Genomic DNA, 57,671 nt, shown 5'->3' with positions numbered 1-57,671 from the left:
ATGCGATTTGTGATGATGACGATAAAATGGTGACAGAAAAAATCAATGAAGCTTTAAAACAAGGGGTAGACATTGTACTTTGTACAGGTGGAATGAGTGTGGATCCAGATGATAAAACACCACTAGCAATCAAGAATACAGGTGTCAATATTATTAGTTATGGTTCTCCGGTTCTTCCTGGTGCTATGTTTTTACTTTCCTATAAAGGAGAAGTTCCAATTGTGGGTCTTCCAGGCTGTGTGATGTATGCCAAAAGAACGGTATTTGATTTAGTGCTTCCTCGTTTACTTGCCAAAGATGTAGTGACATATGAAGAGCTATGTGATTTAGGTGAAGGTGGATTGTGCTTAGGATGTAAGGTGTGCACATATCCAAATTGTGGATTTGGAAAATGAGATATAAACTAAAGATTCAAATAGGTAATAATGAACCGGATTTTGGCAAGGGCGTTGTAGAACTGTTGGAATTATGCGATAAGTATGGTTCCTTATCAAAGGCCTATAAAGAAATGGGAATGTCAAATTCAAAGGCTTGGAAAATCATAAAAAGAGCGCAAGAAGATTTAGGTTATGAACTTGTTCATACGACAAGTGGTGGAAGTTTTGGTGGAGGCTCTCAATTAACTTTAGAGGGAAAAGAATTGGTTCGTAAATATAAATTGTTTCAAGAAAAAATAGAAACGTATTCAAAACAAGTATTTAAGGAAGTATTTGAAAATGAGTAAAGAGGAAGTATTGATTATTACTTTTAAAAGTATTCAAGATGTTCTAGATTTGGAGTCTAAGACAAAAAATGGGCGTATGATACCTGTTCCAAGTTGTGTTAAGGCAGGCTGTGGCATGTGTTTTATGTCGAAAGATTTAGATGAGGAAAAGTGGAAAGCATTTTTAAAAGAACAAGACATTTTGTATGAGGATATAGTAAGGGTGAATTTTTGATGAACGAAAAAATATATTGTAAGAGTGGTGGATGTAGTGCTAAATTAGGCGCAAAAAAATTGAGTCATATTTTAGAAAAAATTGATTCATTTAAAGATGAAAATGTCTTAGTTGGATTTGATTCAAGAGATGATGCAGCTGTCTATCAAATTGATGAAAATCATGCCTTTGTATCTACTTTGGATTTCTTTCCACCCATGGTAGAAGATCCATATTTGTATGGTCAGATTGCGGCAACAAATGCACTCAGTGATATTTATGCGATGAATGGTACGCCTAAAACGGCTTTAAATATTGTGTGTTTTCCAGATAATGAGGATTTGAATATTTTGGGTAAGATCATTGAAGGAGGAAATTCTAAGCTGGTTGAAGCTGAGTGTGCACTAGCTGGAGGGCATTCCATTCGTGATGATTCCATTAAATATGGTTTGAGTGTGACGGGTTTAGTAGATCCAAAAGATGTAAAGAAAAATAATGGTACGCAATGTGGGGATGTCTTGATTTTGACGAAGCCTTTAGGTGTTGGTTTGACTTTGAATGCGCTACGTATGGATGATTGTTCTAAAGAAATGCAGGAAAAAGTCTTTAAAAGTATGACGACATTAAATAAATATGCATGTGATATTTTAAAAAAATATGATGTGCATGCTCTAACGGATGTAACGGGTTTTGGCTTGTTGGTTCACTTAAATGAGATGTTAGATGAGACAAATAGTGCCATAATTTACAAGGATTCGATTCCATATTTTGATGACTGTAGAAAGTATGTAGAAGAGTTTTATTTAAGTGGTGCTGCCCAGACCAATCGCAATAGTGTAGAGGGTAAGATTCGTTTCGATTGTGATTTCTTTACAGAAGAAATCTTGTTTGACCCACAAACGAGTGGTGGCTTATTGGCAAGTGTGTCTAAGGATGATTTAGCAGATATACAGAAGGATTTTAAGGAAAATAATCTTGAATTGTATGTTGTGGGTGAAGTCATTGAGAAAAATGAATATAATGTATATGTAAGAGGTAGGAAGATATGAAAACTTTAGATTGTAGAGGATTGGAGTGTCCACTTCCAGTCGTAAAGACAAAGGAAGCTTTAAAAGAGGAAAATGTAGTATCCACAATTGTGGATAATGAAATTGCGGTTGAAAACTTAACGAAGTTTGCGAAAGTAAAAAATTATATGGTAAATTCTAAAAAAGAGGGTAAGGATTATATTGTTGAAATTTCAAAGGGTGATGAAGAAGCAGATTTTGAAGTGGAATACACATATGCGGACTGCAGCTTGGCTAAGCCTAAAATGGTTGTTGTGTGCGCAAGTAATGTGATGGGTTCAGATCCGGATTTAGGTGCGATTTTAATGAAATCATTTATTTTCTCTTTGACAAAACAAGATGTTTTGCCAGATGAAATGATTTTCTATAATGAGGGTGTAAAAATCACAACGACAAAGAATGAAACTCTAGAAGATTTGAAATATTTAGCAGATAATGGAGTTGAAATTGTTAGTTGTGGAACTTGTTTGGATTTCTTCCATTTAAAAGAAGAACTTCAGGTGGGTTCAGTCACAAATATGTATGATATTGTAGAGAGAATGGAGAAGGCTGATAAAATTATCAAGCCATAAAGCTTATGAATAAATGTGTTATTGTGCGTGGTGGAGGAGACATAGCGACAGGGACAATATATAAACTTGTAAAAAGTGGATTTCAAGTATTGGTGCTAGAAGTTGAAAAGCCAAGCGCAATACGAAGAAATGTTGCCTTTTGTCAGGCTGTGTATGAAGGAAAATTTACGGTTGAGGATATGACGTGTGTTTTAGTTTCAACGATAGAAGAAGCTAAAGCGGTGATGGCTAAAAATCAAGTCGCAATGATGGTAGATCCAAATGGGGAAATGATTTCTAAAATAGAACATATTGCCTTGGTGGATGCGATTCTTGCCAAGAAAAATTTGGGTACGACAATGGATATGGCACCTATCACAATTGGTTTAGGTCCTGGTTTTTGTGCAGGAAAAGATGTGCATGTGGTTATAGAAACTATGCGTGGGCATAATCTAGGAAGACTGATTTATGAGGGTTGTGCCTTGCCAAATACGGGTGTTCCTGGAAATATTAAGGGATATTCTAAAGAAAGAGTGATTCATTCTCCTTGTGCAGGTGTTTGTCACAATGTTAAAAAGATTACGGATATAGTGGAAATGGGAGAAATTATTGCGTATATCGATAAGACACCAGTGTATGCGAGTATGTCAGGCTTACTTAGAGGGTTGATTCAGGATGGGTACAATGTAACATCTGGATTTAAAATGGCTGACATCGATCCAAGAGAGGATGAATATCAGAATTGTTTTACGATTTCTGACAAGGCACGTTGCATTGCCGGAGGTGTTTTGGAGGCGATACTGCATGGTTTATCTTGATCAGGCTGCGACAAGTTTTCCAAAATTAGATGTAGTCAAACAAGCGGTTATGGATGCATTAGAGGTGGCAGGCAATGCGAATCGCAGTTCGAATATGGATTCTTCTCGTTTGATTTTTGAGGCGAGAAGAAATATTGCACAGTTTTTTGGATTGTCTGATTTTCATCGTGTCATTTTAAATGGTGGAAATACAGAGAGTTTAAATACTTGTATTAAAGGAATCTTACAAGAAAATGATCATGTGATCACTACGTATGCGGAGCACAATAGTGTGCTTCGTCCTTTATATGAACTAGAAGAAAAAGGCGTTATATCTTTAACGATTTGTTCACCTTATTTAGAGGATATTAAAAACCATATTCAAAAGAATACTCGAATGGTTGTTATGACACACAGTTCGAATGTAACAGGTGAAATCTTTGATGTGGATTTAATTGGAAAGTATTGTAAAGAATGTGGCATTCTATTTATGGTGGATGCGGCTCAAAGTGCAGGGCATATTCCAGTATCTATGGAAAATATAGATGTTTTATGTTTTAGTGGCCATAAAGGTTTATTAGGCATTGGTGGTATTGGTGGATTTTGTGTAAAAGGCATTGAAGTAAAACCATTGATTTCTGGTGGAACGGGCATAGATTCTTTTAATCCACAAATGCCAAAGGCGTATCCAGAACATTTAGAGGCGGGAACACAGAATCTTGTAGGAATTGCGGCTTTAAATGCAGGGGTAAAGTATGTTTCAGAAAATCAAGTAGAGATTATGGAAAAGGAATACTTTTTACTCCAAAAATTATATGAAGGTTTAACGGGGTATGTAGAGTTTTATTCATCTTTAGAAAATTCTACACCTATTGTGGCAATCAATATTCCAGGTAAAGATAGTGCTTATGTGAGTGATTTGTTGAATTATAAGTATGGTATTGTGACGCGTTGTGGAGCGCATTGTGCTCCATTAATGCATAAACATTTAAAAACAGAAGAACAGGGAATTGTGCGTTTATCTGTATCGTTTCAAAATACAATAGAAGATATTGATTGTGTGATACGTGCAATTCAGGAGATTTCAAATGATTATTAGTGTAATTGGTTCGGGTGGAAAGACAACGTATATCCACGAGTTAAAAGATAAATATGTTTCTTTGAATAAATCCGTTTTAATGTGTACAACTACGCATATGTTGATTGAAGAAGGTACATTGGTAGATCCTAGTTATGATGAAATTATGCATAGAATTGAAATATATGGATATTGTCATGTGGGAAATCGTTGTGATGAATTTAAAATTGGAGCGTTAGATGAAGATTTGTTAAATCGATTAAAACAAGTGGTGGATGTGATACTGATTGAGGCAGATGGTTCTAAGCATTTGCCTTTGAAGTTTCCTAATGTCAATGAACCTGTTATTGATTCAGATTCAGATGAGGTTGTGTTGATTTCAAATTTAAATGGATTAAATAAGCCGGTAAAAGAAGTGGTACATCGTTATGAGCTTACAAATTTAGATCCAAATGAACTTGTAACACCTAGAATCATACAGGATTTAATTCGTGTTTATTTAAAGAAACTAGATAAGCCTGTAAAGATTCATGTGAATGGGGATATGGATTTGTATACGCGATGTTTAAAGTCTTTATTAGAAGAAAATATAGATGTAGATATCCTTCAAAAAGAATGGTTTAATATGCAGCCTAAGCTTGTGATTTTAGGTTGTGGACATGTCAGTCAATACTTAGCTAAAATGGCTAATATATTAGAGTTGTATACGATTGTGATTGACAATCGTAAAGAATTTGCGAATGTAGAACATTTTCCTACGGCCGATGAAATTCATTGTATGAATTATGATCAAATGGATTCCGTATTACCGGATGAAGAAAATACTTGTTATGTAATTGTGACAAGAGGCCATAAAGATGATCGTCTTTGTCTAGAAAAGACAATTCATAAGCCTCATTTATATTTGGGTATGATTGGAAGTAAAGGAAAAGTAAAGAAGACATTTGATGCGTTGATTGAAGAAGGATATTCTAAGGAAGAAGTATCCAATGTGCATGCTCCAATCGGATTAGATATTAAGGCACAGACACCTGCTGAGATATCGATTAGTATTTTAGCTGAACTTATTGAAATAAAAAACGCAAAGTTTAGTTCAAGTGTTTCTAAAGAATTACTAGAATCCAATGTTCATGGGACTTTATGTATTATCATTGATAAAAAGGGTTCAGCACCAAGAGGTGTGGGTAGTATGATGTTAGTGCATGAAAATGGAGTTATTGATACGATTGGTGGAGGAAAAGTAGAGTACCAGGCTATTCTAGATGCCAAAGAATGTAAAGAAGTCATGATTAAGGAGTATGATTTATCCAATGCAGAAAGTGCTACATTAGGCATGATTTGTGGTGGATATAATAAAGTCTTGTTTATACCGGTATGAAGATGAAAACAGTCATTTATATTTTGGTATCATTAATTCTGAATGGCTTTATACTAATTTATACATTGGATATAAGGTTGGTGGATCATGATTTAGTTCCTATTAAGAAACAACCTGTAATACAAGAAGAAACATCCGTATTACCGGAAGTAGAGAAGGTAGATCAAAGTGGAAATCCATATGAGAATACAGTAACAGTTTCAGATTTGGATTCCATTTATATACTTGTGAATAAGTATTCAGGATTACCAGAAGATTATGAACCAAGTGATTTAGTTCAGGTACCTTCAAGTGGTGAAAATGAGAATGTGCGCATGCGAAAAGAGGCGGCAGAGGCATTTGGAAAGTTGATTGAAGTCGCATCCAATGAAGGATTTGTTTTGAATGCTTGTTCAGCATATCGTTCTTATGCATACCAAACAGATTTGTTTAATAATGGAGCTGCAAGTTATGGCGAAGAATATGCGGATCGTTATTGGACAAGACCAGGATTTAGTGAGCATCAGTCAGGATTAGCGGTGGATATTCGTATGGATAATGATTGTAGTGATTTAGATGTTGTTCGATATAATCCCCACTACAATTGGTTGTTAGAAAATATGCATACGTATGGTTTTATTTTGCGTTATCCAGATGGTAAAGAGGATAAAACGAAGATTGCACCAGAAAGTTGGCATTTGCGTTATGTTGGTGTGGATTTGGCAACATACTTATATGAGAACAACTTAACTTTAGATGAATATTATAGTTAAAAGGCGCTGAATTCAATCAGCGCCTATTTTAGATACTTTTCATCAATGACTTCTTTTGTCTTGTTTGTGATATATTTGATGTTTACGACATTGCCATCATATCCATTTAATACATGTTTTTTGGCAAGTTTATCTGAATATTGAGATAATTTGTAAGCTTTATAGTTATATCGAACTTCGATAATATTGTCTTGATTTCCTTCGAAATGAATCACAGTTGGAATCCATTTAACATTTTCAATTGTGATTTTGTCATTCTTCTTCACAAAATCAAATTTGATTTCGCCACCTATCGCATTGTCTGTTGTCAACATTCCACCAATAAAGTTTCCTAGAGAATATACACACAACATCTTGTTTCCCGAATTTCCTTTGATCCATTTTACTGGCTGAATTGTATGAGGATGGGTTCCAATAACAACGTCGACACCGCAGTCCGCAAATAATTGGGCATAGTGTTTTTGTAGATCATTTGGTTCAAATGTATTTTCATCACCCCAGTGTGCAGAAACAATGACCACATCACTTATTTCTTTCGCTTTCTGTACATCTGACTTGATTTGATCATCATCTAAATAAGAAACATTATAATCATAATCAGGGGCAATACCGTTTGTACCATATGTGTAAGCTAAGAAACTAAAAGTAATTCCTTTTTTCTTGAATGTGGGAATGGCATTGAAGGCTTCTTGCGAAGTATAAACACCATCTGTCACAATATTTGTATTACTGAAGGCTTCTAATTCATTGGTGATGCCCTGTTCACCTCTATCTAGACAGTGGTTTGTAGCTAGGTTGGCCAGATTGAAACCTGCCTTTTCCAAATTCTTGGCAATTTCTGTAGGTGAATTAAATGTAGGATATCCAGATAAGCCTAGAGATTCTCCACCTAATACAGTTTCTTGGTTAATAAACGCAATATCTGATTCTTTCGCATCTTTTTTAAAGTTTGTGTACATCTTTGAAAAATCGTAAGTTCCATCATCTTGTAGTGCATCATTGTATACTGTTTCATGTATTAGGTTATCTCCAACACCCATAAAGGAAACAACTGTTGTTTCACTTTTTTTTGTTTCTTGTTTTGTGCCTGTGTTCTTTTCTGGCTCTGGACTTGAAAATAAACCAACAATAAAATGAATGAATAAGTATAGAATAAATAGTACGACAAGAATACCACCTGCTAAAATAAGCCTGTTTCTGGTTCTTTTACGCATTCTTCTGCGTCTTCTTCTTTTATTTTGAGCCATGATATTCCTCCAAAGTCCAATTGTTCTTATAAATCTTTGTAGCAGCTTCTTTACCTACATAACGAATGTGCCAAGATTCATATCCATATTGAGTTACGTCTGTTTTATCTTCTGGGTATCTAAGAATAAATCCATACTTGTGCATGTTTTTTAGAATCCAGTCATATCCATCATAATTTTCAATTTCATTAAAGTTATATCCATTGAAAGTGATATCTACCGCAAGTCCCGAGTTGTGTTCGCTTTGTCCAGGACGAGCATAATATTTGTCCGCATAATCTTCCCCGTTGACAGAAGCATAATAATCCCATAAGCCTTTTTGGTATTCATAGGTTCTGTATCCGGCAATTGCACGAATGTTGATATCATTTTTTGCGGCAGCCTTACAAAATTTCACATAGGCATCATATGCTTCTTTGCGCATTTCAATTTGTTCGACTGTCTGACAAGAATAATCTTCGCCTTGTACGCACGCATAATCTTCAAGTGGGACTAAATCACTTGGTTGATAACCTTCGGGTAGTGCATAGAACTTGTTTACTAATAAAGTCATATCCGAATCATCATCGACAATGGTTGTCTTTGAATATGGTTTTAGGTCCATGTCACAATTTACCTGCATAACTATTTCTTTTACAGAATCCGCCTTCCATTTGGCATAGCGCTTAGCTCTGTTACTGTGATAGTTTGGCAAAGAAGTCATTTCTTTGATATCTTCTTCAGACATGCCTGCTTTTCGTAATGTCTCGCTTCCTTTGACTTCTTCTGTGATTTTTTCATTGTTTGAGGTCTTATTGTCAGAGTGGAATAAGCCAACAATGCCTTTGATTAATGTGATTAAAATAAATAAAGTAATAAGTAAACCGAATGCTAGAATTAAACGATTTCTTATTTTCTTTTTTAAACGCCTTCTCTTTTTCATGTTTTTCTCCCTTTTTCTAAGAAAAATTATAGCATATAAACGAGTTTTAAGGGTTAAAATGGATTTATCAAATGATGTGTTGTATACTAAAAATAACATATATAAAGGATTAACCATATGAATATAGACAAAAAGATAATAATGGGTGTAAGAAATAAGGATGCGGATGCGAAGAAAGAACTTGTTTCATTGACTCGAGATCATTTGATACAAACGATTTATAAGCGTTATATTGGTTTAGAAGAAAAAGAAATCAATGACATTTTACAGGCAACATATACATACGCATTTATGAATATGGATAAATTGAGTGATGATAAGAATTTTTTGAAGTGGATCACAGTCTTGTTGAATAAACAATTACGTGAGTATATGCAGGCAAAAGAACATACGGGTGTGACCACAGCTTTACATGGTTTGCCTAAATATCGACAATCCGATGTGGATGATTGTTTAAATGAGATGCCAGAAAATCAAAAGACAGTGACAATCATGCATTGTCTTGGAAAACTAAAAGAGAAGGATATCGCAAATCGTCTAAAGATGAGTGAAGAGGGAGTGGCTCGTTTGTTGAAGAGCGGTAAACAAAAAGTAAAGGATGTATTGGAAAAGAAGTAATAGTCATGGGCAATCGGTTTGGTTGCCGTTTATTAAAATGAATTTTATTAAAATTGATTTTAATAAAAACTATTTTAATAAAAGTATAAAGAATAATGCTATTTCGTAGTGAAGATGTATTAGATAAGAAGTGACAATTAATATTGTCCTTTTTTTTGATTTCGCATAAAATGTATGCATATGAAAAGAGATACAAAAAGAGTATTAATATTATCACTTAAGATAGGCGTAGGAAGTGCCATTGCGATTATTTTAGCCTACTTTTTTAAGTTAGATAATCCAACAAGTGCAGGAACGATTGCACTATTATCTTTGTTGACGACAAAGTGGGGAACGGTGAAGCTTGTTCTTAGAAGAATTTCTACATTCTTTGTGACAATTCTATTCTGTTTTATTTTCTTTGAACTTATCCCAAGTCATTGGTTTGCGTTTGGACTTGTGATTGCGTGCTTAGTTGGGTATAGTGAGAAAATGAAATGTCAGAATACTTTAAGTGTAAATGCGATGATTGCCGTGCATTACTTGAGTTATTTGGATTTCAGTCTTCACTTCATGATGAATGAATTCTATTTGATTTTAATTGGTGCCATTATCGCATTCTTATTGAATTTGGTTCATGATTATAGTGGAGAAGAGGAGTATTTGAATTCTTGCATGAATTATATGGAAGATAAGATTCAGAGTTTGATGTATCAAATTGTTCACTATATTCAAAGTGAAGAAAGAAACACAACAATTTGGAAAGAATTAGAGGATATTAAAGAGCAGGCTGAAAAATATATTCATATTGCGATGGAATATCAGGATAATACGTTTACGAGTTTACCAGATTATTATATTCGTTATTTTGAAATGCGTGCTTTGCAGTGTGATATTCTACATATGTTGCATTATAAGATTCGAAAGATTCGTAAGATGCCTAAAGAGGCGCATGAATTGGCAAAATATATTGAATATTTAATTCCGTTTATTCATGAAAAAAATGATCCTCAGCCACAAATCTCTTCGCTTCATCAAATGTTGAAGGACAAACAAAGCGAGAATCTTCCTAAAAGTCGTATTGAGTTTGAATCAAAGGCGATGCTTCTACATATTTATATGGATCTTGAAGAGTTTTTATACACAAAGAAAAAGTTTATTGATCAAACGACAGAGGAACAGAAAAAAATGTATTGGAGATGATTTGAATGAAATCAATTATTATAGTAACTGTTGTAACGGGTATAGTTTCGATTGGAATCTATAAAGGAATTCGTAAAGTATTATATAAAAAGGATGTCACAAACAAGGCGAGTTTTGCCAGATTAATAAAATATGTTTTGGTTTTTATCAATGGAATGATTTTTCTTGGACAATTTGAACAGACCAAACCTATTATGTCCTATCTTGCTGCATCCAGTGGAGTGGTTGCCCTTGTTTTAGGTGTTGCTGCTAAAGATGCTTTTGGAAATCTATGTAGCGGTTTAATGATTTTAACATTTAAGCCTTTTGTCGAAGGAGATTTGATTAAAGTTAATCAAGGCGAATTGATTGGATATGTTGAAAGTATTCGTTTCCGTCATACAATCATTCGTACATATGAGAGTAATCGAATTATTGTGCCAAACTCAACTTTGAATTCAGCTACGATTGAAAATGCATTTTTTCAGGATACACGAAAGAATAACTATTTAGAAATTGAGGTTTCTTATGGAACGGATATTGATTTGGCGATAGATATTTTAAAGAGTCTAGTTGAAAAAACAATGAAGGAATATGATATTGAGAGTGAGAATCCAATTGAAGTAAAAGTAATCAACTTTTCTACAACCGGTATTGATCTGCGTGTTGTTGTTCCAAGTAAGACAAGTTTGGATGGGTTTGATATGCTCGCAAAGATTCGTTATGAACTTGTAAAAGAGTATGGAAAAGCGAATATTAATTTTGGAAATTATTCAGTAGAGGTAAGTCAATCATGATAAAAGTATATACAGAAGTATTGGGATTTAATAATTTAATGTATCGCTACATGAGTTTACCTAACTCATTATCTTTAGCGGATTTAGCTTATTATACATTGGCATCTTATTTGTCTGAAGAATACGCTGATTTTGTGATTGAAGTGAATGGCATTCCGTTTGTATGTCCAAATTGTGAGGATGAACAATTTAATAAGTTGCCTTGTGCTTCATCGATTCAACCGGATTTCAAGGAGGGAGATTCTTTTAAGATGGTTTATGATCTAGAAGAGCCTTTTGAGATTGAAATTCAAGTTGAAAAAGTAGATGATATAGAAGAAGAGGCTTATGTGATCAATGGTCGTGGCTTTGCGATATGGGATGGATTTAAAGAATTTCAGGACTATTATTATCAGTCGATGGAATTGTTTAAAGAATATGTAGAAGCCAATGAGATGAGTCTTTCGGATTTTCCAGTAGATGAAGATTTAGATATCGTTGAATTGAATAAGGTATTGGAATATAACTTTGAAGAATTAAAAGATGTGTATGAGGGTGAATAGATGAAAGTATATGAAATGAGTTTTCGTGATATGGATCAAAAAATGGTAGAGATCCATGGCATGAAAATGGTTAAGCTTTTAGAGAAGATGGGATTAAAACTAGATAATTTATATGGTGCATTAATGTATGGTTATATCGATCATAATGCGGGTTTTATTTTTGAAATCGTAGCTTTGGAAACAAAGAAACGCAACATTGAATATCGTATTGTACCGATTGGTGTATCGTGCAAAATTCCTCGTTTCGATGTGCAGGAAATGGATATTCAGATTTTGGATAATGTGAATGTGGAATTGTTCCAGGATAAAATTGATATGGTTGAAAAGGCTACAGAAGTTTCTAAAGAATTAGAAGAACTTCGTTTATATAAAGATTTGGATCCATCAAGACATTTAGAGTATCCAGACGATATCATGGTGTATTTTCTAGAAGAAGGAAAAGATCCGGAGGCATGCTGGGTTCGTCTTGAAGGAATACAAGATGGAAAGATGTATGGAACTGTATTAACGGTTTTGCGCCAGGATTTTGGTGTGAAAGAAAAGGATACAATTTATTTTGGTATGACAGAAATGGAAGATCACAAATTGGCGTGTGTATGGGTGAAGGAAGATGAATAAAGAGGATTCATTATATTCAATTTATGTGCAAATATTAAAAGAAGAATTAGTGATGGCTATGGGGTGTACAGAGCCTATTGCGATTAGTTATGCGTGTGCTAAAGCAACACAGGTACTAGATCATTTGCCAGATCGTATTGTAGTTAAGGCAAGTGGCAGTATTATTAAAAATGTTAAGAGTGTTATTGTACCTCATACGAATGGTTTGAAAGGTATTGAAGTTGCAGCAGCAGCAGGAGCTTTATATGGGGATGCGGACGCAAAGCTTGAAGTACTTTCGAGTGCGACTCGTGAACAAATTGAGGAATTGCCTGAATATGTTCAATATACAAATATTACGGTGCAGCATATTGAACAAGGGCATGTGTTTGATTTAGAAATCAATGTGTATTATGAACAAGAACATGCCAGCGTTCGTATTGTAGATACGCATACGAATATTGTGCAGATTGAAAAAAATTGGCAAGTTATTTTTGAAGATAAGACGACGAGTTTAGAACATAAAGCCGATCATAGTGCTTTAATTATGAAACAGATTTGGGATTTTTCACAAACTGTGGATATTGATGACGTAAAAGAAATATTGGATCGTCAAATTACTTGTAACATGGCCATCGCCAATGAGGGAATTCATAATTCGTATGGGGCAAACATTGGCCATGTGATCTTGAATATGGATTCAGATTGTGTAAAGACAAGGGCCAAGGCTTATGCGGCTGCTGGATCGGATGCAAGAATGAACGGATGTGAACTTCCAGTTGTGATCAATTCAGGAAGTGGCAATCAGGGAATTACTTGTTGCGTGCCTGTTGTTGTGTATGCCAAAGAATTAGATTGTACGCAAGAACAATTGTATCGTGCTTTGGTTTTATCCAATTTAACAGCTATTTACATTAAAACAGGTATTGGTACTTTATCAGCATTTTGCGGTGCTGTAAGTGCTGGGGCTGCAGCAGGTGCAGGTGTTGCCTATTTACATAATGGAACTTATAAAGAAATCCAGCATACGATCGTCAACGCATTGGCTATTCTTTCGGGAACGATTTGTGATGGGGCTAAGGCAAGCTGTGCAGCTAAGATTGCTTCTAGTGTAGATGCTGGTATTATGGGATACTATATGTATAAAAATAAGCAACAATTCTATGCAGGTGATGGGATCGTTGCTCATAGTGTGGATGAAACAATTCAAAATATTGGAACACTTGGTTCTCAAGGAATGCTTCAAACGAATGATAAAATCATTGAGATGATGATTTCTTGCGATTAAAAGTAGATAAGCGAATGATTAACTGTGGTTCATACTCCATATGAACGATACGTTTTCGTTCGCTTTTTGTTTGTTCTAAAAGAATATCCACTGCTTCTTTTCCTTTTTCACAAGCACCATGATCTACTGTGGTCAATTGTATTTGGGGAAAATCAGCTTCAGGAATATTGTCAAATCCAGCCACGCTTGTTTTAACGTTATGATCTTTTAAACAAGCTAAGATACCTAAAGCTGTCATATCATTGTTTCCAATATAGGCATCGTATGTATCACTTAAGATTTGTTTCGTTAAACGATACCCGTTTTCATATTCTCTTTTTTCGATGGGGTATAATTCAAACTGTTTAGACGAGTTGAAAAATACTTGTGTATTTGGCACGACACTTTTAACCCCTTCATATCTTTCGTTTCGCCCAATTTCCGTTGTATCTAACGGACTTGATATATACGCAATCTTTTTGTGTCCTAGCTGTTTTAAATGGCTGCCTAATAATTTACCACATTTAAAACTGTTGAGTTCAATGGAATCACAATCAAGATTTTTTGGTTTATCCCCAATTATAATGCACGGTATTTGTTTGGAAAGTGCATTCCATTCATCAATAAATTTTGGGGGATATAGAAGGATGATTCCACATGGTTTCAATAGTTTTAAGTTAGAAAGGGCGTGCTTTTCAAGATCATCTTTACGTAATGTAGAAATAGTAAAGATTTGTGTTTTTGTCTTACTAGCCTGTTCAATGATGCTTGAAACAACCATAGAATAATAGGAATTGGATAAATTGGAACATATTACGACAATCGTATTCTTTGCGTTGGAATATCTTTTTTTAACTTCTGGCTTTTTATATCCCATTTGTTTGGCTGTCTTTTTGACGAGAGTTACTGTTTCTTCTTTGAAAGATACATTCTTATTGTCACTTAGAATCATTGATACAGTAGATTGCGATACATTTGTGGCTTGGGCAATATCGCGTGTAGTTACTTTATTTCTTTTTCCCATAATAAACCTCTTTTGATTTATTTTGATTAATAAATCGATTACTAATCAAATCATTAATCAATATATATTTTAATCTTACACTATTTTATTGGGTTGTCCAGTTATTAATCAATGCTTTGATTAATAAAATAGACTTTTTTACACATTTGAAATGAAATAAAAATAAGTGTATCGTGACTTTGAAAGAGGTGCGAACTATGTACGATTGTATAATCATTGGAGCAGGTATTAGTGGATGCTCATTAGCGTTTGAGTTAAGTAAATATAGTGGAAAAGTATTGTGGTTAGAAAGAAATAATGATGTGGCCGATGAAACAACTAAGGCTAATAGTGCTATTATTCATGCGGGATATGATCCAAAGCCGGATACTTTAATGGCAAAATATAATATTTGGGGGAATAAAATCATTCCTACTTTATGTAAAGATTTGGATGTTCCATGTAAGAATATTGGCTCTTTGGTTGTTGGATTTAATGAAGAGGATGATAAGACCATTGAAATGTTATATAAGCGAGGTATTGAAAATGGTGTTGAAAATCAGCGTATTATTAAACAGCCTGAGCTATCTGTTATGGAACCCAATTTAAATCCAGACTGTACAAGTGCTTTATATGCACCAAGTGCATGTATTATCAATCCTTGGCAGTTTGCGATCGCATTAAGCGAAGTGGCTATTCAAAATGGTGTAGAGCTTCGTTTGAATGAAGAGGTTACGAGTATAAAAAAAGAGGGAGATATCTTTATTGTGAATGATACATATAAAGCTCCATTGGTTGTAAATTGTGCGGGTGTTATGTGTGATCATGTGACTGGACTTATTAAGAAACCCGATTATAAGATTACACCTAATAAGGGTGAATATTATTTATTGGATAAGTCGCAGGGAAACTTGGTTCATCATGTGATTTTCCAATGTCCTACAAAGATTGGTAAGGGTGTATTGGTAGCTCCTACAGTCGATGGAAATTTGATTGTGGGTCCTACAAGTACAAATACAGATGCGGATGATTATGCGACAACGTCTGCAGGATTAAAAATAATTCGTGAAAATGCGGTTAAATCTGTACCGAATATGAAGCTTCAAGAAAATATTCGTACATTTGCAGGTTTGCGTGCAAGAAGTGATACAAAAGATTTTATTATCGGCGAAGATAAAGATGTACATAATTTCTTCTCGATTGCAGGTATGGCAAGTCCAGGTTTAAGTAGTGCGAGTGCAATCGCATTAGACATTGTGAGAATGATGCAGGAAAAAGACTATTTCTTAAATTTAAAAAAGGATTATGTTTCTACAAGAAAAGTAGTTCGCTTTAAAGAATTGTCGCATGAACAAAGAAAAGAATATATTGAAAAACATCCTGAGTATGGTCGTATTATTTGTCGTTGTGAAACCATTAGTGAGGGAGAGATCATTGATGCGATTCGTCGAAGTCCAAAACCAGTGAGTTTAGATGGAATCAAACGTAGATGTAACGCCGGCATGGGAAGATGTCAGTCAGGGTTCTGTGGACCTAGAGTACAAGAAATTCTAGCTAAAGAGTTGGGTGTTAGTCAGTTAGATATTGTTTTGGATAAGAATGGTTCTTATATTTTGTGTGGAAGAACAAAGGAGAATGGCGATGAATAATAAGTATGATGTAGTAATCATTGGTGGTGGTCCTGCTGGTCTTGCCAGTGCAATCGCCGCAAGACAAAATGGTGCCAAGTCCGTTTTGATTATTGAGCGTGATAAGGAGCTTGGTGGGATTTTAAATCAGTGTATTCATAATGGCTTTGGCTTACACCACTTTAAAGAGGAATTAACAGGTCCTGAGTATGCAGGAAAGTATATTGATGAAGTTGATAAAACAGATATTGATATCTTATTGGATACAATGGTAATTGAGATTACGCCAGATAAAATGGTGTATTGTTCAAGTAGTATTCATGGATATTTAATGATTCAGGCTAAATCTATTATTTTAAATATGGGTTGTCGTGAAAGAACGCGTGGTGCAATTGCGATTCCAGGTACTAGAGCTTCGGGTGTATTTACGGCTGGTGCTGCACAGCGATATGTGAATATTGAAGGGTATATGCCTGGTAAAAGAGTTGTGATCTTGGGCAGTGGTGATATTGGTTTAATCATGGCTCGAAGAATGACTTTGGAAGGCGCAAAAGTCTTGGCTGTTGTTGAGGTAATGCCATATTCAAATGGTTTGAATCGTAATATTGTTCAGTGTCTACATGATTATGATATTCCATTGTATCTAAGCCATACAATTACGGATATTGTGGGTAAGTCTAGAGTGGAAAAGGTTGTTGTTTCAAAGGTGGATGAAAATAGAAATCCAATTGAAGGAACAGAAATGGAATTTGATTGTGACTGCGTCTTATTGTCGGTTGGATTAATTCCGGAAAATGAATTATCAAATGGATTAGGTGTTGAAATGGATAGTAGAACACATGGCCCTGTTGTATATGAAAATATGGAGACTTCTATGGATGGTGTATTCGCATCAGGCAATGTAGTGCATGTGCATGATTTAGTGGATTTTGTAAGTTCTGAAAGCGAAAAGGCTGGAATGGGTGCAGGTCAATATGTTTTAAATGGTGAAGTATCTAAAGAGAATGTTGTTAGAACGGTAAATGGAAATAATATTTCGTATGTAGTTCCACAATATATTCGTAAGGATAATGTAGAAAAAAGTGTTGAGCTTTCTTTCCGTGTGAGAAGACCTACGCAACAGGTAAATGTTGTCGTGAAGGATGGAGATACTGTAATTGCGAAGTTTAAAAAGGAACATGTGATTCCAAGTGAAATGGAGAAGGTATCAATTCCTAAGGTGTTGCTTGAAAAGGCAAATAGAGAATTGGTTGTATCTGTAAAGGAGGATGTACAATGAGAGAGTTAATTTGTATAACATGTCCTAAGGGTTGTCATTTAAAGGTGGATGAAGAAAATGATTATAAAGTAACTGGAAATGGTTGTCCTAGAGGTGCAATCTATGGAAAGAAAGAGTGTACGCATCCAACTCGTGTTGTGACAAGTACTGTGAAAATTGTGGGTGCTGAGATTGAAAGATTGAGCGTGAAAACTAATGGGGATATTCCAAAGGAAAAGATCTTTGATGTGATGAAGGAATTGAACCGTGTGGTTGTTAAGGCACCAGTACATCGTGAAGATGTGATTGTTCATGATATTTGTGGTACGGGTGTTGATTTAGTTGCGACGAAAGACTTATAATATTGCTGTTAAAAAAGGGGAGCTTTTAGGCTGAGAGTAGGTTTGTCCTAGACCCTATAACCTGATTTGGATAATGCCAACGTAGGGAATATATCTTTTTTGATAGTGAGCTGCAGATTGGTTTTCTGCAGTTTTTTTCTTGGTGGAGAAAATGAATTATTCTATTTTTGATGTGGATGGAACAATACTTGATTCAATGGAAGTATGGAATACTTTGGCAAGTCGATATATACGTAGCTTGAAAAAAGAACCAGAAGAAAATCTTGATGAAATTGTTTCAGAAATGAGTTTAGAGCAGAGTGCAACGTATTTAAAAAATTATTATAAAATCAATAAATCAGAAGAAGTAATTATTTCAGAGGTATTGCATCTTATATCGGATTATTATATGTATGAAGTGAAACTTATGCCTGGATTTAAAGAGTTTATTTCAAATTATGATTCAGTCAATGTGATTGGTACTAGTTGTGATGAAGAGCTTGTAAAAATCGCGTTGATTAGACTTGGTGTTCTAAATTATTTTGAAGATATTATAACTTGTTCAAAGGTGAATAAGTCAAAGGATGATCCGGATTTTTATTTGGCTTGTGCAGGTGTTTTAAAACAAAAGCCAAAAGATATAGTTGTATTTGAGGATGCAGACTATTGTATAGATGTGGCAAGAAAAGCTGGATTTAAAGTGGTTAAAATAAAAGATTGGAGAGATTTAGATGAAAAGTGCATTGACGATTGCGGGAAGTGATTCGAGTGGAGGAGCAGGAATTCAAGCAGACATTAAAACTATGTGTGCTAACCATGTGTTTGCGACAAGTGCGATTACGGCATTAACAGCGCAAAACACATTGGGAGTAACGGGTATTATGGATGTAACACCTGAATTTTTAGGGGAACAGTTAGATGCGGTATTTACGGATATTTATCCGGATGCCGTTAAGATTGGGATGGTTTCAAGCTCCAAATTGATTGAAATGATCGCAAAAAAATTGAAAGAATATAAGGCAGAAAATATTGTGGTCGATCCTGTAATGGTTGCGACAAGTGGTGCCAGATTGATTAGTGAAGATGCGATTGAAACATTGAAAAAGGAATTATTACCTTTGGCAACTTTGATTACTCCAAATATTCCGGAAGCAGAAGTGCTTTCTGAAATGGGGATTACGGATGAGGCTAGTATGGTTGAAGCGGCTAAAAAAATCAGTGAAACTTTTGGGTGTGCTACTTTAGTTAAGGGTGGGCATCAAATTAATGATGCGAATGATTTATTGTATAGAAACGATTCGTATACTTGGTTTAAAGGTAAACGTATCCATAATTCAAATACACATGGTACAGGTTGTACTTTGTCGAGTGCGATCGCATCAAATCTTGCGAAAGGATATGATTTGGATGCTTCGGTAAAACGAGCAAAAGGTTATATTTCAGGTGCATTAGGGGCAATGCTAGATTTGGGCAAAGGCTCAGGTCCTATGGATCATTCGTTTGCGATAGACAATGAATATACAAAAGAATATGAAGGATAATAAGAAAACCATTCTAGCTGGCGTGTAGAATGGTTTCTTTTTGTTTATTATTTTTAGGAGAGAGATATGAATATTGGTTTATTTCTATATTTATTGCCTTATCTTTAAGGCACTTATAGAATATCATTCCATGTTGTCATAATTTTCTTATAACTTTGGTAAATCTTGTGAAATCGGATTGAATTATGTGAAATTGTCAAAATATGCATTTTTTCTAAAAAAACCTCCAAAAAAAACGTTTAAGAATATGGAGGTGATGAAATAATATGAACAAAACCAAAGATAAAACAATGAAGGAGTTTCTAGAAAACAATGCCTATTTTGTCGACTTCTTTAATGCCTACTTCTTCGATGGTCAAAAAGTTCTTAAACCAGAGAATTGTGAAGAACTTGATTCTGAGATGAATGATGCGAATATGGATTTAGAAAAACATGTGGATGTGATTCGTAAGTACAATGATGGAAATCTTTATAGTGCATTCATTATTGAGAATCAAAGTCGTGTGGATTATTCAATGGTTGTAAGATCGGCTGTATATGAGTTTGTAGCTTATGAGCGAATGTTAAAGAAGTTAAAGAAGAATAGGAAAGATGAGAAACTTCCAATGGTGCACATTCTTGTATTTTATACAGGCGAAAGGCCTTGGAATGCGGCTAGACAGCTTTCTGAACTTGTAGAGGTGGATGAAAGGTTTAAATCTTGTTTCCATGAATACAAAATGAATCTGATTGAAATCACGGGAAATACTTCATATAATTTTAATGAAGAAGACGTGTATAATTTATTCTACATATGTCGAAGTATTTATGATCAGTCGATTTATGAAGGAGCTACAAAAGACTTTGGCCTTGTAAAGAGTAGTGTATTAAAAGTTGTCAAGACATTGACGGATGTAGAATGGCTGGATTTAGAAGAATTAGAGGAAAAGGAGGCGATTTATATGTGCGAAGCAGAAAAGAGATGGCTGGAAGTAAAGTCAAAGGAATGGGAAGCTGAAGGAATAAGAAAAGGCATTGAACGAGGCATTGAACAGGGTGTAGAACTAGGACAGGTTCTTTTGTACAAGACTATGATAAAGAATGGAATGAGTGTCAATGAGATTTCTAAGGTTTGTTCAATATCTGTTGAGAGCCTAAAACAAGTATTAAATAATTGACAAGAGGAGAAGAATCTCTTCTTTTCTTATGTGCATAATGTTAAAGAGATGAATATTCTAGTATTCTATACAGGGAAAGGTCAATGATTTTGGACTAGTGAAAAGCAGTGTGTTAAAAGTGGTCAAGACATTGACGGATGTAGAATGGCTGGATTTAGAAGAATTAGAGGAAAAGGAGGAGATTGCGATGTGTGAAGCTGAAAAAAGATGGCTAGAAGTAAAGTCAAAGGAATGGGAAGCTGAAGGAATAAGAAAAGGCATCGAACAAGGCATAGAACAAGGAATTGAACAAGGTATTGAACAGGGTGTAGAACTAGGACAGGTTCTTTTGTACAAGACTATGATAAAGAATGGAATGAGTGTCAATGAGATTTCTAAGGTTTGTTCAATATCTGTTGAGAGTCTAAAACGAGCATTAAGTAATTGATATGAAGAGAAAAATCTCTACTTTTCTTATATGTATAATGTGAGATGTATCAAACGATGGTAGACAAGGAATTCAGCATTACAAGTATCGCATTCATCTTCTCAGTGAGTGAAGAATCGATTGAAAAGCGTAAATATATGCATGATTTAGACATGCAATTTGTATGGATGATATCGTTTAGATTATGATATTTAGTCTTGATACAGACAATGTTTATTGGTTGTGAATAAGTAGACAAGGCAAAAATTACTGTCTATAATAGAGCTAGAAGTGAGGTACATAAAATGTCAATTATTAAGTTAAATCCAGCATTTAAAGACTACCTATGGGGTGGTACTAAACTAAAAGAAAACTATGGTAAAAAAACAGATATGGATCCAGTTGCGGAGAGCTGGGAATTGTCTGTGCATCCAGATGGTCCAAGTATTGTAGCTAGTGGCGAATATGAAGGCTTGTCTTTCCCTGAATATTTGGAGAAAAAAGGAAAGTGTGTTTTAGGAACAAAAGGAAATACATTTGAATTTTTTCCAATCTTAATTAAATTTATTGATGCCAAACAACCATTATCGATTCAGGTTCACCCAGATAATGAATATGCACTTCGTGTTGAACATGAATATGGTAAGACTGAAATGTGGTACATCTTAGATTGTGAACCAGATTCATTTTTATATTTTGGTGTAAATAAAGAAATTACTAAAGAAGAGTTTGAACGTCGAATTCAAGATAATACTTTATTAGATGTGTTAAAAGCTGTTCCGGTACATAAGGGAGATGTTTTCTTTATTAAGTCGGGTACAATTCATGCGATTGGTGCTGGTATTCAGATTTGTGAGATTCAACAAAATTCAAACACAACATATCGTGTTTATGATTTTGGACGTGTTGGAAAAGACGGAAAACCTCGTGAATTACATATTCAAAAGGCAATTGATGTTTCTAATTTAAGCCCAATTGAATCGGATTTCAAACCATGTGGTCCAGAAGAAAAGAATGGGGATTGTGATACTGTTCGTTTGGCAACTTGCGAATACTTTACAACATATGAATCTACGTTGAATGGTACAACTACACTTCATGTTGATGATGAAAGCTTTGGTTCTATCTTGTTGATTGAGGGTAGTGCGACAATTGAAAATAATGGTACAACTTTAGAAGTAAATAAAGGCGATTCTGTATTTATTGATGCGAATAGTGGTGATGTAAAAATCACAGGAAACTGCCAATGGATCTACAGCAGGGTTTAATTCCCTGCTTCTTTTTAATTATGAAAGAATTTCAAAAAGATTTAATCGACTGGTATATTAAAAATCATCGTCCTTTAGAATTTCGCTTAAAGAAAGATTCCTATGAAATATGGATTAGTGAGATTATGGCCCAACAAACTCGCATCGAGGCTATGCTTCCCTATTTTAAAAGATGGATACAACAGTTGCCAGATATTGAGAGCGTCGCCAAATGTGATGATGAAAAGTTAAATAAGCTGTGGCAAGGATTAGGCTATTATTCGCGTTGTAAAAATATTAAGAAGTGTGCCATTGAATGTGTTGATAAATATGGTGGGAAATTGCCTCGTACAAAAGAAGAATTATTAAAACTCCCTGGAATTGGTCCATATACTGCAGGAGCTATAGCTTCCATTGCGTATGGGCAAAGAGTGAGTGCAGTCGATGGAAATGTGATTCGTGTATTTTCTAGGTTGTATAATATTTGTGAGGATGTTACTAAGACAAGTGTGAAAAAACAGATTGAACAGTTAGTAGATGAAAGTCTTCCTTCCAAAGAAGAGATTTCTTACTATAATCAAGCGTTGATGGAACTAGGAGCACTTATTTGTATTCCCAAAAGTCCAAGGTGTGATATTTGTCCAATCAAAACATATTGTGAAGCTTCAGATCCTGCTTCTTTGCCTTATAAACCAAAGAAAAAGGCACGTAAAATCGAGTATAAACATGTATACATTTGGATGTATCAAGATCGAATTCATGTTGTAAAAAGAGCAGATACAGGCTTGTTGGCGGGACTTTATGGTTTTGATGAAATGAAACCAGAATATATTATAGAAAGTATTGAACTAGAACCTTATATACATATTTTTTCACATGTAGAGTGGCATATGGATGCAACGTTGTGTATAGTAGATATGGAAGATTCAAATTATAAAACAATTGAAGAAATAGAAGAGCATATCGCTTTACCGAGTGCGTTTATGCCGTTTATGAAACAAGTAAAGGAGTATTTATGGAAAAAGTAGAAATTGAAAGTTTTACTTTAGATCACACTAAAGTAAAAGCACCTTATGTGCGTTTGATTAGTGAAGAAAAAGGACCTCATGGAGATATTGTATCCAATTTTGATGTTCGCTTATGTCAGCCAAATCGACAAGAGATTCCAACCGGAGTTATGCATACTTTAGAACATTTGTTCGCATTATATCTTCGTCCAAGAATTTCTGGCTATTTAGATTGTTCACCATTTGGATGTCGCACTGGCTTCCACCTATTAGCATGGGGAAAACATTCAAGTAAAGATGTTGCGATTGCTGTAAAAGAAGCATTGGAACTCATCACAACTACAGAATGGGAAGATGTTCCTGGTACAGAAGAAAAAGAGTGTGGTAACTACAAAGATCATTCTTTGTTTGGTGCTAAGGAATGGGCAAAAGATATTTTAGAGAAGGGAATGAGTTGTGACCCATTCGAAAGAAAAATTGTGTAAGAGAATGTGAAATTCTCTTTTTTTATTGGAGTTGCCCTATTTATCGCGTCGTTTCTATGTTAAAATATAGTATAGTCTTTAAAAGGAGAACTTAATTATGGCAGGAATTTTTGGAAAATTATTTTCAGAAGAACAACGAGAATTATCTGCATTGGAAAAGATTGCAGATCAAGTATTAAAATATGAACCAGAAATGCAGGCATTATCGGATGATGAGTTGCGTGCAAAAACGGATGAATATAGAAAAAGAATTGCGGATGGAGAAACTGTAGATGATCTTCTTCCTGAAGCGTTCGCAACAGCTAGAGAAGCTGCCTATCGTGTGATCAACGAAAAACCTTATAAAGTTCAGATTATGGGATCTATTGCGATGCACAAAGGTGATATCTCAGAAATGAAGACAGGTGAAGGTAAAACTTTGACAGCCACAATGTGTGTATACTTAAATGCTCTTGCAGGTCAAGGTGTTCACGTAATCACAGTCAATGAATACTTGGCTGGTCGTGATGCTGCTTGGATGGGTGAAATCTATCGTTTCTTAGGCTTAACAGTTGGTGTAAATACACGTGATTTAAAACCAAGAGAAAAACGTGAAGCGTACGCATGTGATATTACCTATACAACAAACTCAGAACTTGGATTTGATTACTTGCGTGACAACATGGTTACAGAAGTGGAAGATCGTGTAATGCGTGGACTTCACATGGCTGTAATCGATGAGGTTGACTCTGTATTAATTGATGAGAGTCGTACACCATTAATTATTTCTGGTGGTAAAAAACAAACCGCAAACTTATATATTCAGTCGGATCGTTTTGTGAAGACTTTAATTGCTCCAGAATATGAAACAGATAAGTTTACGCATGAAAAAACTTTGATTTCTGGAGATTATGATATTGATGAAAAGACACGTCAGATCATGTTGAGTGAAGATGGTGTTCATAAGGCAGAAAAATTCTTTAAGATCAAAAACCTTTACGATATTGAACATACACAACTTGTTCACCACATTAACCAGGCTTTAAAGGCAAACTACATCATGATGCGTGAAGTTGAATATGTAGTTAGTGATGAAAAAGAAATTGTTATCGTCGATCAATTTACAGGTCGTATGATGCCAGGACGTGCATATTCTGATGGATTACACCAAGCTATTGAAGCTAAAGAAGGGGTTCCAATCAAAGAAGAAACTTCGACTTTGGCAACAATTACATACCAGAACTTCTTCCGTCTATATGAGAAATTGGCTGGTATGACGGGTACCGCAAAAACTGAAGAAGAAGAATTCTTATCAACTTACAACATGAAGGTTGTTGTGATTCCTACAAACCGTCCAGTAGCTCGTAAAGATCTTCCTGATGAAATCTATGCACACAAGAAAGATAAATATGCTGCATTAGTACGTGAAGTTAAACGTTTGTATGAAACAGGACAACCAGTTCTAGTTGGTACGATTGCGGTAGAAACAAGTGAGGTTATTTCTCAATTATTAAATAAAGAACACATTCCTCATGAAGTATTAAATGCGAAAAACCATGCTCGTGAAGCAGAAATCATCGCAAAGGCGGGTCGTCCAAAATCAGTTACAATTGCGACTAACATGGCTGGTCGTGGTACCGATATTAAATTGACAGAAGAATCACGTAAATTAGGTGGTCTAGCTGTATTAGGTAGTGAAAGACATGAATCTCGTCGTATTGATAATCAGTTACGTGGACGTTCTGGTCGTCAAGGTGATCCTGGATTCTCACGTTTCTATGTATCTTTAGAAGATTCATTGATGGTTCGTTTTGGTGGTGACAAGCTACAAAAGCTATTTGAAAAAATGGGTGATGAACAAATTGAATCTAAGGCAGTTACAAAATCAATCACAATGGCTCAAAAACGTGTTGAAGGATACAACTTTGATATGCGTAAACAATTGTTAGATTATGATGATGTATTGCGTCGTCAGCGTGAAATTATTTATGCACAGCGTAATCGTATTCTAGAAGCAGATGAAGTACATGATATGGTTCGTGTTGTATTTGAAAAAACAATTGAACAAACTTTACAAGCTAATTTATCGGATCAAAAGAAACAAACAATTGAGGTTGCGGGTGTTGTAAAATCTATTGAAATGATGGGTATGGCTGAAGATAAGGCAATTCGTGCAAATGAACTTGAAGGAAAGTCTTATGATGAAGTTAAAGAATATTGTGTGAATAAGATTTGGAATGAATATGAAGCTGAAATCAAAGATGTTAAGCGTCAATTCTTACCTTTTGAAAAGACAGTTGTATTACGTAATATTGACCGTAACTGGATCAATCATATTGATATGATGGATAAATTACGTAGTGGTATCTATTTGCGTTCTTATGCACAAAACAACCCTCTACAACAATATGTACAAGAAGGATTTGATATGTTTGAAGAAATGAATCAAAGAATTGATCGTGAAATCACATTCTTCCTATTAAAGGTACGTATTCGTAAGGAGCACACAGCTTAATGGAACTATATGAATTAAAACAAGGAGTGAGTACTCACCTAGAGAAATTACATTCTTTAGGTGAGTCACTTTGACTTATCTAGTAAAAACAAACAGATTGAAGAATATGATAAACAAACTTTAGAACCGGATTTCTGGCAAGATCAGAAAAAGGCTCAACAAGTGATTCGTGCAAAAAATGCATTAAAAGACATTGTGGATCGTTATGAAGAATTGGATTTACAATTGACTTCATTAAATGATACGGCCGATGAATTAAAGTCTGAATTTGATGAAGAATTAATGATGATAGCTGAAGAAGAATATGCGGATATGGATAAGAAATTCGAGGATTTTGAAATTCAAGTCTTATTAAGTCATGAATATGATCAAAACAATGCCATTTTAGAAATTCACCCTGGAGCTGGTGGAACGGAGTCTTGTGACTGGGCAAGTATGTTGTATCGTATGTATACAAGATATGCTGAAAAACATGGCTTTAAAGTAACAGTTCTCGATTATTTACCAGGGGATGAAGCAGGTATTAAAAGTGTAACTTTCCTTGTCGAAGGAGATAAGGCTTATGGCTATCTGAAATCGGAAAAGGGTGTACATCGTTTAGTTCGTATTTCACCATTTGATTCAGGTGCTAGAAGACATACTTCTTTTGCGAGTCTAGATGTTATGCCTCAATTTAATGATGAAATTGAAATTGATATCAAACCAGAAGATTTAATAGTAGAAACAAAACGTGCTTCGGGTGCAGGAGGACAGCATATCAATAAAACGGATAGTGCCGTTCGTATGGTGCATAAACCTACGGGTATTGTAGCTACGTGTCAAAATGGGCGTAGTCAACATGAGAATAGAGAAGAATGTTTGCGTGTCTTAAAATCTCGTTTGTATCAATTAGAAATTGAAGAACAAGAAAAGAAGATTGCCCAAATCAAAGGCGTACAATCTGCCAATGAATGGGGTAGCCAAATTCGAAGCTATGTCATGCATCCATATAGCTTAGTCAAAGATGTTCGTACAGGATATGAAACGAGTCAAGTTCAATCTGTATTAGATGGAGATCTAGATGAATTCATCTTTGCGTATTTAAAATCACAAATTCAATAAAATCCAATCGAAAGGTTGGATTTTTTTATATTCCCTCATAAAAATGTAATTATTTCGAATTATTCCCTCATAAAAGTGTAAAATACTCTTGTTAGAGGTTAAGAATATGAATGTATATTATCATTTACCGGGTTTATTTGAATTCTATGAATTCTATAAAAAGTTTTTGCCCTTATTTAAAAATAAACCAGAATACTTCTACGACTGGTGCAAGATTGGCTCTATTTATGGCTCGCCATCCAATTGTATATGGTCTGGTGGACGCATCAGTTATGAAGATCATGATCCAAAAAAAGTGTTAGATTTAATGAAGAAATATAATATATCAGCTCGTCTTACATTTAGTAATTCTTTGATTGAAGAAAAACATTTATCGGATATAAAATGCAATGAATTATGTCGATTGTTGAATTTAGATACAAATAATGGGATTATTATTCATTCAGACATATTGATGAAATATTTGAAAAAAATATATCCGAATCTATATTATGTGTCTTCAACCACAAAAGTATTAACGGATTTTCATGATTTTAAAAAGGAAGTAGAAAATCCAGACTTTGCGTATGTAGTCCCTGATTTTCGTTTAAATAAACAATTTGAGAAGTTAAATTCACTATCTGAAGTATATAAACAAAAGGTAGAATTTCTATGTAACGAATGCTGCTGGTATGGCTGTAAAGACCGAAGGGAATGTTATAAAACAGTTAGTAAACAAAATTTGGGCATTGATTGTACGGATCATATATGTAAAGCGCCTTATTCGAATGAAGGCTATCGCTTTTCTAGAGTGATGGAAAGTCCTGGATTTATTAGTTTAGATGACATTTTAAATATCTATGTTCCTATGGGCTATTCAAACTTTAAAATCGAAGGAAGAGACTTAGGAAATGCTCTTTTGTTAGAATTTATTCTTTACTACATGGTAAAACCACAATATCAAATCCATGTTCGTGAAGCAATGTATTTAGATGCAATGTTAGACTTGTTTTAGGAGGTTCACATGATAGAAAAAAGACATACAGTACGCAAGTATTTAGATAAACCATTAGATATGGATTTAGTTGGTTTATTAAATACACGTATTGAACAAAATAATGAATTGTATGATTTAACATTTAAACTTGTTACGAATGAATCAGATGGTATTTCTAGTTTGGCTAAAATTATGTCGAATCATACAGTACAAAATTATATTATTCTTGCAGGCAAAGAATGTTCAATTTTAGATGAAAAGATAGGCTATTGTGGTGCTGACTTGATTTTGTATGTTCAAAGCCTAGGCTTAAATACATGGTGGTGTGGAGGCATGTTCAATGGCAAGAATGCTCTTAAACATTTAGATGATAAAGATGTTAGAGTCAATGGTGTCATTGCGATTGGATATGGAAAAACACAGGGTGTACCTCATAAATCAAAGACGGTTGATCAAATTAGCCATTACCAAGGAGTAGTTCCAGATTGGTTTAAGTCTGGAATTCAAGCATTATTATTAGCACCAAGTGCGTTAAATAGACAGCCATATATAGTAAATGGTGTGGGTAATAAAGTGAGTTTTAAAGTGAAAAGTGGACCTTTATCACAAGTTGATTTAGGTATAGGAAAATATTTCTTTGAGTTTGGTGCAGGAAAATCAAATTTTGAATGGAGTTAATATGATACATATTGAGGATGAAATCTTTATAAAGAAGAAATTTGATTTTGAAAAATTGAAAGAATTTGGTTTTTCTTTTGAGAATAACATATATGTTTATACAGAAGATTTTTTGGATGCAAATTTTAAAGCTATTATTGAAATATCCGATGTTTTAACTGGTAAAGTCATTGATAATTTAAGTGATGAAGAATATATGCCATTACGCATAGAATCTTATGATGGAGAGTATGTCTGTAAAGTTCGTGAGGCATACAAATCCATATTAAAAAGAATTGCGGATGCATGTTGTACAGATGTATTCTTTGCGAGTGAACAGGCCAATCGTATCGCAAACTTGATCCATGAAACATATGGAGTAAAGCCCGATTTTCCATGGAATGATGACAATGGTGTGTTTCGCCATTTAGATACTCGAAAATGGTTTTCCTTAATTATGTATATTAAAAGAGATGCCCTTTTAAAAGATGGGAACAGTGCGATGGTAAATGTCATGAATTTAAAAACAGAACAACAATATGATGTAGATGGAATTTATCCTGCCTTTCACATGAATCATAAATATTGGATTTCTTTGATTTTAGATGATACATTATCGGATACATTGATTATGGAACTAGTTTCAAAAAGTTATAATTTAACCAAAAAGAAAAGACGCAGATAGGTGCGTCTTTTATGCTTTTTAGCCAATTGGCTGATGGTAGAACTTACCATAGAAATGATTTGTCTTATAGGAGTTAATAATGACATTCGGAGCTACATTTAATACACAATCGATCACGTCAGCTTCTTCATAACTTGAAATAACTGTCTTACAAATATAGAATTTCTTGTTGCTGTAAGCCCCATACGCATCAATGACACTCATACCATGTTTGAAGTTTTCTGTATAAGCCTTTGTGATAATACTTGGATTTTCTGTTGTAATTTCAACAGTAATCTGGGCATATCTATGATAGAAACGAGAAATGGTCTGTGTTGAAATAAATTGGAAGATAATTGAATATCCCGCATATACCCATCCAAAGAATAGACCGAAAATAATTAAAATAGTTGTATTAAAAATAAAAACATAATCCCATAAGCTTTTATGAATCTTATTAGAGATGTACAGGGCAATAAAGTCTGTACCACCTGTAGATCCATCCGCTTTTAAAGCGAGTGTAATACCAATTCCATATAAGAATCCACCAAATAATACGTTTAGAACTAGATCATCAAAAAAAGGAGTAAAAGAGAAAATGTTTAAAAAGAATGATACAAGTCCAAACTGTAGGCAACTTAAGAATACAAATCGTTTTGAAACGGATTTATAACATAATAATGCCGCCGGAATATTTAACATAAGAATTCCTAATGAGATAGAGAAATTGATGTTAAATAAATTGCAGATCTTATGAATCAATATCGCAACTCCGGTAAATCCACTAGACAATAAATTGCATGGATTCATAAAGACTTGAATCACGTATACTTGAATAAAAGCACTTAATACCGTCATGATAATTGAAAGTATTAAGCGTAGATTTTTATTTTTTGAAAAATGTCGAATTTCTTTTGTCATGCGAATCACCATGGATAATTATATTAGAAAAGAATTTTTATTCCTTGAAGCTTCCTTCCTTGTACTAGGAAATTTCCTAATATTAGGAAAAAATGCATGTTAATAATTAGGAAGAATCATATAAAATATAAGTATGGGGGTGTACTAAAAGTGAATAAAAGACAAGAGAAAATTGTTCTATTGTTGAATGATACAAAGGCATGGATGACAGGAAAAGAAATCTCTAAACTTATGCAAGTATCGGATCGCACAATTCGTAGTGATATCGATGCGATCAATCGATATTATGAACAGCCAATTATTGAATCCAACTTACGAAGTGGATATCATATTCGAGATGAAATCAATGTTACATTGCCTACAGCACAAAAATATATAATACCTCAAACACCTCAAGAAAGATGTGTGTATATTATACGCGTGTTATTGTTTGAGAAAAAAGAATTAAACTTGATGGACTTACAAGATCAAGTGTTTATTAGTGGGTATTCAATTGATAATGACATTAAAAGAATTAAAAAAATGCTTGAGGGTTATCATGATTTAAAACTGATTCGCTCTAAAAATCACATTCATTTAGAGGGTAGCGAAGATGAAATGCGCAAACTCTATAAAGATTTACTTACGGAAGAGACACAAGGAAATTTCTTGAACCTTAATAAGCTTTCGAGTATGTTTAAAGGCTTTGATTTATTAAAAGTCAAAGACATTATGGAAAATATTTTAAAAGAATATAATTATCGTATTCGAGAAATGGCAATTCCCATGTTGATGATACATATTGGTGTTGCGATTGAAAGGATGTTGCACCACAATTACATCAAAACAAGTCGTGGAACAGATTTGGAAAACACAAAAGAATATCAGATTGCCAAAGAATTCTTTAATCGTGTATCTAAAATTGTGCGTATTGAGATCAATGAAAATGAAGTTGAATTATTAGCCCTATTATTAATGGGTAAAAATTCAATGAATCTTCAAAATGATTTGGTTTCTGCCCACAGCAAACACGGCTACAATGTGAATGAATTGGTTACGCAAATTATCGAATCCATTAAATCAGATTATGATATTGACTTCTCAAAAGACGTAGATTTGCGTTCGGGTATCGCATTACATTTGCAGGGATTAGTTGAAAGAAAAAATAAAAATATTCATATCGATAATATGTATCTTCAAGAATTGAAGAAGAAGTATCCATTAGTTTTTGAATTGGCCATTCGTGTAGGTGAAATTTTAAATGAAGAATTAGGAATGGATATTTCTGAAAATGAGCTAGGTTTTTTGGCCCTTCATTTAGGGGCTGCCTATGAAAGAACACATAATCATCAACATTACAAAGCCATTATGATTTATCCTGTGGATCAGGCTTTTGGGGATATTTTACTAAAGAAAGTGGATTTCTTATTTAACGAACGTATGGATGTAATCCAAAGTGTGAGTTATTTTGAAGAAAAGACAATCAAAGAATTGGATCCTGATTTGATTCTAACGACATCACCACTACAACACAATTTAGATATTCCAACTGTTCAAATTTCTGTATTTATCACAACAGAAGATGAGAGTCGCATTTTCCAAACATTAAATGCGTTGGATAAAAAGAGATTTCAAAATGAATTTAAAACTCAAATTATTGATTTGATTGAACCAGAAACTTTTCATTTGAATTTGAAAACAGAAACGCCAGAAGAAACAATTGAATTTATGTGTGATCACTTAAAAAAACTAGGGTACAGTGATGATGCGTTTAAAAAATCAGTTCTTCAAAGGGAAAAAATGGCATCCACAAGTTTTGTGTATTCCTTTGCGGTACCACACTCATTGAATGTGGCAAGTTTTCGATCTTCGATTTCTGTTGCGTTTTTAGAAAAGCCAATCAAATGGGGTGAATTTGAAGTTAAGATGGTTATGTTGTTGGCAATCAACGAAGTATATAAAGATACTTTAGTTATGTTCTTTGATTGGTTAAGCAGTATGATCAATAACGCAAATCATTTTGTGGCTTTATTAGAAAGTCAAAGCTATGAAGAATTTATATCAAAAATAATCGAATAGAAAGGTTGTACAAATATGGATAAAACACATCGTTATGGAGTAAAACTGAAGGAAAGTTCAGTAAATAGTTTTTATAGAGGCGTTGCCTATCTGATTGACTGGTATGTGGCAACAATGTTTGCCGGAATCCCTATTGTCTTAATTGGAAGCATTGTGAATCATACAACTTCCGTATCACAAGATTTATCTAAAATCCCTGCACCATATAATATCTTGGTAGCTTTGTTGGCGATTGTATTCTATTTAGGATATTTTGTGATTCTAGAATTGTATGTATATAAAGGACAAACTTTTGGTAAACGCATTATGAAATTAAAAGTTGTAAAAAATGATGAGTCTGACGTAGATTTTAAAACAATTTTAATGCGCGAAGGACTCGGAATCATGATCGTTGAAGGCTATATTGCGAATAGTTCAAGTTATTTGCGTCAATTGATTCAAATGGTTACAGGCATTCCAATTATGGATATGGCAGTGTATGTATTTGGAATTATTAGTGCTATTTCCATTTTAATGGGTATGGCAAGTCCATCAAGAAAAATGATTCATGATCGTATTGCGAATACACATATTATTAGTGTGGCAGGTACGGAAAAGTAATTTCCTAGTTGTAGGAAAACATTTAGTGAATTCATTATCAATAGCTGTGATAAAGTAAAGACAGCTAATAAAGGAGAGTGTTTTTATGGACAAGCTAGAAAAAATTTTGATGCCTATGGCCGATGTTCTAACTAAAAACCGAGTATTAATCGCAATTCGTGATGGTTTCTTAATTTCTACACCATTATTAATTGTTGGTTCAATCTTCTTGTTGATCGCAAACTTCCCAATTCCAGGATGGGATGCTGCAGTATCATCAATACTTGGTGCAGGTTGGACAGACTGGTTCAAGGCGGTATCTCGTGCATCATTTAACTGTACAGGTTTATTAACTGCATTAGGTACAGGATATGCGATGGCAAGAGAATTTAAAGCAGACAAAATTCAAGGTGCTGCCGTTGCATTAGTTTCTTATTTTATTTTAATGCCAACAATTCACACAGCTGTTAGAGATTCAGGTGAAGTTGTTGAAGATGCTGTTTTTGCAGGTTTAGATTTTGATTATATCGGACCAAACGGAATCTTCATGGCCTTGATTTGTGCGACTCTTGGAGTATGGTTGTTCGCCTTTGCATATAAAAAAGGATGGACAATTAAAATGCCTAAAGGTGTACCTCCTGCAGTTGCAGATTCATTCGCTGCATTAGTACCAAGTGCTCTAGTTATGGGAGCTGCATTCTTAGTACGTATTGGTTTCTCATTCACAGAATTTGGATACTTCCAAGACTTCGTAGTAGCCATTCTACAAACACCATTGGAAGGTTTAGGAGATACATTAGGAGCTAACGCATTATATTCATTCATGTGTACTTTCTTCTGGTTCTTTGGTATCAACGGACCAGCAGTATGTAACTCAGTATTCTTCATTGGTAACGTATTAACCGCAAAACAATTAATCGCATTCGAAGCTGGTAAAGCATTACCATATATCTTCACAAACCCATTCAGTAACTTCTTCTGTAACTTCGGTGGTGGAGGATCTACTCTATCATTAGTAATCTTGATGGTTACAGTATGTAAGTCTGAACGTATTAAACAATTAGGAAAATTATCTATCGTTCCAGGATTCTTTGGAATCAACGAACCAATTATCTTCGGTTTACCAGTTGTATTAAACCCAGTTATTGCGATTCCATTTATTTTAGTTCCAATGATGAACTTGATCCTATCATATTTCGCAACATTATGGGGTATTATTCCACGTACAACAGGTGTAAACTTACCTTGGACTACTCCAATTGGATTCTCAGGATGGTTGGCTACAGGATCTTGGAGAGCAAGTGTATGGCAAATCTTCTTGTTGGTATTAGGAATGATGATTTACTATCCATTCATTAGAACATTAGATAAAAAATATTTGGCAGAAGAAGCTGCTGCTGCAAATGAGTCAAGCGAAGAAGACGATATCTCATTTGACGATTTAGATTTAGATAATCTATAAGATTAGGAGGATAACACAATGAAAGTTATGATGATTTTTGACCAGACACAAGCTGGTTTAGGAGGAAAAGAAAGTCCTGATTTACCTATGGGCGGAAAAGCAATGGGAATTGGTTCTTGTGAAATGTTTACTCGATTCTTGGATCAGCAAGGAGGAAAAGTCATCGCTACTTTATATTGTGGAGACGGTACTTTTTTAGCCGACCCAGAACTTAACGCAAAGAAATTTGCGGCTATGGCAAAAAAATTCAATCCAGACGTAGTTATCTGTGGACCATGTTTCAACTATGCAAATTATGGTATCATGGCTGCTAAATCGGCTGAAACAATTTCAGAACTAACAAATATTCCTGCTTTTGCGATCATGTCACAAGAGTGTGAAAAGGCTATCGAAACATACAAAGATAAAGTTACAATTTTAAAAATGCCTAAAAAAGGTGGAATCGGATTGAATGAATCATTAAGCGCTATGTGTGAATACGCTAAAATGTTAGTCGACAAAAAAGATACTGCTGAATTCTTAGAAAAACATGCTTATTAATAATGACCAGCTCGATTGAGCTGGTTTTCTTTATGTTCCTAACAATAGGAAACACATTTGGAATCTAGTGAAACAAAATAGGTCTATACTGCTTTATATAAGGAGGACATAATCATGTCAGAAACATTAAAAATACTTAATACATTAACACAAACAATTTCAATTTCAGGAGATGAAAAAAATGTTGGCAAATGTATGGCACAATACTTAGAGCCATATTGTGATGAAATTGTATATGATAATTTAGGCTCCGTATTTGGCGTAAAGAAAAGTAAAAAAGAGAATGCCAAACGCGTATTAGTCATTACACACATGGATGAATCAGGATTAATGATCACAAAGATCAATGATAATGGAAGTGCTGAATTTATTGAAATCGGTAAAATCAATAAACAATATTTACCAGGAAGTCGTTTGCGTGTAAAAACAAAAACAGGTGAAGTCAATGCCTTCGTGGTTGGTACAAAAAAAAGGGTCATTGACTTTGGAACATATTCAAAAGAAGAAACATTAGCACTTGGTGTATTTGTAGGAGATAGTGCCGTAGTGGATGGTCCATTTGTCAAAGTGCAAAAACAATGTATTTCAAAAGCATTAGAATCAAGAGTTGGATGTTTAATGGCTGTTGAATTATTAGAAGCTGTTAAAGATAAAGAATTTGATTTTGATTTATATGTTGGAGCCTGCGTTATGGAAGAAGTAGGACAGCGAGGAGCCACAACAGCTACAGGACTTGTAAAACCAGATCTAGGTGTTGTACTTGGTTGTAAAAAAGCGAAAACATTAGATGAAAAAGACCAAAGCGTAGGAGAGCTAGGAAAAGGCTTGTTAGTATCTTTCTACGATAAAGGAATGATGCCAAACCGTGGCTTATTAGATGCATTAGTACAAATCTGTAAAGAGGAAGATATCGCATATCAGCACTACTATAGTATGGATCTAAATGAAGGCGCATGGGTACACAAATTGTTTGCCGGATGTCCAACACTAAATGTATCGATTGCGATTCAAAATGCATATAGCGCAATTGAAAGCATGGATCTAAATGATTATGACTGCGCAAAAAAAGCTTTGACTGTATTTGTTGAAAATTTAAATGAAGAAAAGATTCAAGAATTTAAGGAATCAAATCGATAGGTGATACTATGGAACAAGCAATTGGTGATATTAATTTAGAAATGCTCAAAGAATTAAGTGAGGCTCATGGCATTAGTGGAAACGAAAAAGAAGTGAGTCGCACTATGAAAAAATGGATGAGTCCGTATGCGGATGAAATCACATATGATAATTTAGGATCCATTATCGGACTTCAAAAAGGAGAAGAAGACCAGCCTACTTTAATGATTTGTGGACACATGGATGAAGTTGGTTTTCTAGTGCGTGAAATTGACGAACAAGGCTACATCCGTATGCTTCCAGTTGGAGGATGGTGGGGACATGTACTACCTAGTCAGACACTTGTAGTGACAACACATGAAGGTAAAAGATATCAAGGTGTTGTAGGATCAAGTGCGCCTCATGGATTGAGTAAGGAAGTCAAAGAAAAAGTTATTCATCCATTAGATTTATTTTTAGATTTGGGTGTCGCAAACCGTGCTGAAGTTGAAGAGTTAGGAATTCAAATTGGCGATATGATTACGCCAGATACAGAATTTACAGTTATGAACAATCCAAACTATTTAATGGGAAAAGCCTGGGATGATCGTTTGTGTGCAGCTATGGTTGTAGATGTAATGCGTATTTTAAGCAAAGATAAACATAAATGCAATTTATATGGCGTTGGTACGGTACAAGAAGAAGTTGGCTTAAGAGGAGCGAGAACGGCCGCAAATATGTTACATCCAGATGTTGCGATTGCCTTAGACGTAACAACAAGTATGGATACACCAATGGATAAAGGAATCAATGGATTAGGCAAAGGTGTTGTGTTAAGTGTAATGGATGCGGGAATCATCGGTAATAAAAACTTTATCGCAAAAATGGAAGAAATCTGTAAAGATTTAGATTTAGATATCAACTATGACATGATGACATGTGGGGGTACAGATGCGGACAATATTCATAAAGCACATGATGGCGTAGTCACAATGACATTGTCCATTCCAACACGTTATATGCATTCACATCGTTTGATCATTCATCGTAAGGATTATTGGCAAACTGTATTATTAATGGCTGAATTTGCTCGTCGATTAGATAATGAATTGTTGCAGATATTGAAAGGATAAAATAATGAAAGTATTAGTTGGAAGATTTAGTTCAGAATCAAATGAACACTCTAGATCTTTGATGAGTCTTGATAAGTTTATTTTGAAATATGGAGAAGACTGTATCGACTCTATGTATTGTCGAGATATTTTTGAAGAAAATGGTATTGAATTGATTCCAAGTATTGGTGCGATTGGACATCCTCATGGACTTGTAACTTTGGATGCCTATGAATTTATTGTGGATAAATTCAAACAAAGCGTAAAAGAACACCTACACGAAATTGATGGAATCTTCTTGTTTCTTCATGGAGCTAGTAAGGTGATTGGTTTACAAGGAGGTTCAGCAGAACATGCGATTTTACGCGAAATTCGCGCTATTGTTGGACCCTATATGCCTATTGCCCTAGTTATGGATCCACATGGAAATTTATCGGAAGAATTAGTTTCAAATGTAAATCTATTAAGATGTTATAGACACTCACCTCACATTGATACAAAGGAAACGTATCAATTTATGGCCAAAGACTTTATTGATTTATTGAATCACAGAGAAGACATTCATCCAGTTTACTATCGTGTTCCAATTATTATTGGTGGAGAAAAAAGTGTTTCTTTTGACGAACCTATGGTGTCTATCAATAATATGTTAGAGGAAGCTGAACAAACAGGTCGTATTCGTTCTGCCTCATTCCACATTGGTTATTTAAGACATGATGGACCAAATTTAGGATGTTCTGTTGTCGTATGTCCTAAGACAAAGAAAGATACAGAATTTGCGGATATGTGGGCAAGAAAAATTCGTGAATTTGCCTATTCAAAACGTCATGAATTCCACTATCACGGAAATGTGGCTTCTTTAGAAGATGCGATTGAACAAGTTGTAAAACATGATCAAGGTACATGTTTTATTACCGATTCAGGAGATAATGTAGGATCTGGTGCTGATGGCTTTAATAATTATGTTTTAAGACAAATTATGAATTTGAAGGATTTCAATAATAAAAAATACTTAGTTTCAGGAATTGTTGATTTTAATGCCCACGCCTACTTAATGGACAAAAAAGTTGGCGACAATGTCGAATTTGATTTAGGAATGGACTATGATGAACTCTGTAAAAAAATTCATATTAAAGGTAGTGTTGTCGCCAGAGGTCTAGCTGAAGAAATGTATGTTGGCAAAGAAGATATTGGTACAGTAATCACTGTAAAAGTAGAGGATATGCCAGTATATGTCGTAGTTGAAAATGATGCCATCCAATATTATGAACCAGCTCAATATGTGACAAGTGGCTTAAATCTAGATGATTATGATGTCATTGTTGTAAAACAGGGGTACATTTCAGCTGAATTTGATGAATATGCATCATATTGCGTAATGGCACTAACAGATGGACCTACAAATCAGGCAAGTGAAAAACTTGTATTCAGACAAATTCATAGACCGATGTATCCATATGATGATCGTGAATTAGATGAAATTTAAATAATATAAAAATCCACCTCTTGGTGGATTTTATGTTTTATAAATAATTTTTCATAAATGAATTCGCATTGTTGAAACAAATCGCTTTGATTTCTTCATCTGTAAATTCATTTTCCTTTAGTTTCAGAGCAATGTTTTGGATTTCTGTGATGTCCTTCATACCAACCACATTACTATCTTCCATACCAGGAATATAGTCCATGAAATCAAAACCTAATGCGATGTGTTCGATTCCAATTTTATTTTTTAAATATTTAAGAATTTCAATAAAGTCATCCAATGTCGCATTTTCCTTCTTGTTCTTCACAAACCAGCGAACAGGAATGCCGCCAACTAGACCATCCTTGTTTTTGATGATGTCAAGTTGTAAATCACTCAAGTTACGATAATGATTGTATAGAGCCTTCACATTACTGTGAGATGCGATGATGGGCTTTGTACTTGTTCTTGCGATATCATAGAAATTCCATTCGCAACAATGACTCGTATCTACCGCAATACCTATTTCGTTCATAGCCTGAATGGCTTCTATACCTAGATCTGTTAATGGTTTATTATTTGTTCTTGCACCACAAGCTAGGGCATTATCATCGTTCCAGCATAATGAGCCAAGACGTACATTGTGATCATATAGCCATTGAATTTTATTTGTGACATCTTCTTTAATTCCACACATACCTTCAACAGCGATAAAGACTTGAATATCCTTATCGTTGTTAAAAGAGAAATGTTTGCTTGATTGAATACATTCATTCGCATATAAGATGCAGTCCTGCATATCTTGCCATGATTCAGTGCCACTAAAGCAGCAGACAATGGCCGAAAACTTCATATTACCCTCTTTAAAACGAGGATAGTGAAATTCATCCAAACGATTCGGCTGGTCTTTATGATCGAATAAATCATTTCCTATATCATCATGTAAATTTGCAAATGAAATCATGCGTTTAGCTCCTTTAAGAAGTCTTGAATCTGATCGGCAATGGATTGTAGACTTTCTTGCCAGAAAGTTTCTTCTTCTATGTTGATATCTGCCATACTTGCGACATTTTCACAAGTGTTAGTGGTTGTTGCGGCAAGCAACTTCTCATATTTAGGAATAAAGGATGTTCCTTCCTTTTTAAATTTCGCATACAATCCTCGAGAGAATAAAGCACCAAATGTGTATGGGAAGTTGTAGAATGCGATATCTGGAATATAGTAATGCACTTTTGTGATCCAACGATAAGGATGGATCCAGTTCTGGTCTAAGCCATCACCAAACGATTTATTTAGAGCTTCCTTCATTAATTCACATAGTTGTTTGGCATTTAAGAAACCTTCTTCAATATGTTCAAATACAGATTTTTCAAATAAGAAACGTGCATAGATATCCAATACGTTTTGACATAATGCCGATAATTGTGTATCAATGACTAATAATTTTTCTTTTTTAGGTAAAATGCTTGCCATATAGTTATACATTACATTTTCATTAAATGTACTTGCCGTTTCTGCCAGAGGCATACAATAATCACGGTTTAAAATAGCTTGTTCTTCAATCATTTCACCATGGAAGGCATGACCCAATTCATGAGCTACTGTAATAATATCGCTTAATGTATTGTTGTAGTTTGTGATGATACGACTCTCATGGATCCAACCTAAGTTTTCACAGAAAGCACCCGGCTGTTTACCTTCATAAGTTGGATAATCGATCCAATGTTCATGAAATGCAGTTTTTGTCATTTCATGTAAGTTTTCACCTACTTTTTCGAATGCATCTAAAATATAGGATTCACAATCTTCGATAGAGAAATTAAAGTCACAATCTTGTAAAGTGGCATAAATTTCATACCAAGGAAGACCATTATCATAACCTAGCATCTTGGCTTTTGTGCGAAGGTATTCTCTAAATACAGGTAAATATTTTTGAATGCTTGTCATCATCGCATCGAGTGTTTTGGATGACATTCTTGATTCAATCAACATTTTTTCTAAAGGATCTTTATAGCCAAGTAAACGCGCCTCTATAAGTTGTTGCTTCTTGATGGCACTTACCGCAAAGGCAAGTGGTGTTTCAATTGGTTTATAGGCTTCAAGCTCGGCTAGAAATGCATCTTTACGAACGTTGGAATCATTATCATGACACATATTCTTTACTTGTGTTAAAGGTAAACTGTTCCCACGATAGTTGGCCTTGGCATTTCCAGTTAGTGCATAGTACATATCCGAGAAAGCTTTTTTACTTGTTGGATATATTAAATTTAATATTTCTTGTTGTTCTAAAGGCAATGTGTGCTTGGCATTGTTTAATTTTTCTTCAATGATAAATTTATAAGTTGAATAATAATTCGATTGTTTAATTTCTCTGTCTTCTAGGATCCATGTCCATAATTCATTCATTTGATTTGCGGCTACAGCACAAGCACTTAATACTTTGCTTGACCATAAAATCGCATCTTCGTTGTTGGCTTCTACACTCAGTCTTAGTGTTACATATAAACGAAGTCGATATTCTAAATCCTTGATTTCTTCGAGTTGTTTAAAGGAAATGTCTGTATTCACATTTTCTATTTTGTAGTTTACTAACTGGTCATAGTCCTTTAAAAAAATTGGATCATCATAACCAGTATATAATTTGGATAAATCCCATTTATAATTGTTTGTCATTTGTGTACCTGTCTTTCCATAGTTATTATAGGAAGTATAGGAATGGAATACTCAGAAAGGAATTTCCTAAATGTTAGGAATAATCGAATATTTCCTAATCGCTAGGAAGTTCGATTCATAGAAAAGAAATTTTGTATGATGTACAATACAATCAGAACAAGGAGGGTATCTATGGAAAACTTGGAAATGATAAGCTTTCAAATTATTTCTTGTGTAGGTACTGCAAAATCAAGCTATATTGAAGCAGCACGTAAGGCACAGGCATACGAATTTGATAAGGCGGAAGAATTAATTAAAGAAGGAGACGCTATTTATATTAAAGGTCATGAGGCACATGCTTCTTTGATTCAGCAAGAGGCAAGAGGAGAGTCTGTTGCGGTAAATATGTTGTTGATGCATGCAGAGGATCAATTGATGGCAGCTGAAAATTTTAAGGCTTTTGCCGAACAACAAATCGTAATTTTCAAGAAATTTCAAGATATTGAGAATAGGTAGGAGACGAATATGAAAAGAGTATACTTATTTTGTGATAATGGAATGTCAACAAGTATGATGGCACAACGTATGCAGGATGTGGCAGATAGTCACAACTTGCCAATTGAATGTAAGGCATTTTCATATAAAATCATTCAAGACATTATTGAAAAAAATACTTTAGATTGTATCTTGATTGGTCCACAAACTAAATTCTTATTTGATGAAATCAATAAAAAATATGGTGATAAAACACCAGTTATGGTTATTGATCCAACAGATTATGGTATGATGGATGCAGAAAAAGTATTAAAAAAAGCTATCGTGCAAATGAAAAAATTTAAAAACAAATAAGGTCGCTTTTTTAAAGCGATTTTATTTTTTGGATTATACAGGAGGAAAAAGTATGTACGGAATTATCGCAACATGGAGAATGGCTTTAGAAGGAATACAAAAAGCAGATTCTATGTTAAAAAATAACGAAAGTGCAGCGGATTCGATTGAAGAAGCAATCAAAGCTGTAGAGGATTTTGAATACTATAAAAGTGTAGGATATGGTGGACTTCCAAATGAAGAAATGGAAGTGGAATTAGATGCTGCTTTTATGGATGGAGATACACTCGAATTTGGATGTGTTGGAGGCGTTAAAGATTTTGCCAACCCTGTTAGTATTGCACGTAGTCTAATGCACTATGATGCCAATAATTTCTTAGTGGGACAAGGAGCTGAAAAATATGCTTCAAGACATGGCTTTGAAAGAAAAACAATGTTGACAGATCGTGCTAAGATCCATTATCACAATCGTACAAAAGAAATCACAAATACGGAATTAAAACCATATTCAGGACATGACACAGTAGGTATGGTTTGTCTAGATTATGATGGACACATGACAAGTGCAACAAGTACTTCTGGATTGTTCATGAAACATCCAGGACGACTAGGCGATTCTCCTGTATGTGGTTCTGGATTCTATGTAGATTCTTTTGCCGGAGGAGCAAGTGCTACAGGTTTAGGTGAAGATGTTATGAAGGGCTGTGTTTCTTATGAAATCGTTCGTCTAATGAAAGAAGGCATGCATCCTCAACAGGCTTGTGAAAAAGCTGTACACGACTTTGATTTGGAGTTGAAACGAAGAAGAGGAAAAGCAGGAGACATGTCTTTGATTGCGATGAACAACAAGGGGGAATGGGGTTGTGCTACAAATATTGAAGGCTTTAGTTTTGTAGTGGCAACTGAAACACAAGCTCCAACTGTATATTTAGTGAATCATGATGAGGACGGTAAATGTACATTTGAAGTCGCAAGTAAAGAATGGATGGATAACTATATGGCCACACGTACAGCTCCATTAGTTAGGAAATAATATGGAAGAGGAATTATTAAAGAAGATCGATGAAATTAGCGATGAGATGATTTCAGGAATCAAAAGAATTGTTCAGATCGATAGCGTACAAAGTGAAGCAAAGCCAGGCATGCCTTTTGGTGAGGGCGTAAATAAAGCTTTAGAAGAAGCATTGAAATTAGCTTCTGAATTGGGCTTTGAAACAGAAAACGTCGATCATATGGTAGGTATTGCCAAATATGGCACAGGTGAAGATTATATTGGTATTATGGGACATTTAGATGTTGTTCCTGTAGGCGAAGGATGGAATCATCCTCCATTCTCAGCTTATGAAGATGAAAATGGCAGAATTTTTGCCCGTGGTATTTTAGATAATAAAGGTCCTACTCTATCTTGTCTATATGCATTATATGCCATAAAGGAATTGGGAATTCAGTTAAAGCGTCCTGTTTATATTTTGTTTGGAACAAATGAAGAAACGGGATTTGAAGATTTAACACATTTCCTTAAAGTCAGAAAACCACCTATTATGGGCTGGACACCCGATTGTAAATATCCGGTTGTTTATGCGGAAAGAGGCAGAAGTACTTATCGTGTGAGTACGGATATTGAAAATAAGACTGCATTCAATCAATTTATTAATGAATATATTTTATCGGACAATGGATTTGGAAATAAATTAGGGCTAAATATTGAGGATCCTGAATTTGGTAAAATGCAGATGAGTAATAAAAAATTAGTGGATCTAGAAGGAAAACTTGGTTTTGACTTCTCTTTTAGCTATCCTGCAAGTATTAGTAATGATACAATAGAGGAGACAATCAAATCTAAATTAAGCAAAGAACTACAAGTAGAATGTATACATAATTATGATCCTGTTTATTTTGATAAAAATGGATTCTTGTGCCAAACATTAAAGGCTACCTATGAAAAGGTAACAGGCATGGATGGTACGCCAGTTACAACTACGGGTGGAACGTATGCGAAGATCATGCCGAATATAGTTCCTTTTGGACCTAGTTTTCCTGGGCAAAAAGGCATTGGGCACAATCCAAATGAATGGATGGATCGTAGTGATTTGATTTTAAATGCGAAAATATACGCATTAAGTATAGTGAGGTTGGCTAATGGAGAGAATGATTGAAGTATGTGCAGGTAGTTATCAAGATTGTATAGCTGCATATCATGGTAACGCAAAGAGGGTTGAATTAAATAGTGCGTTAAGTGTTGGTGGCTTAACGCCAAGTGTCGCAAGTCTAGTTCGTGTAAAAAAAGAAACAGACTTAACAGTGATTTGTATGGTACGCCCACGTGCTGCTGGTTTCTGTTATGAAAAAGAAGATGTAAAAATTATGTTTGAAGATGCCAAGATTCTTTTAGATCATGGTGCCGATGGAATTGCGTTTGGTTTCTTAAATGAAGATGGCACAATTTGTGAAGAGGACACAAAAAGAATGATTGATTTGATTCATTCATACAATAAGGAAGCTGTATTCCATAGAGCTTTTGATGTTACGCCAGATGCATTTGAAGCCATTGAAACATTAATTGATTTAGGGGCAGATCGTGTATTGACAAGTGGACAAAAATCAAAAGCTATGGAAGGAATTGATTTAATTAAAGTATTGAATAATCAATATGGAGATAAGATTCAGATTCTTCCTGGTAGTGGAATGAATGCAGAAAACGCAAAAATGATGATGAATTATACAGGTGTATATCAGGTGCATTCTTCTTGTAAGAGCTATAAGGCAGATGCGACAACCACTAAAAATGGCGTTTCTTATAGTTACTTGGCAAGTCCACATGAAAATGACTATGATGTCGTTGATGTGGAATTGGTAAAAAAATTAGTGGATAGTATCAAGTAGGCGGGTTTCCCGTCTTTTCTTGTGGGAAAGAAAATTTGCTCAGTTATAACTTAGTAATTTGTAACTTAGTTAATTTGTATTATATTGTGTTACAATAGACATATTAATGGAGGTTGTTTACTCATGAAGCGTAATGAACAAAAAATAGAAAATACTTGGAAAACAGAAGATATTTTTGAAGATGAAGCTGCCTTTTTAGCTTGTTTAGAAACTTGTAAAGAATTAGGAAACGAGCTTTGTGCATATGATGGAAAATTGGATGATGCATCCAACTTATTATCATTTTTAAAGGGATATGAAAAATTAACATGTCTATTAGATGATTGTTTGGGCTATGCCTCATTATTGTCAGATCAAGATACAGCTGATGCACATCATCAAGAATTAAAAGGAAAGGCCAATGCGTTAGCGGTTGAGATCTTTACACAGCTTTCTTTTAGTGATGTACAAATTATGCAGATTAAAGATTTAGAATCTTTTTATGCATCCCAACCCATCTTAGAAAGATATCGTGTGTATCTAGAAGAGGTGTGTCGCTTAAAAGAACACGTATTATCTGAAACAGAAGAAAAATTAATGGCATCCAGCTCATTGATGCAGGATACGCCTTATTCTATTTTTGGAATGTTGAATAATGCAGACTTGAAATTTGAAGATGCGATTGATTCAAAAGGAAATAAACACACTTTAACTACAGGTACATTCATTCATATGTTAGAGCAGGAAGATGAAGTGCTTAGAGAAAGTGCATATCGTAATTTCTATGCAGGATATGGTTCTATGATCCATACACTAGCTGCTTGTTTAAATGGACAGACAAATCAGTTGAAATTTAATAGTACAGCCCGTAAATATGCATCCAGTTTAGAATGTGCTGTAGATGCGAATAATATTTCACCAAGAGTATATGAACAATTGATTGAAACGGTACATAAAAATATTCATGTTTTACATAAATATATGCGAGTGCGTAAAGAAGTTATGAAGAAAGATAAACTTCATATGTATGATCTATATGTGCCTATGGTCAATGAATGTAATGTTCCTGTATCTTTTGAACAGGCCAAAGAAGATGTCTTACATTCTATTCAATTGTATGGAACTGAATATGCCAAAGTTTATGAAAGAGGGTTGAATTCGCGTTGGATCGATGTATATGAAAATGAAGGTAAACGCTCAGGTGCTTATTCAAGTGGACAAAGAGTACATCCATTTGTGTTAATGAACTTTGCGGATTCTTTAGATACAGAATTTACTTTAGCCCATGAAATGGGACATGCGATGCATTCCTATATGTCTACAAAATACCAAGCTCCATTAGATCGTCACTATAAAATATTTGTGGCTGAAGTTGCCAGTACTTGTAATGAAGCTTTATTGATGGATTATTTGCGCAAACAAAACTCAGATTCTAAATTCCAGGCTTATTTGATCAATCACTTTATGGAACAATTTAGAACTACATTGTTTAGACAGTGTATGTTTGCGGAATTTGAAAAGATCATCAATGAAAAGACCGCAAATAATGAAGTTTTGACAAGCGATACATTGAATCAAATCTATGCAGATTTAAATAAATTCTATTATGGTGAAGATGTGATTGTAGATGATGAAATCAGTATGGAATGGGCTCGTATTCCACATTTCTATATGAATTTCTATGTATACCAATATGCGACAGGTTTTAGCGCAGCTATGGCTCTATCACAAAAATTGCTTCATGGAACACAAGCCGATATTGATGCATATTTGTCATTCTTAAAGGGTGGATGTACAAAATCACCAGTTGAATTATTACGTATGGCCGGTGTTGATATGGCAAGTCCAAAACCAGTGGAAGATGCGATTGAATTGTTTGATTCTTTAATTGATGAATTTGAGAGTATTATGAAGTAGAAAGTCGTTTGACTTTCTATTTTTTTAGTGTTATTTTTTAGTCAGATAAATATTAGTAAAAAATAAATGACTAAAAACGGAGGGCTTATGTTTGTAGGTAGAGAGAATGAGCTAAAGATTTTAAATCGTGTATTTTTATCCAATCGACAAGAATCTGTATTGATATATGGACGAAGAAGAATAGGGAAAACAGAATTGATCAAGAAGGCCATCGAAGATTTCAAAGGGGAGTATATTTATTATGAAGCTAAACAAACTACAGAATTATCCAATGTGGATAGTCTTTCATCACTGATTTCCGATATGTTGAATTTGCCACGCCTAGGCTTTCAGTCAATAGAAGAAGTGTTTGAATTTCTATTTTCGTATGCCAAAGACAAAACAGTTATTTTTGTATTGGATGAATATCCATATTTACGCAGTTGCATGAAAGGGTTAGACAGTATTCTTCAAACTGTGATTGATAAACATTTACATACTTCCCATTTGAAACTTATATTATGTGGTTCTTATGTGGATACAATGAAGTCCTTGATTGAACGAGAAAATCCTTTATATGGTCGATTCACAAGGATTTTAGATATAAAACCGATGGATTATTATGATTCAAGTCTATTTTATCCATCTTTTTCAAACGAAGATAAAGTAACGTTGTATAGTGTATTTGGTGGTATTCCATATTATAATCGTTTAATTGATGAATCGTTAAGTGTAAGAGAAAATATCATTGATTTAATTGCTTCACAAAATGGATTATTGTTGAATGAAGTGCCTATGTACTTGAAAAATGAAATCTCAAAAATAAATAATGCGAATGAAGTGTTTGAAACTTTAGCTGCAGGAAATACAAAATTTACGAATATTTTAAATAAATCACATATCGCATCGAGCCCAATTCTTTCGGATGTTTTAGATAAATTGATGAAAATGGGTGTGGTTGAAAAAAGATCACCTATTAATGATAAGAATAATAAGAAAAAAGCTGGGTATTATATTTGCGATAATTTTACATTGTTTTACTATAAATATATCTATAAATATATTTCGCAATTAAATGTAATGAATGAAGATGCATTCTTTGATCGATTTATACAGGATGATTTGTATAAGAGTCATGTTCCATCTGTGTTTGAATGGATTTGTCAACAATTTTTGATTCGAAAGAATAGATTGAATGGATTCGAAATACCATTCTTTGAGATTGGAAAATACTATTATGATGATCCTGTAAATAAGATGAACGGAGAATTTGATGTAGTTACGCAAGATGAAAAGGGATATATATTTTATGAATGCAAGTACAAGAATTCTAAAGTAACACAGGATGTTGTGGATAAAGAGATCGAACAAGTAAAAAATGTGAATATGACATGTTATAAATACGGCTTTTTTTCAAAATCTGGTTTTGATTTAAAGGAAGATTCAAATTTGATTCTTTATACATTGGATGATTTATATCATTCATTTTCAGAAAATAGATGAAAATTATGGTATGATATTCATTGAGGTGAACCTATGAATAAGTTGGAACAGGCGCGTACACAAATTGATGCGATCGATCGTGAAATGGCTAAGTTATATGAAGCCAGGTTGGATGCAGTTAAGGATGTAATTGCGTATAAAATAGAAAATGATTTACCAATTCTAGATTCGGGTAGAGAGCAGGTTGTAATTGAAAAGAATCTGCAGTTTATTCAGAATCCAGATTACAAAGAATATTATGAGTCTTTTATAAAGTTCATTATGAAAGAATCAAAGGTCTATCAAAGAACGTTGCAGTCTCATGATAAAGTCGGATATTGTGGTGTGGAAGGTGCCTTTGGCCATATGGTTAGTGAAAAGTTATTTCCTTCCAATCCAAAAGTAGGAGTTTCTAGTTTTGAGGAAGTCTTTCAAATGGTTGTACATTCAGATGTGCAATATGGTGTGATTCCTTTTGAGAACACAAACTCTGGTTTAGTTGGAGAAGTTTTAGATTTATTAATGGAATATCCAGTGTATATTCAGTCAATTTATGATCAAAAGATTGAACAGTGTTTACTTGGAGTTCCTGGCAGTACATTAAAAGATGTGGAGTGGGTGTATTCAAAGGATCAAGCTCTTTCACAATCTAAAGAATTCTTGAAGGAACTAAATGTACAAACGGTGGCCTATCCAAATACGGCGATGGCGGCTCAATATATTTCAGCACAGAAGGATGTGCATAAAGCAGCTATTGGTGCTAAGGAAAATGCAGAGTTGTATGGCTTAAAGGTGTTGGCTACAAACATTCAAGAAAATGCGACAAACACAACGCGTTTTTTGGTGATTGGCTTAAAGCCACAAATGCAGGGCAATCGCTTTAGTATGGTTTTATCGGTTAAACATGAAAGTGGAGCTTTAGCTAAGATCATTGATTGCATTGCCAAGAATGGATTGAATATGGAAAGCATTCAGTCTAGACCGATGAAAAATAAACCTTTTGAGTATTTCTTCTTTGTTGAAATTGAAGGGGATATGTCAAAGGCGGATGATTGTATTGAGCAGATTCAGTCTGTATGTGAAAGTGTAAAAGTATTGGGAGCATATACTTTAAAGGAGGAAAAATAAGTATGAATTTTGTGAAGGAAAGTGTCAATCAAACACCAATCGTAGATACCGTATTCTCCATTGTTGCCAAGGCAAAAGAAGCTAAGGCTAGAGTGGGAGCTGAAAATGTTGTAGATGCGACAATTGGTTCTTTATATGATGAAGAAGGTACTTTGGTTGCCTTAGACAGTGTTTTTAGTTCATTAAAGAATTTGGATAATAAAGTGTTGGCAGCTTATGCGGCTAGCTTTACAGGAAATCCAGACTTTAGACAAAAAGTATATGACTGGGTATTGAATGGAAATTCACACTTAGAACATGAAGTTATCGCTACGCCTGGAGGTACCGGTGCTGTTGGTATGACTTTACAAGAGTGTTTAGATGAAGGACAAACCGTTATCTTGCCTGAAATCGCATGGGGATCTTATGCGTTAATGGCGCAGATGCACAATCTAAATGTAGAAAAGTATAGTTTGTTTGAAGATGATCACTTCAATTTAAACTCTTTTAAATCAGCATGTAAAAATGTGATGAAAAAACAAAATCGTTTAGTCATTGTGATCAATGATCCTTGTCACAATCCAACTGGTTATTCTTTAAGTGAAGACGAATGGAAAGAAGTTATTTCTTTCTTGAATGAATGTTCAAAAACACATGCTGTTGTATTGTTGAATGATATTGCGTATATCGATTTCTCTTCTAGACAAGAAAAGGCGAAAGAATACTTTGCGCAATTTGATCAAATTGAGAAAAACTTTGTCGTAATTGTCGCATTTAGTTTATCAAAATCAATGACGAGCTATGGACTTCGTTGTGGAGCTGCCATTGTGTTAGGACAAGAAAAAGAAGCGGTTCAACAAGTAAAAATCGTGTTTGAAAAGGATGCGCGTGCGACTTGGTCAAATATCAACAATGGGGCTATGGCAACATTCGTAGATGTATTAGACAATCATAAAGATGCGTATGATCAAGAAAGATTACACTATGTAAATTTATTAAAAGAACGTGGAGATATCTTTGTCAAAGAAGCGAAGGAAGTGGGATTAAAACATTATCCTTACAAAGAAGGATTCTTCGTAACTTTATCTATGGATAATGAAACGCGTGACAAATTCCATGAGGCACTAATGGAAAACAACATTTTTACAGTCAAAGTAAATTTGGGTATTCGTGTTGCGATTTGTTCTTTATCTGTTGAAAAGACAAAGGGACTCGCAAAAAAGATGAAGGATATTTTGGATACAGTAGCTTAATGCTGTATCCTTTTTTTCATCCACATATGTGGGACTCCTTCATCATCGTCGATTTGACCAAATTGAATATAGCCTTGTTTCTTGTAAAATGGGCTGACCCGAACTTGTGCGTGCACCACAATTAAGTCTCCATTTAATTTTTTGATTTCTTTTTCTGCACTTATTAATAACAAGTTACCAATATGTTGATTTCGATATGCCTTTAATACAGCTACCCTTCCAATGGTGTAATGATCATTTTCTTTGAAAAAACGGCATGTTCCGATTGGTTTTCCTTCATCAAAGACAACGATATGATGACTAATCGTATCGATTTTATCAAATTCGTTTTCAAAGCCTTGTTCTTTCATGAATACTTCAATACGAATGTCTTTAGCTTCTTGTGGTAAGGTTGTATACGTTTTTGTGTTCATAATCATTCTTCTTTCTTTTCTCATACATTAACAACTCAAAAATGGAAAGTCAAATTTGTGGTATAATAAAGAGAAAGTTAGGTGGGCTGCGTATGCATATTTTTGAAGAGTCTTTAAATCGTTTTATTAAAAATTCATGGATATATTATGAGGCAAATGATCCTTATTATGCAGGTAAGATTGAGCGTATCTCAATTGAAAGAGTGCATGACAGGATTTTATATTATGAAGTAAAGGCCATTATTCAAACGCGTTGGAATGAAGAAATCATAAATTTTAGAGTGAATGAATATGGAACGATTTTAACTACAAATTGTACTTGTACACAAGAGACACATAAAGGTTGTGTGCATTTAGTCAGCGTAGTTCGTGCAATCAATGCGATCAATCCACAGACTTTTCCATTTCATGTGGACTATCAACAATATATTGAAGAAAAGAATCGTCAGGAAGAATTGGAAAGAAAACGTCGTAAAATTCATAGTTTAAATCAGACGGCATTTGATTTTCTAAAAGAAAAACAAGAGGATAAAGTGAATAATTTCTTTAAAGAAAATGAGAATCAAATTCGTTTGACTTTGCATCATACAAATTCATATTACTATGATCAGACTGCGTTTAAATTAAAGATTCAAGTCAGTCGTGCTTATACGGTTAAGAATATTCAAAATCTTTTGCGAGGCTTCTTTGAAAAAAGATTAGAGCGTTTTGGTAAGACTGCGAATATCTATTTGACACCAGATGATCTGGATGAGCCAAGTCAATTGATTTATTCGTTCTTGTTGAAATATGCCTTTACTAAAGATTGGCAAAAAGATGGGGAAATCTATTCGGAATGCTTAGATGATTTTTTTGATTTAAATGTATCTTTGCCGACAGAGTATACGGAATTTAAAACGGATGCAAAAAATATAAAATTAGTTATAAAGTTGGAAGAACATGAAGATTGTTTCGAATTCAATGTGGATTTGGATGATAACTTTTTAATTGGAAACAAACATTTGTATGTGGTGGATTATAAAAATATTACGCGATACACATTGGATGCGGATGGCTTTTTAGCTTCTCTTGCGTATAATGTTTCTCAAGAAGATGGTTGGTTGATAGAAAAGAGTGATTTTAGGGCTTTTTATTTACAGTGTCTGCAGCCATATATGGATTATATTCAATTAGAAACCAATGTGGATGTGGATAAGTATGCGACGCTTATTGAAAATATTCGTGTGTATTCAGATCTTGAAAATGCGAATATGATTGTATGGGGAAACTATACGGAAAATAATCAAAAAAAGAGTTTCTTCACAAACACAGATTCTAACCAAATTGCCAGTATTGAAGCCATTATTTCGCATTATGCCGTAAAGATTGAAGATAATAAAGCTGTATTTAAAGGTCGAAGTGATGCGTTATATAATTTTTTGGATCATGGAATTCCTTTGATTCAAAAACAGGCGGATGTGTATGTGTCTGAGGAATTGAAACGTTTAAAGAATCGTCGCAGTATGAATTTAAGTGTAAAGGTCTATGTTCAAAATGATTTATTGAAGATGGAACTGGATAGCGATGTGAATGCGGATGAATTGGCGCATATTTTAAATGCGTATCGAAAGAAGAAAAAGTTTTATCAGCTAAAGAATGGTGAAATGATTGATTTGGAAGACACGGGTTTGGAACAGTTGGATGAATTGGCTTCTACAATGAATTTAACCACTAAAGATTTCAAGAAGGAGACAATTGAAAAACCAGCATATCAGGCTTTCCATTTAATGGATGTGGATTCAGATTTGGATGTTCGCAATGATGATTCGGTTACAGAATATACAGATCGATTAATGAAAGTGAAAGAACAAACGATTCAATTGAAGGATGCGTATAAATCTTTATTGCGTACATATCAGCAGCAGGGTATTCAATGGTTGTATGATTTGAAAAATATGAATTTAAATGGGATTCTTGCCGATGATATGGGACTAGGAAAAACCATTCAAGTATTGGTGTTCTATGAACAATTTGTTTCAAAGGATAAACCGAGTTTGATTGTATGTCCAAGTAGTCTGATGTATAACTGGATGTCAGAAATTGAAAAGTTTAAGATTGGTGTGGACGCCGTTTGTGTGACGGGACCACAAGAAGTTCGTAAAGAGATTATTCAGGAGAATCACGAACTTTACATCACGACATATGATTATTTGCGTAGGGATGTTGAATTATATATGCCTATGGAATTTGAATATATCGTTTTGGATGAAGCACAATTTATTAAAAATCCTAAGACAAAGAATGCACAAAGTGTAAAGGCTTTAAAGAGTAAACATCGTTTGGCATTAACTGGAACGCCAATTGAGAATAGTTTAAGTGAATTGTGGAGTATTTTTGATTTCTTGTTGCCTGGCTATTTGTATAGTTTGAATTATTTCACGAAGAATTTTGAGAAACCCATTCAGATGGGGGATGATGACAGGCAATCTCAACTTCAAAAGTTAGTATCTCCATTTATTTTGCGTAGAACGAAAAAACAAGTGTTAAAGGATTTGCCGGATAAGGTTGAGAAAGATATGTGGCTAAACTTTAGTCCGGAAGAAAAACAGTTGTATCTTGCGAATTTAGCCCAAGTCAATGAGCAGCTTCAGCAACAATTAGAATTGGAACAAGTGGATTCGATTTTGATCATTGCGATGATGACGCGTCTTCGTCAGATTTGTTGCGAACCAAGGATGTTGTATGAAAACTATAAGGGTGAGAGTACAAAGTTTACAATGTGTCTTGATTTGATTGAGACACTAAAAGAGAATGGTAAGAAGGTCTTGTTGTTTTCAAGTTTCACAAGTATTTTCGATTCTTTTATTGAAGAGTTTAATCAGCGTGGCATTAAATATCATATGATTACGGGTGCAGTCGATAAGAAGAAGCGTAAAGAAGAGGTGGATGCTTTTCAAAATGATGATTCGGACGTGTTCTTGATTTCGTTAAAGGCTGGTGGAACTGGACTAAATCTGACAAAGGCACAAGCTGTGATTCATTATGATCCTTGGTGGAATGTGAGTGCACAAAATCAAGCGACCGATCGTGCATATCGTATTGGTCAGACAAAGAATGTGTTAGTGTATCAGTTGTTGATGAAGAACACAATCGAAGAGAAGATCTACGAGATGCAGAAGCGCAAAAAAGAGATGAGTGATGTATTTGTCGAGAATTCAAAGGGTGGAATTTCGACTTTATCGAAGGAAGAATTAAGGGATTTATTCTCAATGGAATAGGAACTATATATTTTTTTGAAATATATAGTTCTTTTTTACAAAAGTGTGCTAAAATAGAGGTAATGAAAGGGATTACAAAATGGTGATAAAATGAATAGAAGTGCAGGAATCTTATGTCCTGTTTTCTCTATCCCTGCAAATCAAGGGATTGGTGATTTAGGGCAAAAAACAATTCGAATGATAGATATAATTGCGGATGCAGGGTATACAATATGGCAAATCTTACCTTTACAGATGACGGGTCCTACGCATTCTCCATATCAGACATATTCTAGTTTTGCGGGGGATCCAATCTATATTAACTTGGATCGTTTGTGTGAAATGGGGTTGTTGACGCAAAGTTCAATTGTGAATTGTAATAAGTTTAAAGACTTTGTTGAATATGACAAGATTCGTGAATTCAAGGAATCTTATTTTCAAAAGGCCTTTAAAGTTTTTAAAAAGGAATTTGATTCATTTAAAGAAGATTTTGAAGCATTTAAGCACGATGCATTTTGGCTAGAGGATTGGTCTGCCTACTCTTTATTCAAGAGTTTTTATAATGGAGCTCCATGGTTTGAGTGGGAAGATGAATATAAAAACTGGCCAGAAAATCGTGATATTGATTTGAATGATTATAAAGATGAGATTTTTTATATTGAATTTTTACAGTTTATTTTCTATAAACAATTGGATGAAATTCAAATGTATGCACACGCAAGAAATCTAAAAATTATGGGAGATATACCATTCTATGTCGATTTAGACAGTGCGGATGTATGGTGTAATCGTGAAGCTTTCTTGTTGGATGAAGAAGGAAAACCAGAATATATTGCGGGTTGTCCACCGGATTATTTTAGTGAAACTGGACAACGTTGGGGAATGCCAATTTATGATTTTAATGCCCAGGAAAAAAATGGATATCTTTTCTGGTGTAATCGTATGAGTTGGATGAATCGTTGTTACGACATGGTGAGAATCGATCATTTCAGAGCATTTGATACATATTGGAAGATTCCAGAATCTTGTCCAACCGCAATTGAGGGTAAATGGATCTTGGGTCCTGCTCATAAATTGATTGATGCGATCTTAAAAGCATGTCCAGATATTGTCTTAGTGGCTGAAGATCTGGGTTTGATTCGTCCTGAAGTTATTGAACTTGAGGAAGATTATGGAATTCCGGGTATGGATGTTTTATTGTTTAGAATGGAAGCTAAACAGTTAAAGAAAAAGGCAAAGAAAAACTCTGTTTTATATACGGGAACCCATGATAATGCGACATGTAATGAGGATTATCATACGTATGATTCAAATAAGCGTATTAGTTTGCGCCGTTTCTTTAAAAACCAAGGCTACTCAAGTCGTGCCTTTAATGAAATGCTTTGTCAGTTTGCGCTAGACAGTAATGCAGATACAGTTATTCTTCCTATTTGGGATATATGTGGATATAAAGAAGAGGCTAGAATCAATACGCCGGGAACGGTTTCGAATAAAAACTGGACTTGGAAATTAAAAGATTTTAAGACATTCCCAGATAAGGTTATGAAGACAAAGGAATGGATTGAAAAATCGAATCGCTAAGGAGCATGTACTTGCTCCTTTTCTTGTAGGTTGTTAAAATAAGACTGAGGTGGAAATAATGAAAAAGTTAATACCGATTTTATGTTCTTTCGTTCTATGTATATCTATGTTTGGGTGTCAAAAAGAGACAAAGGATTATATCGCAAAGATTGAAGTGAAAGATTATGGAACAATTACGGTTAAGCTAGATGGAAAAACAGCGCCTATTACAGTGCAAAACTTTGTAGATCTTGCCAAATCAGGCTTTTATGATGGATTGACATTCCATCGTATTATTGAAGGATTCATGATTCAGGGTGGTGATCCAAACGGAAATGGTACGGGTGGATCTGACAAAACAATCAAGGGTGAATTTAAAGAGAATGGCGTAAAGAACAACATCAAACATAAGCGTGGTGTTATTTCTATGGCAAGAAGTTCGGATTATGATTCGGCAAGTTCACAATTCTTTATTATGCAAGAAGACAATGAATCCTTAGATGGTCAATATGCTGCCTTTGGACATGTCACAAAAGGAATGAAGGTTGTAGACAAGATTTGTGAGGATGCAGATCCAATGGATGATAATGGAACAATCGCAGAAAGTAAGCAGCCAGTCATCAAAAAAATTACAGTATCTGAAATTAACGACTAGAGGAATCTAGTTGTTTTTTTGTTTGACATCCACGGTTAGTTAATGCAAACTCAATTTGTTTCAACTAACTGAGGTGAATTATGATCAATAAAAAATTATTGTTTTCGGTAAAAGAAAGTATTCCGTATATTCAAAAGAATGTTTTGTATCAATGGATTGGACTTATTTGTAACGTATGTTCTACGGCCTGTTTATGTTTAATTATCACAAAACAAGATAATAATTTTCTTTATATTAGTTTGATTCTAATATGTTTAATGATTCGGTATGTAGTGAATCAAAAGGCGATTGAAATGTCGTATCAATCTAGTCATATTGTAAAGGAAACACTTCGTTCTCGTTTGTATAAAAAGTTAGCTAAAATAGGGAATAGTTATACAAATGAGTGGAGTACTGCCGAAATCGTACAGTTATCTAGTGAAGGTATTGAACAATTAGAAACCTATTTTGCGAATTATATTCCGCAATTCTTTTATTCTTTAATTGCACCAATGACTTTGTTTATTGTCATTTCTTTTATGGATATGAAGGCAGCCTTGGTTTTACTGGTTTGTGTTCCATTGATTCCTATGTCGATTGTGTTTGTACAAAAGTTTGCGAAAAGACTATTGAATCGTTATAAATAAGTGGCGAAAACTCCATAGCTTGCTGTGGAAATGAAAGCCACTTTTGTATTGTATAATGCGTATAAAAAATATATAATATATGTAGAAATAGTTCGGAGTTGATATTATGCCTAGACCTAGAACAAATAATGTTCAGATCAATATTGCCATTCCTAGTGAATGGAAAAAAGAACTGGAAAACCTTGCCAGAATCTATTCGGTTGAAGAAGGTAA

Annotated in this window: 58 protein-coding genes and 1 riboswitch (1 of these 59 running past the window's edge); of the genes, 51 read left to right on the top strand and 7 right to left on the bottom strand. The window is 34.4% G+C overall.

The features are described from left to right. The 9 genes in view from Q0F04_RS01225 to Q0F04_RS01185 are tightly spaced (at most 5 nt apart) and all read left to right on the top strand, a layout consistent with a single transcriptional unit that may run on beyond the window. Positions 1-395, top strand: the end of a protein-coding gene (locus tag Q0F04_RS01225) for a molybdopterin-binding protein (protein ID WP_288522915.1). 619 nt of this gene lie to the left of the window's left edge; the window shows 395 of its 1,014 coding nt (coding positions 620-1,014); its start codon lies off the left edge, out of view; it ends in the stop codon at positions 393-395. Then, positions 392-724: a LysR family transcriptional regulator gene (locus tag Q0F04_RS01220; protein ID WP_117571787.1), complete on the top strand. Its 333-nt coding sequence runs from the start codon at positions 392-394 to the stop codon at positions 722-724. The genes Q0F04_RS01225 and Q0F04_RS01220 overlap by 4 nt, the downstream gene beginning before the upstream one ends. Continuing rightward, positions 717-938 (top strand): DUF3343 domain-containing protein, encoded by a 222-nt coding sequence (locus Q0F04_RS01215; protein WP_288522917.1) that lies wholly within the window; start codon positions 717-719, stop codon positions 936-938. Before Q0F04_RS01220 ends, Q0F04_RS01215 begins: the two co-directional genes overlap by 8 nt. Next, positions 938-1,966: a selenide, water dikinase SelD gene (selD, locus tag Q0F04_RS01210; protein WP_295749200.1), complete on the top strand. Its 1,029-nt coding sequence runs from the start codon at positions 938-940 to the stop codon at positions 1,964-1,966. Before Q0F04_RS01215 ends, selD begins: the two co-directional genes overlap by 1 nt. Continuing rightward, positions 1,963-2,556 (top strand): sulfurtransferase-like selenium metabolism protein YedF, encoded by a 594-nt coding sequence (gene yedF / locus Q0F04_RS01205; protein WP_117571784.1) that lies wholly within the window; start codon positions 1,963-1,965, stop codon positions 2,554-2,556. Before selD ends, yedF begins: the two co-directional genes overlap by 4 nt. A 5-nt stretch (positions 2,557-2,561) precedes the next feature. After that, a complete protein-coding gene (yqeB, locus tag Q0F04_RS01200; RefSeq protein ID WP_199519679.1) occupies positions 2,562-3,353 on the top strand; it encodes a selenium-dependent molybdenum cofactor biosynthesis protein YqeB in 792 nt (263 codons plus the stop codon). After that, positions 3,340-4,431, top strand: coding sequence for an aminotransferase class V-fold PLP-dependent enzyme (locus Q0F04_RS01195; RefSeq protein ID WP_288522920.1), 1,092 nt, complete (start codon positions 3,340-3,342; stop codon positions 4,429-4,431). The genes yqeB and Q0F04_RS01195 overlap by 14 nt, the downstream gene beginning before the upstream one ends. Continuing rightward, complete coding sequence (gene yqeC / locus Q0F04_RS01190; RefSeq protein ID WP_295749196.1) at positions 4,421-5,788, top strand: selenium cofactor biosynthesis protein YqeC; 1,368 nt, start codon at positions 4,421-4,423, stop codon at positions 5,786-5,788. Before Q0F04_RS01195 ends, yqeC begins: the two co-directional genes overlap by 11 nt. Continuing rightward, positions 5,785-6,540, top strand: coding sequence for a M15 family metallopeptidase (locus tag Q0F04_RS01185; protein ID WP_295749194.1), 756 nt, complete (start codon positions 5,785-5,787; stop codon positions 6,538-6,540). Before yqeC ends, Q0F04_RS01185 begins: the two co-directional genes overlap by 4 nt. Positions 6,541-6,563: 23 nt before the next feature. Here Q0F04_RS01185 and Q0F04_RS01180 read toward each other — a convergent pair whose 3' ends face one another. Continuing rightward, positions 6,564-7,787 (bottom strand): CapA family protein, encoded by a 1,224-nt coding sequence (locus tag Q0F04_RS01180; RefSeq protein ID WP_295749192.1) that lies wholly within the window; start codon positions 7,785-7,787, stop codon positions 6,564-6,566. Next, positions 7,774-8,709 (bottom strand): M15 family metallopeptidase, encoded by a 936-nt coding sequence (locus tag Q0F04_RS01175; protein ID WP_295749190.1) that lies wholly within the window; start codon positions 8,707-8,709, stop codon positions 7,774-7,776. The genes Q0F04_RS01180 and Q0F04_RS01175 overlap by 14 nt, the downstream gene beginning before the upstream one ends. A gap of 117 nt (positions 8,710-8,826) precedes the next feature. On the opposite strand from Q0F04_RS01175, the gene Q0F04_RS01170 reads away from it, so the two are divergent. From Q0F04_RS01170 to Q0F04_RS01145, 6 genes are all read left to right on the top strand, one after another. Further along, positions 8,827-9,327: a sigma-70 family RNA polymerase sigma factor gene (locus Q0F04_RS01170; protein ID WP_295749188.1), complete on the top strand. Its 501-nt coding sequence runs from the start codon at positions 8,827-8,829 to the stop codon at positions 9,325-9,327. A gap of 180 nt (positions 9,328-9,507) precedes the next feature. After that, on the top strand, positions 9,508-10,509 hold the full coding sequence (locus tag Q0F04_RS01165; RefSeq protein ID WP_295749186.1) for an aromatic acid exporter family protein: 1,002 nt from the start codon (positions 9,508-9,510) through the stop codon (positions 10,507-10,509). A gap of 5 nt (positions 10,510-10,514) precedes the next feature. Continuing rightward, positions 10,515-11,285, top strand: coding sequence for a mechanosensitive ion channel domain-containing protein (locus Q0F04_RS01160; RefSeq protein ID WP_295749184.1), 771 nt, complete (start codon positions 10,515-10,517; stop codon positions 11,283-11,285). Next, positions 11,282-11,827 (top strand): hypothetical protein, encoded by a 546-nt coding sequence (locus Q0F04_RS01155; RefSeq protein ID WP_295749183.1) that lies wholly within the window; start codon positions 11,282-11,284, stop codon positions 11,825-11,827. The genes Q0F04_RS01160 and Q0F04_RS01155 overlap by 4 nt, the downstream gene beginning before the upstream one ends. Continuing rightward, complete coding sequence (locus Q0F04_RS01150; RefSeq protein ID WP_295749181.1) at positions 11,828-12,445, top strand: hypothetical protein; 618 nt, start codon at positions 11,828-11,830, stop codon at positions 12,443-12,445. It abuts the gene before it with no gap. Continuing rightward, positions 12,438-13,712, top strand: a complete 1,275-nt coding sequence (locus Q0F04_RS01145; RefSeq protein WP_295749179.1) for an L-serine ammonia-lyase, iron-sulfur-dependent, subunit alpha — start codon at positions 12,438-12,440, stop codon at positions 13,710-13,712. The genes Q0F04_RS01150 and Q0F04_RS01145 overlap by 8 nt, the downstream gene beginning before the upstream one ends. Here Q0F04_RS01145 and Q0F04_RS01140 read toward each other — a convergent pair. Next, positions 13,684-14,715, bottom strand: coding sequence for a LacI family DNA-binding transcriptional regulator (locus Q0F04_RS01140; RefSeq protein WP_295749176.1), 1,032 nt, complete (start codon positions 14,713-14,715; stop codon positions 13,684-13,686). The two genes, Q0F04_RS01145 and Q0F04_RS01140, sit on opposite strands and share 29 nt — an antisense overlap. 197 nt (positions 14,716-14,912) lie before the next feature. On the opposite strand from Q0F04_RS01140, the gene Q0F04_RS01135 reads away from it, so the two are divergent. From Q0F04_RS01135 to Q0F04_RS01060, 16 genes are all read left to right on the top strand, one after another. Continuing rightward, positions 14,913-16,343, top strand: coding sequence for an NAD(P)/FAD-dependent oxidoreductase (locus Q0F04_RS01135; RefSeq protein ID WP_295749173.1), 1,431 nt, complete (start codon positions 14,913-14,915; stop codon positions 16,341-16,343). Continuing rightward, positions 16,336-17,601, top strand: a complete 1,266-nt coding sequence (locus Q0F04_RS01130; protein WP_295749170.1) for an NAD(P)/FAD-dependent oxidoreductase — start codon at positions 16,336-16,338, stop codon at positions 17,599-17,601. The genes Q0F04_RS01135 and Q0F04_RS01130 overlap by 8 nt, the downstream gene beginning before the upstream one ends. Then, the gene (locus Q0F04_RS01125; RefSeq protein WP_117571766.1) at positions 17,598-17,942 is read left to right on the top strand and encodes a DUF1667 domain-containing protein; all 345 of its coding nucleotides are present in this window, start codon (positions 17,598-17,600) and stop codon (positions 17,940-17,942) included. The genes Q0F04_RS01130 and Q0F04_RS01125 overlap by 4 nt, the downstream gene beginning before the upstream one ends. A 5-nt stretch (positions 17,943-17,947) precedes the next feature. After that, a riboswitch (TPP riboswitch) is annotated at positions 17,948-18,048 on the top strand. 45 nt (positions 18,049-18,093) lie between these two features. Then, the gene (locus Q0F04_RS01120) at positions 18,094-18,684 is read left to right on the top strand and encodes an HAD family phosphatase (protein WP_295749167.1); all 591 of its coding nucleotides are present in this window, start codon (positions 18,094-18,096) and stop codon (positions 18,682-18,684) included. Beyond that, positions 18,653-19,462: a bifunctional hydroxymethylpyrimidine kinase/phosphomethylpyrimidine kinase gene (gene thiD / locus Q0F04_RS01115; protein WP_295749164.1), complete on the top strand. Its 810-nt coding sequence runs from the start codon at positions 18,653-18,655 to the stop codon at positions 19,460-19,462. Before Q0F04_RS01120 ends, thiD begins: the two co-directional genes overlap by 32 nt. 266 nt (positions 19,463-19,728) lie before the next feature. Next, a complete protein-coding gene (locus Q0F04_RS01110; protein WP_295749162.1) occupies positions 19,729-20,619 on the top strand; it encodes an Rpn family recombination-promoting nuclease/putative transposase in 891 nt (296 codons plus the stop codon). Positions 20,620-20,728: 109 nt separating this feature from the next. Then, the gene (locus Q0F04_RS01105) at positions 20,729-21,046 is read left to right on the top strand and encodes a hypothetical protein (protein ID WP_295749159.1); all 318 of its coding nucleotides are present in this window, start codon (positions 20,729-20,731) and stop codon (positions 21,044-21,046) included. Between the two features lie 44 nt (positions 21,047-21,090). Next, the gene (locus tag Q0F04_RS01100; protein ID WP_295749156.1) at positions 21,091-21,234 is read left to right on the top strand and encodes a hypothetical protein; all 144 of its coding nucleotides are present in this window, start codon (positions 21,091-21,093) and stop codon (positions 21,232-21,234) included. A gap of 96 nt (positions 21,235-21,330) precedes the next feature. Next, entirely contained in the window at positions 21,331-22,293 is a 963-nt protein-coding gene (locus tag Q0F04_RS01095; protein ID WP_117573472.1) for a type I phosphomannose isomerase catalytic subunit, read from the top strand. 20 nt (positions 22,294-22,313) lie between these two features. Further along, on the top strand, positions 22,314-23,300 hold the full coding sequence (locus tag Q0F04_RS01090; RefSeq protein ID WP_295749153.1) for an A/G-specific adenine glycosylase: 987 nt from the start codon (positions 22,314-22,316) through the stop codon (positions 23,298-23,300). Continuing rightward, the gene (locus tag Q0F04_RS01085) at positions 23,288-23,764 is read left to right on the top strand and encodes an S-ribosylhomocysteine lyase (RefSeq protein ID WP_117573474.1); all 477 of its coding nucleotides are present in this window, start codon (positions 23,288-23,290) and stop codon (positions 23,762-23,764) included. The genes Q0F04_RS01090 and Q0F04_RS01085 overlap by 13 nt, the downstream gene beginning before the upstream one ends. Positions 23,765-23,861: 97 nt before the next feature. Next, entirely contained in the window at positions 23,862-26,258 is a 2,397-nt protein-coding gene (gene secA / locus Q0F04_RS01080; protein WP_295749151.1) for a preprotein translocase subunit SecA, read from the top strand. After that, positions 26,258-27,359, top strand: a protein-coding gene (gene prfB, locus Q0F04_RS01075) for a peptide chain release factor 2 (protein ID WP_242995661.1) whose coding sequence is annotated in 2 segments (ribosomal slippage) — positions 26,258-26,329 and positions 26,331-27,359 — 1,101 coding nt in all. Because the reading frame shifts where the segments join, the coding sequence is not laid out codon by codon here. Before secA ends, prfB begins: the two co-directional genes overlap by 1 nt. Before the next feature lie 106 nt (positions 27,360-27,465). Further along, positions 27,466-28,353 (top strand): hypothetical protein, encoded by an 888-nt coding sequence (locus Q0F04_RS01070; RefSeq protein ID WP_295749148.1) that lies wholly within the window; start codon positions 27,466-27,468, stop codon positions 28,351-28,353. A gap of 9 nt (positions 28,354-28,362) precedes the next feature. Then, entirely contained in the window at positions 28,363-29,013 is a 651-nt protein-coding gene (locus tag Q0F04_RS01065; protein ID WP_295749145.1) for a nitroreductase family protein, read from the top strand. A 1-nt stretch (position 29,014) separates the two neighbouring features. Continuing rightward, positions 29,015-29,677 carry an MmcQ/YjbR family DNA-binding protein gene (locus Q0F04_RS01060; protein WP_295749142.1) on the top strand — a complete coding sequence of 221 codons (663 nt, stop codon included), beginning with the start codon at positions 29,015-29,017 and terminating at the stop codon, positions 29,675-29,677. 18 nt (positions 29,678-29,695) lie between these two features. Here the strand turns inward: Q0F04_RS01060 and Q0F04_RS01055 are convergent, their stop codons facing one another. After that, entirely contained in the window at positions 29,696-30,577 is an 882-nt protein-coding gene (locus Q0F04_RS01055) for a YitT family protein (RefSeq protein WP_117572433.1), read from the bottom strand. A 150-nt stretch (positions 30,578-30,727) separates the two neighbouring features. Here Q0F04_RS01055 and Q0F04_RS01050 point away from each other — a divergent pair, with 150 nt between their 5' ends. From Q0F04_RS01050 to Q0F04_RS01020, 7 genes are all read left to right on the top strand, one after another. Next, positions 30,728-32,635, top strand: coding sequence for a BglG family transcription antiterminator (locus Q0F04_RS01050; protein WP_295749139.1), 1,908 nt, complete (start codon positions 30,728-30,730; stop codon positions 32,633-32,635). A gap of 15 nt (positions 32,636-32,650) precedes the next feature. After that, on the top strand, positions 32,651-33,235 hold the full coding sequence (locus Q0F04_RS01045) for an RDD family protein (protein WP_295749137.1): 585 nt from the start codon (positions 32,651-32,653) through the stop codon (positions 33,233-33,235). Between the two features lie 85 nt (positions 33,236-33,320). Then, the gene (locus Q0F04_RS01040) at positions 33,321-34,676 is read left to right on the top strand and encodes a PTS transporter subunit EIIC (RefSeq protein ID WP_295749134.1); all 1,356 of its coding nucleotides are present in this window, start codon (positions 33,321-33,323) and stop codon (positions 34,674-34,676) included. A gap of 18 nt (positions 34,677-34,694) precedes the next feature. Continuing rightward, the gene (locus Q0F04_RS01035; protein ID WP_117572424.1) at positions 34,695-35,216 is read left to right on the top strand and encodes a GrdB-related putative oxidoreductase; all 522 of its coding nucleotides are present in this window, start codon (positions 34,695-34,697) and stop codon (positions 35,214-35,216) included. 114 nt (positions 35,217-35,330) lie between these two features. Continuing rightward, on the top strand, positions 35,331-36,353 hold the full coding sequence (locus Q0F04_RS01030; protein ID WP_295749130.1) for a M42 family peptidase: 1,023 nt from the start codon (positions 35,331-35,333) through the stop codon (positions 36,351-36,353). 8 nt (positions 36,354-36,361) lie between these two features. Beyond that, positions 36,362-37,444: a M42 family metallopeptidase gene (locus Q0F04_RS01025; RefSeq protein WP_295749127.1), complete on the top strand. Its 1,083-nt coding sequence runs from the start codon at positions 36,362-36,364 to the stop codon at positions 37,442-37,444. A 4-nt stretch (positions 37,445-37,448) separates the two neighbouring features. Beyond that, positions 37,449-38,909 carry a M81 family metallopeptidase gene (locus tag Q0F04_RS01020; RefSeq protein ID WP_295749124.1) on the top strand — a complete coding sequence of 487 codons (1,461 nt, stop codon included), beginning with the start codon at positions 37,449-37,451 and terminating at the stop codon, positions 38,907-38,909. Positions 38,910-38,946: 37 nt separating this feature from the next. On the opposite strand, the gene Q0F04_RS01015 is transcribed toward Q0F04_RS01020, so the two are convergent. Together Q0F04_RS01015 and Q0F04_RS01010 are read right to left on the bottom strand one after the other, a co-directional pair. Then, positions 38,947-39,852 carry a membrane dipeptidase gene (locus tag Q0F04_RS01015; RefSeq protein ID WP_295749121.1) on the bottom strand — a complete coding sequence of 302 codons (906 nt, stop codon included), beginning with the start codon at positions 39,850-39,852 and terminating at the stop codon, positions 38,947-38,949. Continuing rightward, positions 39,849-41,561 (bottom strand): M3 family oligoendopeptidase, encoded by a 1,713-nt coding sequence (locus Q0F04_RS01010; protein WP_295749118.1) that lies wholly within the window; start codon positions 41,559-41,561, stop codon positions 39,849-39,851. The genes Q0F04_RS01015 and Q0F04_RS01010 overlap by 4 nt, the downstream gene beginning before the upstream one ends. Before the next feature lie 171 nt (positions 41,562-41,732). Here Q0F04_RS01010 and Q0F04_RS01005 point away from each other — a divergent pair, with 171 nt between their 5' ends. The 9 genes from Q0F04_RS01005 (at position 41,733) to Q0F04_RS00965 (ending at position 50,968) form a co-directional block, all read left to right on the top strand. Beyond that, positions 41,733-42,056 carry a PTS lactose/cellobiose transporter subunit IIA gene (locus Q0F04_RS01005; protein WP_117572411.1) on the top strand — a complete coding sequence of 108 codons (324 nt, stop codon included), beginning with the start codon at positions 41,733-41,735 and terminating at the stop codon, positions 42,054-42,056. 9 nt (positions 42,057-42,065) lie between these two features. Then, entirely contained in the window at positions 42,066-42,389 is a 324-nt protein-coding gene (locus Q0F04_RS01000) for a PTS sugar transporter subunit IIB (RefSeq protein WP_117572409.1), read from the top strand. A 52-nt stretch (positions 42,390-42,441) separates the two neighbouring features. Continuing rightward, positions 42,442-43,401, top strand: a complete 960-nt coding sequence (locus Q0F04_RS00995) for a N(4)-(beta-N-acetylglucosaminyl)-L-asparaginase (protein ID WP_295749115.1) — start codon at positions 42,442-42,444, stop codon at positions 43,399-43,401. Position 43,402: 1 nt separating this feature from the next. Continuing rightward, entirely contained in the window at positions 43,403-44,524 is a 1,122-nt protein-coding gene (locus Q0F04_RS00990; protein WP_295749112.1) for a Sapep family Mn(2+)-dependent dipeptidase, read from the top strand. Further along, positions 44,508-45,251 carry a copper homeostasis protein CutC gene (locus tag Q0F04_RS00985; RefSeq protein ID WP_295749109.1) on the top strand — a complete coding sequence of 248 codons (744 nt, stop codon included), beginning with the start codon at positions 44,508-44,510 and terminating at the stop codon, positions 45,249-45,251. The genes Q0F04_RS00990 and Q0F04_RS00985 overlap by 17 nt, the downstream gene beginning before the upstream one ends. A 123-nt stretch (positions 45,252-45,374) precedes the next feature. Continuing rightward, positions 45,375-47,147 (top strand): oligoendopeptidase F, encoded by a 1,773-nt coding sequence (gene pepF, locus Q0F04_RS00980; protein ID WP_295749106.1) that lies wholly within the window; start codon positions 45,375-45,377, stop codon positions 47,145-47,147. A gap of 87 nt (positions 47,148-47,234) precedes the next feature. Further along, a complete protein-coding gene (locus Q0F04_RS00975) occupies positions 47,235-48,629 on the top strand; it encodes an ATP-binding protein (RefSeq protein WP_295749104.1) in 1,395 nt (464 codons plus the stop codon). 33 nt (positions 48,630-48,662) lie between these two features. Next, on the top strand, positions 48,663-49,736 hold the full coding sequence (locus Q0F04_RS00970; RefSeq protein ID WP_117573330.1) for a chorismate mutase: 1,074 nt from the start codon (positions 48,663-48,665) through the stop codon (positions 49,734-49,736). Positions 49,737-49,738: 2 nt separating this feature from the next. Beyond that, entirely contained in the window at positions 49,739-50,968 is a 1,230-nt protein-coding gene (locus Q0F04_RS00965; protein WP_295749101.1) for an aminotransferase class I/II-fold pyridoxal phosphate-dependent enzyme, read from the top strand. Here Q0F04_RS00965 and Q0F04_RS00960 read toward each other — a convergent pair. Further along, positions 50,965-51,381 (bottom strand): GNAT family N-acetyltransferase, encoded by a 417-nt coding sequence (locus Q0F04_RS00960; RefSeq protein WP_117573326.1) that lies wholly within the window; start codon positions 51,379-51,381, stop codon positions 50,965-50,967. The genes Q0F04_RS00965 and Q0F04_RS00960 overlap by 4 nt on opposite strands. A gap of 92 nt (positions 51,382-51,473) precedes the next feature. Here Q0F04_RS00960 and Q0F04_RS00955 point away from each other — a divergent pair, with 92 nt between their 5' ends. The 4 genes from Q0F04_RS00955 (at position 51,474) to Q0F04_RS00940 (ending at position 57,458) form a co-directional block, all read left to right on the top strand. Continuing rightward, positions 51,474-54,638 carry a DEAD/DEAH box helicase gene (locus tag Q0F04_RS00955; RefSeq protein ID WP_295749098.1) on the top strand — a complete coding sequence of 1,055 codons (3,165 nt, stop codon included), beginning with the start codon at positions 51,474-51,476 and terminating at the stop codon, positions 54,636-54,638. 90 nt (positions 54,639-54,728) lie between these two features. Next, a complete protein-coding gene (gene malQ, locus Q0F04_RS00950; RefSeq protein WP_117571389.1) occupies positions 54,729-56,198 on the top strand; it encodes a 4-alpha-glucanotransferase in 1,470 nt (489 codons plus the stop codon). A gap of 58 nt (positions 56,199-56,256) precedes the next feature. Further along, positions 56,257-56,832, top strand: coding sequence for a peptidylprolyl isomerase (locus Q0F04_RS00945; RefSeq protein ID WP_295749095.1), 576 nt, complete (start codon positions 56,257-56,259; stop codon positions 56,830-56,832). A gap of 80 nt (positions 56,833-56,912) precedes the next feature. Then, entirely contained in the window at positions 56,913-57,458 is a 546-nt protein-coding gene (locus Q0F04_RS00940) for an ABC transporter transmembrane domain-containing protein (protein WP_295749092.1), read from the top strand. The last annotated feature ends 213 nt before the right edge of the window (positions 57,459-57,671 follow it).

Origin of the sequence: uncultured Holdemanella sp., from assembly GCF_934772795.1 — a bacterium.
Taxonomy (GTDB): Bacteria; Bacillota_I; Bacilli_A; order Erysipelotrichales; family Erysipelotrichaceae; genus Holdemanella.
The sequence above is the reverse complement of the archived record's forward strand: the minus strand, read 5'-3'. Positions and strand labels throughout refer to the sequence as shown.

Coding starts and splice junctions, on each gene's coding strand:
- Q0F04_RS01220 (WP_117571787.1), top strand. CDS start 392: ATGAGATATAAACTAAAGATTCAAATAGGTAATAATGAACCGGATTTT.
- Q0F04_RS01215 (WP_288522917.1), top strand. CDS start 717: ATGAGTAAAGAGGAAGTATTGATTATTACTTTTAAAAGTATTCAAGAT.
- selD (WP_295749200.1), top strand. CDS start 938: ATGAACGAAAAAATATATTGTAAGAGTGGTGGATGTAGTGCTAAATTA.
- yedF (WP_117571784.1), top strand. CDS start 1,963: ATGAAAACTTTAGATTGTAGAGGATTGGAGTGTCCACTTCCAGTCGTA.
- yqeB (WP_199519679.1), top strand. CDS start 2,562: ATGAATAAATGTGTTATTGTGCGTGGTGGAGGAGACATAGCGACAGGG.
- Q0F04_RS01195 (WP_288522920.1), top strand. CDS start 3,340: ATGGTTTATCTTGATCAGGCTGCGACAAGTTTTCCAAAATTAGATGTA.
- yqeC (WP_295749196.1), top strand. CDS start 4,421: ATGATTATTAGTGTAATTGGTTCGGGTGGAAAGACAACGTATATCCAC.
- Q0F04_RS01185 (WP_295749194.1), top strand. CDS start 5,785: ATGAAGATGAAAACAGTCATTTATATTTTGGTATCATTAATTCTGAAT.
- Q0F04_RS01180 (WP_295749192.1), bottom strand. CDS start 7,787: ATGGCTCAAAATAAAAGAAGAAGACGCAGAAGAATGCGTAAAAGAACC.
- Q0F04_RS01175 (WP_295749190.1), bottom strand. CDS start 8,709: ATGAAAAAGAGAAGGCGTTTAAAAAAGAAAATAAGAAATCGTTTAATT.
- Q0F04_RS01170 (WP_295749188.1), top strand. CDS start 8,827: ATGAATATAGACAAAAAGATAATAATGGGTGTAAGAAATAAGGATGCG.
- Q0F04_RS01165 (WP_295749186.1), top strand. CDS start 9,508: ATGAAAAGAGATACAAAAAGAGTATTAATATTATCACTTAAGATAGGC.
- Q0F04_RS01160 (WP_295749184.1), top strand. CDS start 10,515: ATGAAATCAATTATTATAGTAACTGTTGTAACGGGTATAGTTTCGATT.
- Q0F04_RS01155 (WP_295749183.1), top strand. CDS start 11,282: ATGATAAAAGTATATACAGAAGTATTGGGATTTAATAATTTAATGTAT.
- Q0F04_RS01150 (WP_295749181.1), top strand. CDS start 11,828: ATGAAAGTATATGAAATGAGTTTTCGTGATATGGATCAAAAAATGGTA.
- Q0F04_RS01145 (WP_295749179.1), top strand. CDS start 12,438: ATGAATAAAGAGGATTCATTATATTCAATTTATGTGCAAATATTAAAA.
- Q0F04_RS01140 (WP_295749176.1), bottom strand. CDS start 14,715: ATGGGAAAAAGAAATAAAGTAACTACACGCGATATTGCCCAAGCCACA.
- Q0F04_RS01135 (WP_295749173.1), top strand. CDS start 14,913: ATGTACGATTGTATAATCATTGGAGCAGGTATTAGTGGATGCTCATTA.
- Q0F04_RS01130 (WP_295749170.1), top strand. CDS start 16,336: ATGAATAATAAGTATGATGTAGTAATCATTGGTGGTGGTCCTGCTGGT.
- Q0F04_RS01125 (WP_117571766.1), top strand. CDS start 17,598: ATGAGAGAGTTAATTTGTATAACATGTCCTAAGGGTTGTCATTTAAAG.
- Q0F04_RS01120 (WP_295749167.1), top strand. CDS start 18,094: ATGAATTATTCTATTTTTGATGTGGATGGAACAATACTTGATTCAATG.
- thiD (WP_295749164.1), top strand. CDS start 18,653: ATGAAAAGTGCATTGACGATTGCGGGAAGTGATTCGAGTGGAGGAGCA.
- Q0F04_RS01110 (WP_295749162.1), top strand. CDS start 19,729: ATGAACAAAACCAAAGATAAAACAATGAAGGAGTTTCTAGAAAACAAT.
- Q0F04_RS01100 (WP_295749156.1), top strand. CDS start 21,091: ATGTATCAAACGATGGTAGACAAGGAATTCAGCATTACAAGTATCGCA.
- Q0F04_RS01095 (WP_117573472.1), top strand. CDS start 21,331: ATGTCAATTATTAAGTTAAATCCAGCATTTAAAGACTACCTATGGGGT.
- Q0F04_RS01090 (WP_295749153.1), top strand. CDS start 22,314: ATGAAAGAATTTCAAAAAGATTTAATCGACTGGTATATTAAAAATCAT.
- Q0F04_RS01085 (WP_117573474.1), top strand. CDS start 23,288: ATGGAAAAAGTAGAAATTGAAAGTTTTACTTTAGATCACACTAAAGTA.
- secA (WP_295749151.1), top strand. CDS start 23,862: ATGGCAGGAATTTTTGGAAAATTATTTTCAGAAGAACAACGAGAATTA.
- Q0F04_RS01070 (WP_295749148.1), top strand. CDS start 27,466: ATGAATGTATATTATCATTTACCGGGTTTATTTGAATTCTATGAATTC.
- Q0F04_RS01065 (WP_295749145.1), top strand. CDS start 28,363: ATGATAGAAAAAAGACATACAGTACGCAAGTATTTAGATAAACCATTA.
- Q0F04_RS01060 (WP_295749142.1), top strand. CDS start 29,015: ATGATACATATTGAGGATGAAATCTTTATAAAGAAGAAATTTGATTTT.
- Q0F04_RS01055 (WP_117572433.1), bottom strand. CDS start 30,577: ATGACAAAAGAAATTCGACATTTTTCAAAAAATAAAAATCTACGCTTA.
- Q0F04_RS01045 (WP_295749137.1), top strand. CDS start 32,651: ATGGATAAAACACATCGTTATGGAGTAAAACTGAAGGAAAGTTCAGTA.
- Q0F04_RS01040 (WP_295749134.1), top strand. CDS start 33,321: ATGGACAAGCTAGAAAAAATTTTGATGCCTATGGCCGATGTTCTAACT.
- Q0F04_RS01035 (WP_117572424.1), top strand. CDS start 34,695: ATGAAAGTTATGATGATTTTTGACCAGACACAAGCTGGTTTAGGAGGA.
- Q0F04_RS01030 (WP_295749130.1), top strand. CDS start 35,331: ATGTCAGAAACATTAAAAATACTTAATACATTAACACAAACAATTTCA.
- Q0F04_RS01025 (WP_295749127.1), top strand. CDS start 36,362: ATGGAACAAGCAATTGGTGATATTAATTTAGAAATGCTCAAAGAATTA.
- Q0F04_RS01020 (WP_295749124.1), top strand. CDS start 37,449: ATGAAAGTATTAGTTGGAAGATTTAGTTCAGAATCAAATGAACACTCT.
- Q0F04_RS01015 (WP_295749121.1), bottom strand. CDS start 39,852: ATGATTTCATTTGCAAATTTACATGATGATATAGGAAATGATTTATTC.
- Q0F04_RS01010 (WP_295749118.1), bottom strand. CDS start 41,561: ATGACAAACAATTATAAATGGGATTTATCCAAATTATATACTGGTTAT.
- Q0F04_RS01005 (WP_117572411.1), top strand. CDS start 41,733: ATGGAAAACTTGGAAATGATAAGCTTTCAAATTATTTCTTGTGTAGGT.
- Q0F04_RS01000 (WP_117572409.1), top strand. CDS start 42,066: ATGAAAAGAGTATACTTATTTTGTGATAATGGAATGTCAACAAGTATG.
- Q0F04_RS00995 (WP_295749115.1), top strand. CDS start 42,442: ATGTACGGAATTATCGCAACATGGAGAATGGCTTTAGAAGGAATACAA.
- Q0F04_RS00990 (WP_295749112.1), top strand. CDS start 43,403: ATGGAAGAGGAATTATTAAAGAAGATCGATGAAATTAGCGATGAGATG.
- Q0F04_RS00985 (WP_295749109.1), top strand. CDS start 44,508: ATGGAGAGAATGATTGAAGTATGTGCAGGTAGTTATCAAGATTGTATA.
- pepF (WP_295749106.1), top strand. CDS start 45,375: ATGAAGCGTAATGAACAAAAAATAGAAAATACTTGGAAAACAGAAGAT.
- Q0F04_RS00975 (WP_295749104.1), top strand. CDS start 47,235: ATGTTTGTAGGTAGAGAGAATGAGCTAAAGATTTTAAATCGTGTATTT.
- Q0F04_RS00970 (WP_117573330.1), top strand. CDS start 48,663: ATGAATAAGTTGGAACAGGCGCGTACACAAATTGATGCGATCGATCGT.
- Q0F04_RS00965 (WP_295749101.1), top strand. CDS start 49,739: ATGAATTTTGTGAAGGAAAGTGTCAATCAAACACCAATCGTAGATACC.
- Q0F04_RS00960 (WP_117573326.1), bottom strand. CDS start 51,381: ATGAACACAAAAACGTATACAACCTTACCACAAGAAGCTAAAGACATT.
- Q0F04_RS00955 (WP_295749098.1), top strand. CDS start 51,474: ATGCATATTTTTGAAGAGTCTTTAAATCGTTTTATTAAAAATTCATGG.
- malQ (WP_117571389.1), top strand. CDS start 54,729: ATGAATAGAAGTGCAGGAATCTTATGTCCTGTTTTCTCTATCCCTGCA.
- Q0F04_RS00945 (WP_295749095.1), top strand. CDS start 56,257: ATGAAAAAGTTAATACCGATTTTATGTTCTTTCGTTCTATGTATATCT.
- Q0F04_RS00940 (WP_295749092.1), top strand. CDS start 56,913: ATGATCAATAAAAAATTATTGTTTTCGGTAAAAGAAAGTATTCCGTAT.